The sequence below is a fragment of the Pelagibius marinus genome (assembly GCF_014925385.1).
Taxonomy (GTDB): Bacteria; Pseudomonadota; Alphaproteobacteria; order Kiloniellales; family Kiloniellaceae; genus Pelagibius; species Pelagibius marinus.
Genome location: NZ_JACSDK010000005.1, coordinates 53052 through 109398 on the forward strand (window position 1 = coordinate 53052; position 56347 = coordinate 109398).

At 65.9% G+C, this 56347-nt stretch carries 53 protein-coding genes and 4 tRNA genes (2 of these 57 only partly in view); 14 read left to right on the top strand and 43 right to left on the bottom strand.

Translation table 11 applies throughout. From position 1 onward, the window contains the following. From fusA to H7X47_RS08010, 15 genes are all read right to left on the bottom strand, one after another. A protein-coding gene (fusA, locus tag H7X47_RS07940; protein WP_193368122.1) for an elongation factor G crosses the window boundary here: on the bottom strand, positions 1-1268 show its 5' portion. Its footprint begins 808 nt before the window's first position; only the first 1268 of its 2076 coding nucleotides appear in the window; the start codon lies at positions 1266-1268; the stop codon falls past the left edge of the window. A gap of 20 nt (positions 1269-1288) precedes the next feature. Then, positions 1289-1759 carry a 30S ribosomal protein S7 gene (rpsG, locus tag H7X47_RS07945; protein ID WP_193368123.1) on the bottom strand — a complete coding sequence of 157 codons (471 nt, stop codon included), beginning with the start codon at positions 1757-1759 and terminating at the stop codon, positions 1289-1291. Between the two features lie 17 nt (positions 1760-1776). Beyond that, the gene (rpsL, locus tag H7X47_RS07950) at positions 1777-2148 is read right to left on the bottom strand and encodes a 30S ribosomal protein S12 (RefSeq protein WP_193368124.1); all 372 of its coding nucleotides are present in this window, start codon (positions 2146-2148) and stop codon (positions 1777-1779) included. Positions 2149-2475: 327 nt separating this feature from the next. Next, positions 2476-6654: a DNA-directed RNA polymerase subunit beta' gene (gene rpoC, locus H7X47_RS07955; protein WP_193368125.1), complete on the bottom strand. Its 4179-nt coding sequence runs from the start codon at positions 6652-6654 to the stop codon at positions 2476-2478. Positions 6655-6724: 70 nt separating this feature from the next. After that, complete coding sequence (gene rpoB / locus H7X47_RS07960) at positions 6725-10891, bottom strand: DNA-directed RNA polymerase subunit beta (protein ID WP_193368126.1); 4167 nt, start codon at positions 10889-10891, stop codon at positions 6725-6727. Between the two features lie 306 nt (positions 10892-11197). After that, positions 11198-11578 (bottom strand): 50S ribosomal protein L7/L12, encoded by a 381-nt coding sequence (gene rplL / locus H7X47_RS07965; protein WP_193368127.1) that lies wholly within the window; start codon positions 11576-11578, stop codon positions 11198-11200. A 43-nt stretch (positions 11579-11621) separates the two neighbouring features. Continuing rightward, positions 11622-12140, bottom strand: coding sequence for a 50S ribosomal protein L10 (gene rplJ, locus H7X47_RS07970; RefSeq protein ID WP_193368128.1), 519 nt, complete (start codon positions 12138-12140; stop codon positions 11622-11624). A 308-nt stretch (positions 12141-12448) separates the two neighbouring features. Continuing rightward, positions 12449-13144 (bottom strand): 50S ribosomal protein L1, encoded by a 696-nt coding sequence (gene rplA, locus H7X47_RS07975; protein ID WP_193368129.1) that lies wholly within the window; start codon positions 13142-13144, stop codon positions 12449-12451. A 4-nt stretch (positions 13145-13148) separates the two neighbouring features. Next, positions 13149-13574, bottom strand: coding sequence for a 50S ribosomal protein L11 (gene rplK / locus H7X47_RS07980; protein ID WP_193368130.1), 426 nt, complete (start codon positions 13572-13574; stop codon positions 13149-13151). Positions 13575-13682: 108 nt separating this feature from the next. Further along, positions 13683-14210 carry a transcription termination/antitermination protein NusG gene (nusG, locus tag H7X47_RS07985; RefSeq protein WP_193368131.1) on the bottom strand — a complete coding sequence of 176 codons (528 nt, stop codon included), beginning with the start codon at positions 14208-14210 and terminating at the stop codon, positions 13683-13685. A gap of 4 nt (positions 14211-14214) precedes the next feature. Then, complete coding sequence (secE, locus tag H7X47_RS07990; RefSeq protein ID WP_193368132.1) at positions 14215-14412, bottom strand: preprotein translocase subunit SecE; 198 nt, start codon at positions 14410-14412, stop codon at positions 14215-14217. A 148-nt stretch (positions 14413-14560) separates the two neighbouring features. Beyond that, a tRNA-Trp gene (locus H7X47_RS07995) sits at positions 14561-14636 on the bottom strand. A gap of 78 nt (positions 14637-14714) precedes the next feature. After that, the gene (gene tuf / locus H7X47_RS08000; RefSeq protein WP_193368121.1) at positions 14715-15905 is read right to left on the bottom strand and encodes an elongation factor Tu; all 1191 of its coding nucleotides are present in this window, start codon (positions 15903-15905) and stop codon (positions 14715-14717) included. 93 nt (positions 15906-15998) lie between these two features. Beyond that, positions 15999-16072 (bottom strand) — tRNA-Gly (locus tag H7X47_RS08005). A 52-nt stretch (positions 16073-16124) separates the two neighbouring features. Then, a tRNA-Tyr gene (locus tag H7X47_RS08010) sits at positions 16125-16209 on the bottom strand. Positions 16210-16375: 166 nt separating this feature from the next. Here H7X47_RS08010 and rlmB point away from each other — a divergent pair. The 5 genes from rlmB to H7X47_RS08035 all read left to right on the top strand — a co-directional run bounded on the left by rlmB (position 16376) and on the right by H7X47_RS08035 (position 21907). Further along, entirely contained in the window at positions 16376-17281 is a 906-nt protein-coding gene (gene rlmB, locus H7X47_RS08015) for a 23S rRNA (guanosine(2251)-2'-O)-methyltransferase RlmB (protein WP_193368133.1), read from the top strand. A gap of 201 nt (positions 17282-17482) precedes the next feature. Further along, positions 17483-18832 (top strand): glutamine synthetase family protein, encoded by a 1350-nt coding sequence (locus tag H7X47_RS08020; RefSeq protein ID WP_193368134.1) that lies wholly within the window; start codon positions 17483-17485, stop codon positions 18830-18832. A 200-nt stretch (positions 18833-19032) separates the two neighbouring features. Next, positions 19033-20427 (top strand): aspartate aminotransferase family protein, encoded by a 1395-nt coding sequence (locus tag H7X47_RS08025; protein WP_193368135.1) that lies wholly within the window; start codon positions 19033-19035, stop codon positions 20425-20427. 152 nt (positions 20428-20579) lie between these two features. After that, a complete protein-coding gene (gene aguB / locus H7X47_RS08030; protein WP_193368136.1) occupies positions 20580-21458 on the top strand; it encodes an N-carbamoylputrescine amidase in 879 nt (292 codons plus the stop codon). Then, on the top strand, positions 21455-21907 hold the full coding sequence (locus H7X47_RS08035; protein ID WP_193368137.1) for a GNAT family N-acetyltransferase: 453 nt from the start codon (positions 21455-21457) through the stop codon (positions 21905-21907). Before aguB ends, H7X47_RS08035 begins: the two co-directional genes overlap by 4 nt. A 38-nt stretch (positions 21908-21945) precedes the next feature. Here the strand turns inward: H7X47_RS08035 and H7X47_RS08040 are convergent, their stop codons facing one another. Then, positions 21946-22104 (bottom strand): hypothetical protein, encoded by a 159-nt coding sequence (locus tag H7X47_RS08040; RefSeq protein ID WP_193368138.1) that lies wholly within the window; start codon positions 22102-22104, stop codon positions 21946-21948. Between the two features lie 256 nt (positions 22105-22360). After that, complete coding sequence (locus tag H7X47_RS08045; RefSeq protein ID WP_193368139.1) at positions 22361-23860, bottom strand: aldehyde dehydrogenase; 1500 nt, start codon at positions 23858-23860, stop codon at positions 22361-22363. Between the two features lie 261 nt (positions 23861-24121). Between H7X47_RS08045 and H7X47_RS08050 the strand changes: the two genes are divergently transcribed. Then, a tRNA-Thr gene (locus tag H7X47_RS08050) sits at positions 24122-24197 on the top strand. Between the two features lie 575 nt (positions 24198-24772). Here the strand turns inward: H7X47_RS08050 and H7X47_RS08055 are convergent. Then, entirely contained in the window at positions 24773-25111 is a 339-nt protein-coding gene (locus H7X47_RS08055) for a cupin domain-containing protein (protein WP_319633557.1), read from the bottom strand. Between the two features lie 222 nt (positions 25112-25333). Here H7X47_RS08055 and H7X47_RS08060 point away from each other — a divergent pair, with 222 nt between their 5' ends. From H7X47_RS08060 to H7X47_RS08070, 3 genes are all read left to right on the top strand, one after another. After that, positions 25334-26737 carry a sensor histidine kinase gene (locus H7X47_RS08060; protein ID WP_193368141.1) on the top strand — a complete coding sequence of 468 codons (1404 nt, stop codon included), beginning with the start codon at positions 25334-25336 and terminating at the stop codon, positions 26735-26737. A 94-nt stretch (positions 26738-26831) separates the two neighbouring features. Then, positions 26832-27719 carry a DUF3108 domain-containing protein gene (locus H7X47_RS08065; protein ID WP_193368142.1) on the top strand — a complete coding sequence of 296 codons (888 nt, stop codon included), beginning with the start codon at positions 26832-26834 and terminating at the stop codon, positions 27717-27719. Between the two features lie 49 nt (positions 27720-27768). Then, entirely contained in the window at positions 27769-28212 is a 444-nt protein-coding gene (locus H7X47_RS08070; protein ID WP_193368143.1) for a DUF5063 domain-containing protein, read from the top strand. Positions 28213-28227: 15 nt separating this feature from the next. Here the strand turns inward: H7X47_RS08070 and H7X47_RS08075 are convergent, their stop codons facing one another. From H7X47_RS08075 to H7X47_RS08090, 4 genes are read right to left on the bottom strand one after another with little or no spacing between them, the layout of a single operon-like run. Then, complete coding sequence (locus H7X47_RS08075; protein WP_193368144.1) at positions 28228-30303, bottom strand: oxidoreductase; 2076 nt, start codon at positions 30301-30303, stop codon at positions 28228-28230. Between the two features lie 41 nt (positions 30304-30344). Continuing rightward, positions 30345-31334, bottom strand: a complete 990-nt coding sequence (locus H7X47_RS08080) for an amino acid ABC transporter permease (protein ID WP_319633558.1) — start codon at positions 31332-31334, stop codon at positions 30345-30347. Positions 31335-31346: 12 nt separating this feature from the next. Continuing rightward, positions 31347-32180: an ABC transporter substrate-binding protein gene (locus H7X47_RS08085; RefSeq protein ID WP_193368145.1), complete on the bottom strand. Its 834-nt coding sequence runs from the start codon at positions 32178-32180 to the stop codon at positions 31347-31349. Between the two features lie 58 nt (positions 32181-32238). Beyond that, entirely contained in the window at positions 32239-33363 is a 1125-nt protein-coding gene (locus H7X47_RS08090) for a TauD/TfdA family dioxygenase (RefSeq protein WP_193368146.1), read from the bottom strand. Positions 33364-33555: 192 nt separating this feature from the next. On the opposite strand from H7X47_RS08090, the gene H7X47_RS08095 reads away from it, so the two are divergent. Continuing rightward, positions 33556-34563, top strand: a complete 1008-nt coding sequence (locus tag H7X47_RS08095) for an alpha/beta hydrolase (RefSeq protein WP_193368147.1) — start codon at positions 33556-33558, stop codon at positions 34561-34563. Positions 34564-34889: 326 nt separating this feature from the next. On the opposite strand, the gene H7X47_RS08100 is transcribed toward H7X47_RS08095, so the two are convergent. The 3 genes from H7X47_RS08100 to H7X47_RS08110 form a co-directional block, all read right to left on the bottom strand. Further along, on the bottom strand, positions 34890-35636 hold the full coding sequence (locus tag H7X47_RS08100; protein ID WP_193368148.1) for an SEL1-like repeat protein: 747 nt from the start codon (positions 35634-35636) through the stop codon (positions 34890-34892). 47 nt (positions 35637-35683) lie between these two features. Further along, entirely contained in the window at positions 35684-35926 is a 243-nt protein-coding gene (locus tag H7X47_RS08105; protein WP_193368149.1) for a hypothetical protein, read from the bottom strand. A 278-nt stretch (positions 35927-36204) separates the two neighbouring features. Next, positions 36205-36690: a YajQ family cyclic di-GMP-binding protein gene (locus tag H7X47_RS08110; protein ID WP_193368150.1), complete on the bottom strand. Its 486-nt coding sequence runs from the start codon at positions 36688-36690 to the stop codon at positions 36205-36207. Positions 36691-37169: 479 nt separating this feature from the next. On the opposite strand from H7X47_RS08110, the gene H7X47_RS08115 reads away from it, so the two are divergent. Next, positions 37170-37520, top strand: coding sequence for a PilZ domain-containing protein (locus H7X47_RS08115; protein WP_193368151.1), 351 nt, complete (start codon positions 37170-37172; stop codon positions 37518-37520). Positions 37521-37612: 92 nt separating this feature from the next. On the opposite strand, the gene H7X47_RS08120 is transcribed toward H7X47_RS08115, so the two are convergent. Next, entirely contained in the window at positions 37613-38080 is a 468-nt protein-coding gene (locus tag H7X47_RS08120; RefSeq protein ID WP_227010301.1) for a FliM/FliN family flagellar motor switch protein, read from the bottom strand. A gap of 166 nt (positions 38081-38246) precedes the next feature. On the opposite strand from H7X47_RS08120, the gene H7X47_RS08125 reads away from it, so the two are divergent. After that, positions 38247-38741: a thermonuclease family protein gene (locus H7X47_RS08125; RefSeq protein WP_193368152.1), complete on the top strand. Its 495-nt coding sequence runs from the start codon at positions 38247-38249 to the stop codon at positions 38739-38741. Between the two features lie 366 nt (positions 38742-39107). Here H7X47_RS08125 and H7X47_RS08130 read toward each other — a convergent pair whose 3' ends face one another. From H7X47_RS08130 to H7X47_RS08160, 7 genes are all read right to left on the bottom strand, one after another. Next, positions 39108-39623, bottom strand: coding sequence for a TadE/TadG family type IV pilus assembly protein (locus H7X47_RS08130; protein WP_193368153.1), 516 nt, complete (start codon positions 39621-39623; stop codon positions 39108-39110). Positions 39624-39634: 11 nt separating this feature from the next. Then, positions 39635-40066, bottom strand: a complete 432-nt coding sequence (locus H7X47_RS08135; RefSeq protein ID WP_193368154.1) for a TadE/TadG family type IV pilus assembly protein — start codon at positions 40064-40066, stop codon at positions 39635-39637. 90 nt (positions 40067-40156) lie between these two features. Further along, entirely contained in the window at positions 40157-41479 is a 1323-nt protein-coding gene (locus H7X47_RS08140; protein WP_193368155.1) for a pilus assembly protein TadG-related protein, read from the bottom strand. 152 nt (positions 41480-41631) lie between these two features. Further along, positions 41632-43071: an amidase gene (locus H7X47_RS08145; protein WP_193368156.1), complete on the bottom strand. Its 1440-nt coding sequence runs from the start codon at positions 43069-43071 to the stop codon at positions 41632-41634. A gap of 23 nt (positions 43072-43094) precedes the next feature. Beyond that, the gene (locus H7X47_RS08150) at positions 43095-43898 is read right to left on the bottom strand and encodes a phosphate/phosphite/phosphonate ABC transporter substrate-binding protein (protein ID WP_193368157.1); all 804 of its coding nucleotides are present in this window, start codon (positions 43896-43898) and stop codon (positions 43095-43097) included. Positions 43899-43901: 3 nt separating this feature from the next. Further along, positions 43902-44348 carry a GFA family protein gene (locus H7X47_RS08155; protein WP_319633559.1) on the bottom strand — a complete coding sequence of 149 codons (447 nt, stop codon included), beginning with the start codon at positions 44346-44348 and terminating at the stop codon, positions 43902-43904. Beyond that, a complete protein-coding gene (locus H7X47_RS08160; RefSeq protein WP_193368158.1) occupies positions 44345-45205 on the bottom strand; it encodes a helix-turn-helix domain-containing protein in 861 nt (286 codons plus the stop codon). Before H7X47_RS08160 ends, H7X47_RS08155 begins: the two co-directional genes overlap by 4 nt. Positions 45206-45427: 222 nt before the next feature. Here H7X47_RS08160 and H7X47_RS08165 point away from each other — a divergent pair, with 222 nt between their 5' ends. Next, positions 45428-46417 carry a fatty acid desaturase gene (locus tag H7X47_RS08165; protein ID WP_193368159.1) on the top strand — a complete coding sequence of 330 codons (990 nt, stop codon included), beginning with the start codon at positions 45428-45430 and terminating at the stop codon, positions 46415-46417. 1 nt (position 46418) lies between these two features. Here the strand turns inward: H7X47_RS08165 and lepB are convergent, their stop codons facing one another. Further along, a complete protein-coding gene (gene lepB / locus H7X47_RS08170; RefSeq protein ID WP_193368160.1) occupies positions 46419-47225 on the bottom strand; it encodes a signal peptidase I in 807 nt (268 codons plus the stop codon). Between the two features lie 282 nt (positions 47226-47507). Between lepB and H7X47_RS08175 the strand changes: the two genes are divergently transcribed. Beyond that, positions 47508-48767 carry an aminotransferase class V-fold PLP-dependent enzyme gene (locus H7X47_RS08175; protein ID WP_193368161.1) on the top strand — a complete coding sequence of 420 codons (1260 nt, stop codon included), beginning with the start codon at positions 47508-47510 and terminating at the stop codon, positions 48765-48767. Positions 48768-48770: 3 nt separating this feature from the next. Here the strand turns inward: H7X47_RS08175 and H7X47_RS08180 are convergent, their stop codons facing one another. The 9 genes from H7X47_RS08180 to H7X47_RS08220 form a co-directional block, all read right to left on the bottom strand. Beyond that, positions 48771-50357 (bottom strand): adenylate/guanylate cyclase domain-containing protein, encoded by a 1587-nt coding sequence (locus tag H7X47_RS08180; RefSeq protein ID WP_193368162.1) that lies wholly within the window; start codon positions 50355-50357, stop codon positions 48771-48773. Positions 50358-50571: 214 nt separating this feature from the next. After that, positions 50572-51522 carry a DMT family transporter gene (locus H7X47_RS08185; protein ID WP_227010303.1) on the bottom strand — a complete coding sequence of 317 codons (951 nt, stop codon included), beginning with the start codon at positions 51520-51522 and terminating at the stop codon, positions 50572-50574. Between the two features lie 44 nt (positions 51523-51566). Then, positions 51567-53117, bottom strand: coding sequence for a trimethylamine methyltransferase family protein (locus H7X47_RS08190; RefSeq protein WP_193368163.1), 1551 nt, complete (start codon positions 53115-53117; stop codon positions 51567-51569). A gap of 127 nt (positions 53118-53244) precedes the next feature. Further along, positions 53245-53718 (bottom strand): SRPBCC family protein, encoded by a 474-nt coding sequence (locus tag H7X47_RS08195; protein WP_193368164.1) that lies wholly within the window; start codon positions 53716-53718, stop codon positions 53245-53247. Positions 53719-53729: 11 nt separating this feature from the next. Beyond that, complete coding sequence (locus H7X47_RS08200; protein WP_193368165.1) at positions 53730-54212, bottom strand: SRPBCC family protein; 483 nt, start codon at positions 54210-54212, stop codon at positions 53730-53732. 86 nt (positions 54213-54298) lie between these two features. Beyond that, positions 54299-54949: a glutathione S-transferase family protein gene (locus H7X47_RS08205; RefSeq protein ID WP_193368166.1), complete on the bottom strand. Its 651-nt coding sequence runs from the start codon at positions 54947-54949 to the stop codon at positions 54299-54301. 40 nt (positions 54950-54989) lie between these two features. Continuing rightward, a complete protein-coding gene (locus H7X47_RS08210) occupies positions 54990-55721 on the bottom strand; it encodes a DUF899 domain-containing protein (RefSeq protein ID WP_193368167.1) in 732 nt (243 codons plus the stop codon). Positions 55722-55738: 17 nt separating this feature from the next. Further along, entirely contained in the window at positions 55739-56263 is a 525-nt protein-coding gene (locus tag H7X47_RS08215; protein WP_193368168.1) for an SRPBCC domain-containing protein, read from the bottom strand. Positions 56264-56277: 14 nt separating this feature from the next. Next, on the bottom strand, positions 56278-56347 hold the final stretch of the coding sequence (locus H7X47_RS08220; protein WP_193368169.1) for a VOC family protein. The gene runs 353 nt beyond the window's last position; 70 of the gene's 423 nt are visible here — the last part of the coding sequence; its start codon lies beyond the right edge, outside the window — the gene reads right to left on this strand; its stop codon occupies positions 56278-56280.

The following is a 56347-nucleotide window of genomic DNA, read 5'->3' on the forward strand; positions in this document are numbered from 1 at the left end:
ATCTTCTCCTGGTCGCTCTTGGTCTTCGGCTCCACCGCCACCTCGATGACGGGATCGGGGAATTCCATGCGCTCCAGAATGATCGGGTTCTGCGCGTCGCACAGCGTCTCACCCGTGGTCGTGCTCTTGAGGCCCGCGATGGCGACGATGTCGCCGGCATGGGCCTCCTTGATGTCCTCACGGTGATTGGAGTGCATCTGCAGCATACGGCCGACGCGCTCGCGCTGCCCCTTCACCGAGTTCAGGATCTGAGTGCCCGTGGTGATCACGCCGGAGTAGACCCGCACGAAGGTCAGCGAACCGACGAAGGGGTCGGTCATGATTTTGAAGGCCAGGCCCGCGGCCGGCGCGTCGTCGCTGGACGGACGGGTCTCGATGTCCTCCGAGTCCGGCTTCACGCCCTTGACGTCCGGCACTTCCACCGGCGAGGGCAGATAGTCGACCACGGCGTCCAGCAGCGGTTGCACGCCCTTGTTCTTGAAGGCCGTACCGTTCAGCACCGGCACGAAGGCCAGGCTGCAGGTGCCCTTGCGGATGCACTTCTTGAGGGTCTCCTCGTCGGGCTCGTTGCCCTCGAGGTAGGCCTCCATGGCGGCGTCGTCCTGCTCGACCGCCAGCTCAATCATCTTCTCGCGGTACTCGGCGGCCTTGTCGGCCAGGTCGGCCGGAATGTCCTGCTCCTCGAACTGGGCACCCAGCGACTCGTCCAGCCAGACAATGGCCTTCATCGAAATCAGATCGATGACGCCCTTGAAGTCGGCCTCGGCGCCCAGCGGCAGCTGCAGCACCATCGGCTGCGCGCCCAGACGGTCCACGATCATGTCGACGCAGCGATAGAAGTCGGCGCCGGTGCGGTCCATCTTGTTGACGAAGCAGATACGCGGAACTTTGTACTTATCGGCCTGACGCCAGACCGTCTCCGACTGCGGCTCGACACCGGCCACGGAATCGAACACCGCCACGGCGCCGTCCAGCACGCGCAGCGAGCGCTCCACCTCAATGGTGAAGTCGACGTGACCCGGGGTGTCGATGATGTTGATCCGGTGGTCCTTCCAGAAGCAGGTCGTCGCCGCGGAGGTAATGGTGATACCGCGTTCCTGCTCCTGCTCCATCCAGTCCATGGTGGCGTTGCCATCGTGGACTTCACCGATCTTGTGGGAGACACCGGTGTAGTAGAGGACGCGCTCCGTCGTCGTGGTCTTACCGGCATCAATGTGAGCCATGATGCCGATGTTACGGTAGCGGTCGAGAGGGGTTGTGCGTGCCATGACGGTCTACTCTTCGTGGGTTACCAGCGGTAGTGCGAGAAGGCCTTGTTGGCCTCGGCCATACGGTGGGTGTCTTCCCGCTTCTTGACTGCCGAACCCCTGTTATTTGACGCGTCCATTAGTTCACCGGCCAGACGCTCGGTCATCGTCAGCTCCGAGCGGGCGCGGGAGGCGTTGATCAGCCAGCGGATGGCAAGCGCCTGTCCGCGGTCGTGACGCACCTCGACCGGCACCTGGTAGGTGGCGCCGCCGACACGGCGGGAACGCACCTCGATTTCCGGCTTCACATTGTCCAGGGCCTCGTGGAACACACGAACCGGGTCCTGGCTGCCGCGCTCCTGAACACGATCGAGCGCGCCATAGACGATGCCTTCGGCGACGGACTTCTTGCCGTCGAACATAAGGCAATTCATGAACTTGCTGAGAACGACGTCGCCGAATTTCGGATCGGGCAACACTTCCCGTTTTTCGGCGCGATGACGGCGAGACATGCCTCTTCTCTCCTACCTTACTTCGGCCGCTTGGCGCCGTATTTCGAACGGCGCTGACGGCGATCCTTCACGCCCTGGGTATCCAGCGTGCCACGGATGATGTGGTAGCGAACGCCAGGCAGGTCCTTCACACGGCCGCCACGGATCATGACCACCGAGTGTTCCTGGAGGTTGTGACCCTCGCCAGGAATGTAGCTGGTGACCTCGAAACCGTTGGTCAGGCGCACGCGGGCGACCTTACGAAGAGCCGAGTTCGGCTTCTTCGGCGTCGTGGTGTAGACGCGGGTGCAGACACCGCGCTTCTGCGGGCAGGCCTCCAGGGCCGGCACCTTGTTGCGCGCAACCTCAGGTTTGCGCGGCTTACGGATCAACTGGTTGATCGTTGGCATTAGCTTTCCTATGCGCCCGTTTTTCGAGACAAAGCACCGCAAAGGCCGAAGGCTCGGCCCTGCGGATGCGAAAACGCCGTCGAAAACAGCTTGCCTAAAATTTCATTACCGTAATCGCCAGGGACTGCGTCTAGACCGCAACGGGCCTACCACCAGCCCCCCGAAAGGTTGGCGCAATATATTGATGCGCCTATGCCCCGTCAAGCACGTTAAGCCAAGGAAACCTTACTTTATCGGAGGCTTCCAAGGATGCGCCGCAATCGGGATCGACGGCAACTTAATTTCCCGATCGCGGCGCAATTTGGAACAAACTTACTCTTGTGGCCGTCAGGCCACCGAGGTCTCCTCCTCGGAAACCTCCGACTCGGCGCCGCTGGCCAGAGCCGCCTGCTCGCGCTCCTCAATCAGCTCGCGATCACGGGCTGCAGCGATTCGCTTCAGGCGGTTCATGACCGAGCCGGTACCGGCCGGGATCAGGCGACCGACGATGACGTTCTCCTTGAGGCCGATCAGGCGGTCTTCCTTGCCGTGGGTCGCCGCTTCCGTCAGCACCCGGGTGGTCTCCTGGAAGGAGGCAGCCGAGATGAAGGAGCGGGTCTGCAGGCTGGCCTTGGTGATGCCCTGGAGGACAGGGCTGCCGCTGGCGGCCTTGCCGCCGTCGGCGATCACCTTGTCGTTGACCGCGTCGAACTCGTCGCGGTCGACCTGCTCGCCGACCAGCAGGGTCGTATCGCCGCCGTCGTGGATCTCGACCTTCTGCAGCATCTGGCGGACGATCACCTCGATGTGCTTGTCGTTGATCTTCACGCCCTGCAGGCGGTAGACGCTCTGGATCTCGTCGATCAGGTAGTCCGCCAGGGCCTCGACGCCGAGGACCTCGAGGATGTCGTGCGGTACCGGGTTACCGTCAAGCAGCATATCGCCGACCTGGACGAAGTCGCCCTCCTGGACCGAGATGTGCTTGCCCTTCGGGATCAGGTATTCGCGCGGCTCGGCATCCTCGCCCTCCGGCACCACGACGATGCGGCGCTTGGTCTTGTAATCCTTGCCGAATTCGACGCGCCCCTCGATATCGCTGATGATGGCGTAGTCCTTCGGCTTGCGGGCCTCGAAGAGTTCGGCCACCCGCGGCAGACCGCCGGTGATATCGCGTGTCTTGGAGGATTCCCGCGGAATACGGGCCAGCACGTCGCCCGCCCTCACGAGGGCGCCGTTGTCGACCGAGAGGATGGCGTCGACCGACATGAAGTAACGCGCCTCCATGCCGTTGGCCAGGGTCACCACCTCGCCCTTTTCATCGCGCAGGGTCACACGCGGCTTCAGGTCGTTGCCGCGCGGCTGCTGCTTCCAGTCGATGACCACGCGGTTGGAAATGCCGGTGGTCTCGTCCATCACCTCGCGCATCGAGGTGCCCTCGATGAGGTCGACGTAGTTCACCGTGCCCTCGCGCTCGGTGATGATGGGGATGGTGTAGGGGTCCCATTCGGCCAGCTTGTCGCCGACCTTGACCTCTTTCCCGTCGTCGACCAGCAGCTTGGCGCCGTAGGGCACGCGGTGACGGGCCCGCTCGCGCTGCTTCTCGTCCAGCAGCACGACCTCCAGGTTGCGGCCCATGACCACCGGGATACCGTCGGAGTTCATGACCACGTTGCGGTTGGCGATCTTGATGCTGGCGTCGAAGCCGGCCTCGACCGAGGACTGCTCGGCGCCACGCTGCGCCGCGCCGCCGATGTGGAAGGTCCGCATGGTCAGCTGGGTGCCCGGCTCGCCGATCGACTGGGCCGCGATCACACCGACCGCCTCGCCCACGTTGACCTTCGTGCCGCGCGCCAGGTCACGGCCGTAGCAGGCGCCACACATTCCGCCAACCGACTCGCACATCAGCGCGGAGCGGATGAAGATGGTGTCGATGCCGGCCCGCTCGATGGCGTCGATCTTGTCTTCCTCGACCAGCTCGCCGCGCTTCAGGATGACGTCGCCCGACAGCGGGTCGACGATGTCTTCCTGGGCCGTGCGGCCAAGGATGCGCTCGCCCAGGGAGGCGATGACCTCGCCGCCGTCGACCACCGCGGAAACGGTGAGGCCCTTCTCGGTGCCGCAGTCGTCCTCGATGATGATGGCGTCCTGCGCGACGTCCACCAGGCGGCGGGTCAGGTAGCCTGAGTTCGCCGTCTTCAGGGCGGTGTCGGCCAAGCCCTTGCGGGCGCCGTGGGTGGAGTTGAAGTACTCCAGCACGGTAAGGCCTTCCTTGAAGTTCGAGATAATCGGCGTCTCGATGATCTCGCCCGACGGCTTGGCCATGAGGCCGCGCATGCCGGCGAGCTGCTTGATCTGCGCCGCCGAACCACGGGCGCCGGAGTCGGCCATCATGTAGACGGCGTTGACGTCGCGCCCCGCGGTCCCGGAGATGACCTTCATCATCTCGTCGGCCACCCGGTCGGTGCACTGCGACCAGACATCGACCACCTTGTTGTACTTCTCGCCCTGGGTGATCAGGCCGTCGAGGTACTGCTGCTCGAACTCCTTCACCTTGGCCTGGGCCTCTTCCACCAGACCCTGCTTGGCGTCCGGGATCATGAGGTCGTCCTTGCCGAAGGAGATGCCGGCCTTGCAGGCGTAGCCGAAGCCCAGCGACATGATGCGGTCACAGAAGATGACCGTGTCCTTCTGGCCGCAGTGGCGATAGACGATGTCGATCAGCTCGGTGATTTCCTTCTTGGTCAGCACCTTGTTGAGCAAGCTGAAGGGCACGTTCGGGTGACGCGGCAGCACCTCGGACAGCTTCATGCGGCCCGGGGTGGTGTCGACGATCACGCGGATCGGATTGCCCTCGGGGTCGACCGTGTGATAGCGCGCCTTCACCTTGGCGTGCAGGCTGACGGCGCCGCTGGCGAGCGCGTGCTCGATCTCGCCCATGTCGCCGAACATCATGCCTTCGCCCTGCTCGCCTTCGGCCTCCATCGACAGGTAGTAGATACCCAGAACGATGTCCTGCGACGGCACGATGATCGGCTTGCCGTTGGCCGGCGACAGGATGTTGTTCGTCGACATCATGAGGACACGGGCTTCGAGCTGGGCCTCCAGCGACAGCGGCACGTGAACCGCCATCTGGTCGCCGTCGAAGTCGGCGTTGAAGGCGGTGCAGACCAGCGGGTGCAGCTGGATCGCCTTGCCCTCGATCAGCACCGGCTCGAAGGCCTGGATGCCGAGGCGGTGCAGCGTCGGCGCGCGGTTCAGCAGCACCGGATGCTCGCGGATCACCTCTTCCAGAATGTCCCAGACCTCGGGACGCTCCTTCTCCACCATGCGCTTGGCCGCCTTGATGGTGGAGGCCATGTTGTAGAGTTCGAGCTTGGAGTAGATGAAGGGCTTGAACAGCTCCAGCGCCATCTTCTTCGGCAGGCCGCACTGATGGAGTTTCAGTTCGGGACCGACCACGATGACCGAGCGGCCGGAGTAGTCGACGCGCTTGCCGAGCAGGTTCTGACGGAAGCGGCCCTGCTTGCCCTTCAGCATGTCGGACAGCGACTTCAGCGGCCGCTTGTTGGCGCCCGTGATGACGCGGCCGCGGCGGCCGTTGTCGAACAGGGCGTCGACGGCCTCCTGCAGCATGCGCTTTTCATTGCGCACGATGATGTCCGGCGCGCGCAGCTCGATCAGGCGCTTCAGGCGGTTGTTGCGGTTGATGACCCGGCGATAGAGATCGTTGAGGTCGGAGGTCGCGAAGCGGCCGCCGTCCAGCGGCACCAGCGGGCGCAGCTCGGGCGGGATCACCGGCACGACGTCGAGGATCATCCACTCCGGACGGGCGCCGGACTCGAGGAAGGCCTCGATCAGCTTCAGGCGCTTGACCAGCTTCTTGCGCTTGGCCTCGGAACCGGTCTCGCGCAGTTCCTCACGCACGTCGACGCGCTCCTCCTCCAGTTCCAGGGAGGAGAGCATCTTCTTCATGGCTTCGGCGCCGATCATCGCCTCGAAGGCGTCCTCGCCGTACTCTTCCTGGGCGGTGAGGAACTCCTCCTCGCTCATCAGCTGATGCATCTTCAGCGGCGTCAGGCCGGGCTCGACCACGACGAAATACTCGAAGTAGAGCACCCGCTCCAGGTCCTTCAGGGTCATGTCGAGCAGCAGGCCGATGCGGCTCGGCAGCGACTTCAGGAACCAGATGTGCGCCACCGGGCTGGCCAGTTCGATGTGACCCATGCGCTCGCGGCGCACCTTGGACAGGGTGACCTCGACGCCGCACTTCTCGCAGATGATGCCGCGATACTTCATGCGCTTGTACTTGCCGCAGAGGCACTCGTAGTCCTTGATCGGACCAAAGATGCGGGCGCAGAACAGGCCGTCCCGCTCCGGCTTGAAGGTGCGGTAGTTGATGGTCTCCGGCTTCTTGATCTCGCCGTAGGACCAGGACCGGATGCGCTCAGGGCTGGCGATCGAAATACGGATCTGATCGAAGCTCTGAGGGCCGGTCGGCTGGCCGAAAATGTTCATCAACTCTGACATCGGTTTCTCCCGATTAAGTATTTGGTTGAGCAGAAGTCGTCAGTTGCCCCGGGCATCGGGGCCCGCGCGACTACGACGACTGCTTCAAGTCCACGTTGAGGCCCAGTGAGCGCAGTTCCTTCACCAGCACGTTGAAGGACTCCGGAATGCCGGCCTCGAAATTGTCGTCGCCCTTGACGATGGCCTCGTAGACCTTGGTGCGGCCCGAGACGTCGTCCGACTTCACCGTCAGCATTTCCTGCAGGGTGTAGGCGGCGCCGTAGGCCTCCAGGGCCCAGACCTCCATCTCGCCGAAGCGCTGGCCGCCAAACTGGGCCTTGCCGCCCAACGGCTGTTGGGTAACCAGGCTGTAGGGGCCGATGGAACGGGCGTGGATCTTGTCGTCGACCAGGTGGTGCAGTTTCAGCATGTAGATGTAGCCGACCGTCACCTGCCGGTCGAAGACCTCGCCGGTCCGCCCGTCGGTCAGGGTCACCTGACCGGAGCGGTTGAGGCCGGCCTGCTCCAGCATGTCGGAGATGTCCTCCTCGCGCGCGCCGTCGAAGACCGGCGTTGCGATGGGAAGACCGCGGCGCAGATTGCTGCTCAGCTCCTTGACGGCCTCGTCGTCCATGTCGGCGATGTCTTCCTTGAAGATCTTGTCGCCATAGACTTCCTTCAGCTGCTTCTTCAGCGGTTCCACCTTGCCGCCGCGCTCGTACTCGTCCAGCAACTGGCCGACCTGCTGGCCCAGACCCGCGCAGGCCCAGCCCAGGTGGGTCTCCAGAATCTGACCGACGTTCATGCGGCTCGGCACGCCCAGCGGATTCAGCACGATGTCGACGGAGACGCCGTCCTCGGTGTAGGGCATGTCCTCGACCGGCACGATCTTGGAAATGACGCCCTTGTTGCCGTGGCGGCCGGCCATCTTGTCGCCCGGCTGCAGCTTGCGCTTCACCGCGACGAAAACCTTGGCCATCTTCATAACGCCCGGCGGCAACTCGTCACCGCGCTGCAGCTTGTCGACCTTGTTCTCGAAGCGCTTGTTCAGCTCGTCGATGGACTCCTCGAACTGCTTGTTCAGGGCTTCCAGGTCGAGCTGGCGCTTGTCGGTCTTGATCGCGATCTGGCGCCACTGGCCCGGGGTGAAATCACTCAGCACCTTCTCGGTAATCTTGGTGCCGGACTTCAGGCCCTTGGGGCCGGAAACCGCGGTCTGGTTCATCACCAGGTCTTTGAGGCGGCCGTAGTAGCTGCGCTCCAGGATCATCCGCTCGTCGTCGCGGTCCTTGGCCAGACGCTCGATCTCGGCGCGCTCGATGGCCAGCGCACGCTCGTCCTTGTCGACGCCGCGGCGCGAGAAGACGCGCACGTCGACGACCGTGCCCGTGACGCCCGGCGGCACCCGCAGCGAGGTGTCGCGCACGTCGGAAGCCTTTTCGCCGAAGATCGCCCGCAGCAGCTTCTCCTCCGGGGTCATGGGGGACTCGCCCTTCGGCGTCACCTTGCCGACCAGGATGTCGCCCGGATTGACCTCGGCGCCGATGTAGACCATGCCCGCCTCGTCGAGGTTGCGCAGCGCGTCCTCGCCGACGTTGGGAATGTCGCGGGTGATTTCCTCCTGGCCCAGCTTGGTGTCACGGGCCATGACCTCGAATTCCTCGATGTGGATCGAGGTGAAGACGTCATCGCGCACGATGCGCTCGGAGATCAGGATCGAGTCCTCGAAGTTGTAGCCCTGCCACGGCATGAAGGCGACCAGCACGTTGCGGCCCAGGGCCAGTTCACCCAGGTTGGTCGAGGGGCCGTCGGCGATGATGTCGCCGGCCGCCACCGCGTCGCCTACCTTCACCAGCGGACGCTGGTTGATGCAGGTGTTCTGGTTGGAGCGCTGGAACTTCAGCAGGTTGTAGATGTCCACCGCCTGCTCGCCGTGCGAGGTCTCTTCCGTCACGCGGATCACGATGCGGGTGGCGTCGACCTGGTCGACCACGCCGGCGCGGCGCGCGCCGATGGCGACGCCCGAATCCCGCGCCACGGTGCCTTCCATGCCGGTGCCGACCAGCGGCGCCTCGGACTGCAGCAGCGGCACCGCCTGGCGCTGCATGTTGGAGCCCATCAGCGCGCGGTTGGCGTCGTCGTTCTCCAGGAAGGGAATGAGCGCCGCGGCGACGGAGACCAACTGCTTCGGCGAGACGTCGATGTAGTCGATGGCATCCTTCATCGCCATGATGTACTCACCGCCCTGACGGCAGGAGATCAGGTCGTCGACGAACTTGCCGTTCTTGTCCAACTCGGCGTTGGCCTGGGCGATGGTGTAGCGGCCCTCCTCCATGGCGGAGAGGTAGCGCACCTCGTCGGTCACCTTGGCGTTCTCGACCTTGCGGTAGGGGCTCTCGATGAAGCCGTACTGGTTCACCCGGGCGTAGGTCGCCAAGGAGTTGATGAGGCCGATGTTCGGGCCTTCCGGCGTCTCGATCGGGCAGATGCGGCCGTAGTGCGTCGGGTGCACGTCGCGCACCTCGAAGCCCGCGCGCTCGCGGGTCAGACCGCCCGGGCCCAGCGCCGAGAGGCGGCGCTTGTGGGTGATCTCCGACAGCGGGTTGGTCTGGTCCATGAACTGCGAGAGCTGCGAGGAACCGAAGAACTCGCGCACCGCAGCGGCCGCCGGCTTGGCGTTGATCAGGTCGTGCGGCATGACCGAGTCGATTTCGACGGAGGACATGCGCTCCTTGATCGCGCGCTCCATGCGCAGCAGGCCCAGGCGGTACTGGTTTTCCATCAGTTCGCCGACCGAGCGTACCCGGCGGTTGCCCAGGTGGTCGATGTCGTCGATCTCGCCCCGGCCGTCCTTCAGGTCCACCAGGATCCGCAGGATCGACAGCATGTCTTCCTTGCGCAGGGTTCGCAGCTGGTCGTCGGTCTCGAAGCCCAGGCGCGCATTCATCTTCACACGGCCCACCGCGGAAAGATCATAGCGCTCGGAATCGAAGAACAGGCCGTTGAACATGGCCTCGGCCGTCTCCAGGGTCGGCGGCTCTCCCGGACGCATGACGCGGTAGATGTCGATCAGCGCCTCTTCGCGGGAGGTGTTCTTGTCCACCGCCAGGGTATTGCGGATGTAGGCGCCGACGTTCACATGGTCGATGGCGAGCACGGAGATCTGCTTGATCCCGGCCTCGCTCAGCGTCTCCAGCAGTTCCTCGGTCAGCTCGTCGCCGGCCTCGCAGATGACCTCGCCGGTCCCCTCGTTGATGAAGTCCGTGGAGATGTAGCTGCCGACCAGCTGCTCGTTGGTGACGAAGACGTCCTTCAGGCCACCCTCGACCAGCTTCTTGGCCAGGCGCGGGGTGATCTTCTGGCCGGCCTCGACCACGACCTTGCCGCCCTTGGCGTCGACCAGGTCCTGGGCCAGCTTGACGCCGCGCATGCGGTCCTGATCGAAGGGCGTGCTCCAGCCGTTGCCCGAGCGCTTGTAGGGAACGTGGTCGTAGAAGAAGTCGAGCACGTCCTCCGGTGTCATGCCCTGGGCCTCGTGTGGCTCCAGCGCCAGGCCGTCCTTGGCGCGCTCGGCGCGCAGCTTCTCGGTCTCGGCGGAATCCAGCGCCAGCAGCAGGGTCGTCGCCGGCAGTTTGCGGCGCCGGTCGATGCGCACGTAGACGAGGTCCTTGGCGTCGAACTCGAAGTCCAGCCAGGAGCCGCGGTAGGGGATGACACGGGCGGCGAAGAGGTACTTGCCCGAGGAATGGGTCTTGCCGCGGTCGTGGTCGAAGAAGACGCCCGGGCTGCGGTGCATCTGGGAGACGATGACGCGCTCGGTGCCGTTGATGACGAAGGTGCCGTGACGGGTCATCAGCGGCATGTCACCCATGTAGACGTCCTGCTCCTTGATGTCGCGGATCGAGCGCGAACCGGTATCCTCGTCGACGTCCCAGACCACCAGGCGCAGAGTCACCTTCAGCGGCGCGGCGAAGGTCATGCCGCGCTGCTGGCACTCTTCCACGTCATACTTCGGCTCTTCCAGCTCGTAGCGCACGAACTGCAGCTCCGCCCGCTCCGAAAAGTCACGGATCGGGAAGACGCCGGTGAAGACTTCCTGCAGGCCCGTGTTGCTCCGGTCCGCGATCGGCGTGCCCAGCTGAAGAAACTGGTCGTAGGAGGTCTTCTGGACCTCGATCAGGTTGGGCATTTTGGCCACTTCGGCAATCTTGCCGAAGCTTTTGCGGATGCGCTTGCGAGCAGTCAGGGAATTCGCCATGTTTCGTCGTGTCCTCGTTCACGTCGCTGGGCCGAACGCTTCGGCCTTGAGCCCTCTCGACCCCTTCGGGCCGGCCGGCATTCGTCCTATGAGCCGAGCCCCCAGCTTTGGCCCGGCACGGAGATCATTGTTTAGCGGCCCGACCTCCTGAGCCGTAATCGTCCACCGGAGACGCCGGCGCCCCGCTCCTTCTAGAAGAAGGCCGGAACGCCCGCATCCGGTGTCACAGACGCAGATAGCCGGCGCGGCGCACCCCCTTGGCGGGGGCCGCCGGCCGGTACCAAACTGCGCTTGCAGACGGTCAAACTACTTGAGCTCGACCGTCGCACCAGCCTCTTCGAGCTTCTTCTTGAGCTCTTCGGCTTCGTCCTTGCTGGCGCCTTCCTTGACAGGCTTCGGCGCACCTTCGACCAGATCCTTCGCCTCCTTGAGGCCCAGGCCGGTGATGGCGCGAACCTCTTTGATGACGTTGATCTTCTTGTCGCCGGCGGCAGCCAGGATGACGTCGAACTCGGTCTGCTCGGCAGCAGCCGCACCACCTTCGGCCGCACCGCCGGCAACGGCGGCAACGGCGACCGGAGCCGCCGCGGAGACACCCCAGGTGTCTTCCAGCTTCTTGGCCAGCTCGGCGGCTTCGATCACGGTGAGCTTGGACAGCTCATCAACCAATTTATCCAGATCAGCCATTTCTTACTTTCTCCTAGGCTTGAACTCTCGTCCTTGACGAGGCTTACGCGGCCTCTCCCTGAGAGCCAAAGGCACTGAAAACACGAGCCAGCTGCGATGCCGGCGCCTGCACCACGCCCGCCACCTTGGTGGCCGGGGCCTGCAGAACACCGATCAGCTTGCCGCGCAGTTCGTCGAGCGACGGCAGAGTGGCCAGCGCCTTGATCGCGTCCGGATCAAGGGCGGTCTCTCCCATAGCGCCACCGACGATGGTCAGCTTCTCGTTCGCTTTGGCGAACTCGACGCAGACCTTGGCAGCCGCCACCGGGTCCTCCGAAACGGCAATTGCCGTCGGTCCGGTGAACAGCTCCTTCAGCGCCTCGTACTTGGTACCCTCGAGGGCAAGACGCGTGAGCCGATTCTTCGTCACCTTGTAGCTGGCACCCGCCTCCAGCATCTTGCGCCGCAGGTCAGAAGCCTCGGCCACCGTCATACCCGACTGCTGGGTGACGACGACGAGGTTCATCTCCGAGAACGTTTGATGCAGACTGGCGACCAGCTCTTCTTTTTGAGATCGGTCCACGAGTCACTTCCGCTCTAGTTGGCCGGCCCGCCAATACGGCGAACCGTCCGGTTTCAACGAGGACCACCGGTAAACGACCCGGTGGTCCGGCTCGCCTGTCCCGGAAGTTCAAGCCCCACGACCCCGGTTCGACCGGGGCCTTGAAACCCGTTGCTCCCGTCTATGCAGGCCCGCTTGGGCTTAGACCGATACCCTGGGGTACCGGCACCTGCAGTCTCGGACAGGTCAGGCGGCGACTTGCCGCCCTTCCCCGGCCGCTCTCTGAAAAGGAAAACGGCCAGAAACCCTCTATTCGGCGCCCCGGGCCATCAGGCCTGGATGCTGCCCAGATCCACGCGCACGCCCGGCCCCATGGTGGAGGACAGCGCCACGCGCTTGATGTAGGTGCCCTTGGCGCCGCTCGGCTTGGCGCGCGAGATGGCGTCCACAAAGGCCTTGATGTTCTCGACCAGCGCGTCTTCGCCGAAGCTCGCCTTGCCGACACCGGCATGGACGATGCCCGCCTTCTCGACGCGGAACTCCACCTGGCCGCCCTTGACCGCCTGGATGGCCGCGGCCACGTCGGCGGTCACGGTGCCCAGCTTCGGGTTCGGCATCAGGCCGCGCGGGCCCAGCACCTTACCGAGGCGGCCGACCACCGGCATCATGTCCGGGGTGGCGATGCAGCGGTCGAAATCGATTTCGCCGGCCTGCACCTTCTCGGCCAGGTCGTCCGCGCCGACCACGTCGGCGCCGGCCGCCTGGGCCTCCTCGGCCTTGGGGCCCTTGGCGAAGACCGCCACGCGCACCGACTTGCCGGTGCCGTGCGGCAGCGAAACCACGCCGCGCACGTTCTGGTCGGCGTGACGCGGATCGACGCCCAGGTTCATCGAAATCTCGACGGTCTCGTCGAACTTCGCCTTGGCGCCTTCCTTGATCTTCTTCACCGCCTCGCTCAGGTCGTAGACGGCCTTGCGATCGATGCCTTCATAGGCGGCCTTGAGCCGCTTTCCTTGCGCTGCCATGGCCCTACTCCACCTCGATGCCCATCGAGCGCGCCGAGCCCATGATGATCTTGGCGGCGGCGTCGATATCGTTGGCGTTCAGGTCCTTCATCTTCGCTTCGGCGATCTCGCGGACCTGTGCCATGCTGACCTTGCCGACCTTGTCACGGTTCGGCACCTTGGAGCCCTTGGCCACCTTGGCCGCCTTGCGCAGATACCAGCTGGCCGGCGGGGTCTTCGTCTCGAAAGAGAAGGAGCGATCCGAGAACGCGGTGATGATCACCGGGGTCGGAGTGCCCTGCTCCAGGTTCTGGGTGGCCGCGTTGAAGGCCTTGCAGAATTCCATGATGTTGAGGCCACGCGCACCAAGCGCAGGTCCCACCGGCGGCGAAGGGTTCGCCTGACCGGCCGGGATCTCCAGCTTGATGTAGCCTTCGATCTTCTTTGCCACTTTACTATCCCTTTCTTCTCTCTAGGGTTTGCGGTGCGGCCCCACCAGTGGACTTCTGGGCGGTGGCCTCCCGCAGTGCCGGTCCCGAAGGCCCGGCAATAAAACTCGTTACAGCTTCTCGACCTGCGAGTACTCCAGCTCGACCGGCGTCGAACGCCCGAAGATCGACACCGCGACCTTGAGGCGGGCGCGCTCCTCGTCGACTTCCTCCACCAGGCCGTTGAACGAGGTGAAGGGGCCGTCGGCCACCCGCACCTGCTCGCCGATCTCGAAGACGATCGAGGGCTTCGGCCGCTCGACCCCTTCCTGCACCTGCTTGAGGATGCGCTCGGCCTCCTTGGCCGAGATCGGGGTCGGCTTGCGGTTGCCCAGGAAGCCCGTCACCTTCGGCGTGTTCTTCACCAGGTGCCAGGACTCGTCGGTCATCTCCATGCGCAGCAGGACATAGCCGGGGAAGAACTTGCGCTCTGCGTTGACCTTCTGGCCGCGGCGCATCTCCACCACCTCTTCGGTCGGCACCAGGACCTGTTCGAAGAGATCTTCCATGCCCTTCTGCTGGGCCTGCTCGCGGATACCCTCGGCGACCTTCTTCTCGAAGCCGGAGTAAACGTGCAGCACATACCAATGCATCGCCATGGCGTCAGCCTCCCAGCCCGAGGGCGAACTTCACGCCGGCAGACAGCAGCAGGTCGATGACGGAGAAGAAGATCGCCGCCAGGATGACCATGATGAAAACCATGATCGTGGTCACCACGGTCTCCTTCTTGGTCGGCCAGGTCACTTTCTTGACCTCGCCGATCACCTCACGCACGTACTGGGCCGGGTTAATGGTTGCCATTGGCTTGAACTGGTTCCTACTACGCCTAAACCGCGCCAGGGGCGCGGTCGCACTGTCTGCTCGATTTGTCGCGGCGGTTCCGCGCTACTCTGCCCGCTCTACTTGGGCCCGCACTGCTGTACTTTCCAGGTCCGAATGCCGCCTTGGCTGGCAGGAGTGGAGGGACTCGAACCCACAACCCCCGGTTTTGGAGACCGGTGCTCTGCCAATTGAGCTACACTCCTTGACGCCTGTCGGGCCATTGGCCTGCCCGCCGGCCGACCATCGCGGAGCCCCGAAGGGCCCCGCAACACCGGCTTCTCCTACTTTTCGATACCGGCGACGACGCCCGCGCCGACGGTACGGCCGCCTTCGCGGATGGCGAAGCGCAGGCCCTCGTCCATGGCGATCGGCGCGATCAGCTCGACGCTCATCGTCACGTTGTCGCCCGGCATCACCATCTCCGTGCCTTCCGGCAGCGTCACAACGCCCGTCACGTCCGTCGTGCGGAAGTAGAACTGCGGGCGGTAGTTGGTGAAGAACGGGGTATGACGGCCACCCTCTTCCTTCGTCAGGATGTAGGCTTCCGCCTTGAAGTTCGTGTGCGGGGTGATCGAGCCCGGCTTGGCCAGAACCTGGCCGCGCTCAACGTCCTCACGGCCAACGCCGCGCAGCAGCGCGCCGATGTTGTCGCCCGCCTCGCCCGAGTCCAGCAGCTTGCGGAACATCTCGACGCCCGTGCAGGTCGTCTTCTGCGTGTCGCGGATGCCGACAATCTCGATCTCGTCGCCGACCTTCACGATGCCGCTCTCAACGCGGCCCGTCACAACCGTGCCACGGCCCGAAATCGAGAAAACGTCCTCGATCGGCATCAGGAACGGCTTGTCCTTCGGACGGTCCGGCTGCGGGATGTAGGCGTCAACCTCTTCCATCAGCTTCAGGATCGCCTGCTTGCCGATCTCCTCGTTGGTGCCCTCCAGCGCCGCCAGCGCCGAACCCTTCACAATCGGAATGTCGTCGCCCGGGAAGTCGTAGGACGACAGAAGCTCGCGGATCTCAAGCTCGACAAGCTCCAGCAGCTCCTCGTCGTCGACCTGGTCCACCTTGTTCATGAACACAACGATCGCCGGAACGCCAACCTGGCGCGCCAGCAGAATGTGCTCGCGCGTCTGCGGCATCGGACCGTCAGCCGCCGAAACCACCAGGATCGCACCGTCCATCTGCGCCGCGCCCGTGATCATGTTCTTCACGTAGTCGGCGTGGCCCGGGCAGTCGACGTGCGCGTAGTGACGGTTCGCCGTCTCGTACTCAACGTGCGCCGTCGAAATCGTGATCCCGCGCGCCTTCTCCTCCGGCGCCTTGTCGATCTGGTCGTAAGCCGAGAACGTGGCACCGCCACTCTCCGCCAAAACCTTCGTAATCGCCGCCGTCAGCGTCGTCTTACCGTGGTCAACGTGGCCAATCGTACCTACGTTGCAGTGCGGCTTTGTCCGCTCAAACTTTTCCTTCGCCATTACCTTATCGTTCCTGTCGTCAGTCTCAGGCGCGCTCTAATCCTGCGTTTCGACCCCAAGCGGGCCGGGTTCGGTGCCGGACCCGCTCTCTAATGGAGCGGGTGGCGGGAATCGAACCCGCGTAGCCAGCTTGGAAGGCTGGAGCTCTACCACTGAGCTACACCCGCACGCTCCCATCCCCCGCTGATCCGCGATGACCACGCCCCGGCGAGGGGCAGATGGTGGAGGGGGTTGGATTCGAACCAACGTAGGCATAGCCAACGGGTTTACAGCCCGTCCCCTTTAGCCACTCGGGCACCCCTCCAGCCGACGCAACCGGCGGTGCGATGGAGTTGCGAAATATGTTGATTTAATTCAGCCTGTCAACTTCTAAACATGCCGACGGCGCCCCATTCGACCGATTCACCGTGGCGGCCGAGAGGAACGCAAATGGAACCCGCTTGCTCTGAGCCCGCATACTAGGTCCCGACATGACGAAACGCAAGGATAAGTCAGGCCGCCGGCCGCCCAGGGGTGGCGGAAAGCCTGGCCTTCCGGCCTCCGGCGGTGCCGGGCGGCCCGGCAAGGGTCCCCGCCGCGCGCCGCGCGGCGCTTCACGGCCCGGGGGCGCCCAGCAGCTCTGGCTGTACGGCGTCCACGCCGTCCTGGCCGCCCTGGGCAACCCGAATCGACGCCCCGAGCGCCTGCTCCTGACCCCGGAAGCCGCGCAAACCTGGGGCGCGCGCCTGCGCGAGGTGCGTGATTCCGCCCACGCGGCCCTGGCCAGCGAGACCGTGGCCCGCCGGAACATCGACGAGCTGCTGCCAGAAGGCGCGGTTCACCAGGGTCTGGCCCTGCGCTGCGCGCCGTTGAGCCAGCCTGCCCTGGAGGACCTGCTCGACCCGGAAGCCCTGCCTGCGGCCGGAAATGGCGGAATTCCGCCACTTCGCCGCGTCATCGTGCTGCTGGACCAGGTCACCGACCCCCACAATGTCGGGGCGGTGCTGCGCTCGGCCGCCGCCTTCGGCGCCCTGGCGGTGGTGGCCCTGGACAAGGGCGCGCCCGAGGAGAGCGGCACCCTGGCCAAGTCGGCCTCCGGGGCCCTGGAGGCGGTGCCTTATATAAGTGTGGTCAACCTGGCGCGCAGCCTGGACCTGCTGAAGGAGGCCGGTTTCTGGTGCCTGGGCCTGGCCGGCGAGGCGGAGCAGACCCTGGCCGAAAGCCGCCCCGGCGAGGCCGTCGCCCTGGTCCTGGGCGCCGAGGGCCCCGGCCTCAGGCGGCTGACGCGCGAGCGCTGCGACCTGCTGGTCAAGCTGCCGACCCGCCCGCCGATCGACTCCCTGAACGTCTCCAACGCCGCCGCGGTGGCGCTCTACGAGCTGCTGGGGCGCGGCTGAGGGCCCCGTCAGCCACCGCTTTCGCGGCATCACGCCAGCTTGCCAGCCGCTCGCGGGCCGTGCTAGCGGTTGGCGCTGGATATCTCACCATCTTGCGGCCCACGGATCCGTTGAGCGCAACATGATGAGATCTCCAGGTCTCGAAATCGGCGCTGGGGGCACCCCGAAACTGCCCCCCGCACGCCCAATCCGCAGGAAAACATGCAATCCATTGAAGACTTTATCAAAGAACGCCGGATCGATGAGGTCGAGTGCCTGGTACCGGACATGGCGGGCGTGGCCCGCGGCAAGATCCTGCCGGCCCACAAGTTTCTCGCCGGCATGCGCAAGGAAGGCCTGCGCATCCCCGAGGACGTCTTCATCCAGACCGTCAACGGCCTCTATCCCGACGATTCCGCCGGGGTGACCAGCGCCTCCACCCGCGACGTCTACATGGTGCCTGATCCCGAAACCATCCGCATCGTGCCCTGGTACGACGAGCCCACGGCGCAGGTGATCTGTGACGCCCACCACTTCGGCGACGACGGCGAGGTGCAGATTGCCTCGCGCCACATCCTGAAGCGCATCCTGGCGCTCTACGAGGCAGAGGGCTGGACGCCCATCGTCGCCCCGGAGCTGGAGTTCTTCCTGGTCGACGTGAACACCGACCCGGACTACCCCCTGGAGCCGCCGATCGGCCGCTCGGGCCGGCGCGAGACCAGCCGCCAGGCCTACGGCGTCGACGCCGTCAACGAGTTCGACCCGATCTTCGAGGAGGTCTACGACTTCTGCGAGGCCCAGGGCATCGACATCGACACCCTGACCCACGAGGGCGGCGCGGCGCAGATGGAGATGAACTTCAACCACGGCGACCCGCTGCTGCTGGCCGACCAGGCCTTCCTCTTCAAACGCACGGTGCGCGAGGCGGCCATGCGCCACAAGGTCTACGCCACCTTCATGGCCAAGCCGATGCAGGGCCAGCCGGGCAGCTCCATGCACGTGCACCAGAGCATCCTGGACGCCAAGACCGGGCGGAACCTCTTTTCCACCCGCACCGGCAAGGACACGACCCTGTTCCGCAACCACATCGCCGGGCTGCAGCGCTACCTGCCGACGGTGATGCCGATGCTGGCCCCCAACGTGAACAGCTACCGCCGCCTGATGCCGGACTACGACGCCCCCATCAACACACACTGGGGCTACGACAACCGCACCGTCGGCCTGCGCGTGCCGAACTCCGAGCCCGCCGCGCGGCGCGTCGAAAACCGTCTGGCCGGCGCCGACGCCAACCCCTACCTGGCGATCGCCGCCTCGCTGGCCTGCGGTTACCTGGGCATGAAGGAGAAGCTGAAGCCGCGCAAGCCGATCGAGGGCAGCGCCTACCGCCTGGCCCGCACCCTGCCGCGCACCCTCTATGATGCGCTGGAGCGCTTCAACAGCACCCGCGCCTTGAAGCCGATCTTCGGGCCCATCTTCATCGACGCGGTAACCATGGTGAAAGGCGAGGAACTGGACGCCTACCAGCAGGTCATCTCGTCTTGGGAGCGCGAGCATCTTCTGCTAAACGTATAGCCGTGATGCCGCGTATCCTCGCAAATCCCGCCTTTGCCGCCGTCCAGCGCGGCGGCGTATCGCTGCGTTCGCGGCGCATGGAGCTTATGCTGAACTGCGCGCGGATCGGCTACAATCCCTAGAACCGGGAAGCCCGGCCGCCCGGCGGCCGGGAAGGATCGTTTTCTTTTTCCGGTTTCCGTTAGACAAGGATTGTCGTCATGAACAGCGCTCCCCTGAAAGACCAGGCCCGCAACTCCACCACCGTATGGCGCGCCGCCGACACGGCCCACCACCTGCACCCCTTCACCGACTTCCGCGGCCTGGCCGAGGAAGGCGGCAGCCGCATCATCACCAAGGCCGACGGCGTCTGGCTGGAGGATTCCGAGGGCGAGCGCATCCTCGACGGCATGGCCGGCCTGTGGTGCGTGAACGTCGGCTACGGCCGCGAGCGCCTGGCCAAGGCGGCCTACGACCAGATGGTCGAGCTGCCCTACTACAACACCTTCTTCAAGACCGCGACGCCGACCTCCATCGAGTTGTCGGAAAAGCTGGCGGCGCTGACGCCGGCCGGGCTCGACAAAATCTTCTACGCCTCCTCCGGCTCCGAAGCCAACGACACCATCGCCCGCATGGTGCGCCGCTTCTGGCGCCTGCAGGGCCAGCCGGAGCGCATGAACATCATCAGCCGCGTCAACGGCTACCACGGCTCGACCATGGCCTCGGCCAGCCTGGGCGGCATGAAGCCGATGCACCAGCTCGACGGCCTGCCGCTGCCCGGCTTCCACCACGTGCGCCAGCCCTACTACTTCGGCGAGGGCGGCAAGATGAGCGAGGAGGAGTTCGGCAAGATCGCGGCCCTGGCGATCGAGGAGAAGATCCTGGAGCTGGGCCCGGAGACCGTCGCCGCCTTCATCGGCGAACCGATCCAGGGCGCCGGCGGCGTCATCATCCCGCCGGCCAGCTACTGGCCGGAAGTGCAGAAGATCTGCAAGCAGTACGACATCCTGCTGATCGCCGACGAGGTCATCTGCGGCTTCGGGCGCACCGGCCAGTGGTTCGGCAGCGACAGCTTCGACATCAAGCCGGACATCATGCCGATGGCCAAGGGCCTGACCTCGGGCTATCTGCCGCTCTCCGCCATCGCGCTCGGCAAGCGCGTGGTCGACGTGCTGTGGGAAAAGGGCGGCGAGTTCGCCCACGGCTTCACCTACTCCGGCCATCCCGTGGCCTGCGCGGTGGCGCTGGAGAACATCGCCATCATCGAGGAAGAGAACCTGGTGCAGCGGGTGCGCGAGGACGTCGGCCCCTACCTGCAGCAGCGCCTCGCCACCCTGGCCGACCATCCCCTGGTGGGCGAGGTGCGCGGCTTCGGCCTGCTGGGTGCCGTCGAGCTGGTGTCCGACAAGCAGACCCGCGGCCGCTTCTCGCCGGAAGGCCGCGCCGGCACCATCTGCCGCGATCACTGCGTGAAGCAGAACGTGGTCAGCCGTGCGGTGCGCGACACCATGGTGGTCTCGCCGCCGCTGATCATCACCCACGAGGAGATCGACGAGCTGGTGGCCCGCCTGGGCAGGGCCATCGACCTCGCCGCCAAGGACCTGGGCGTGGTTTGACTGCGCAATTGACCTCGTGCTTCGAGACGCTCGCTACCGCTCGCTCCTCAGCATGAGGTCAATTAGTCTAACTCTTGCCTCACCCTGAGGAGCGCCGCAGAGCGGCGCGTCTCGAAGGGGGGCGAGGACGGCACAGAAGAAAGGGCGTTTCGATGCGCAAGGTCACCGTCGCCGCCAGCCAGATGGCCTGCAGCTGGGACCGCGAGGCCAATGTCGCCGGGGCCGAGGCCCTGGTGCGCGAGGCCGCCGGACAAGGCGCGCAGGTCGTGCTGATCCAGGAGCTCTTCGAGACGCCCTACTTCTGCCAGGACCAGAAGCGCGAGTACTTCGCCCTCGCCCAGCCCGTCGAGGGCAATACGGTCCTGGCGCGCATGTCCGCCCTGGCGGCGGAGCTCTCCGTCGTGCTGCCGGTCAGCTTCTTCGAGCGCGCCAACAACGCGCACTACAATTCGCTGGCCATGGTCGACGCCGACGGCAGCGTCCTGGGCGTCTACCGCAAGTCGCACATCCCCGACGGGCCGGGCTATCAGGAGAAGTTCTACTTCAATCCCGGCGATACCGGCTTCCGCGTCTGGAAGACGCGCTACGGCACCCTGGGCAGCGGCATCTGCTGGGACCAGTGGTTCCCGGAGTGCGCCCGCGCCATGGCGCTGATGGGGGCGGAGATCCTGTTCTATCCCACGGCCATCGGCAGCGAGCCGCAGGACGCGAGCCTGAATTCCCGCGAGCACTGGCAGCGCACCATGCAGGGCCACGCCGCCGCCAACATGGTGCCGCTGGTCGCCTCCAATCGCATCGGGCGCGAGGCGGGCGACAACGCCTCCCTCACCTTCTACGGCAGCTCCTTCATCGCCGATCCCACCGGCGCCAAGCTGGCCGAGGCGAACGAGACCGACCGCGCGGTCATCACCGCCAGCTTCGACCTGGACGCCATTGCCGAGCAGCGCGCCTCCTGGGGCCTGTTCCGCGACCGCCGCCCCGACCTCTACGGCCCGCTGCTGACCGCGGACGGCGGCAAGCCCGGGCGATGAGCCCGGCCGGCATCCGCCCCGCCCGGCCCGCCGACGCGGCACGCATTGCGGCCATCGCCGATGCCGCCTACCGGCCCTACCTCGCTCGCATGAACCGCACCCCGGCACCGATGGAAGAGGACTACGGCGCCCGCATCGCCGAGGGGCTGACCTGGGTGCTGGAAGAGGACGGCGAGATCCTCGGCCTCCTGGTGCTGGAGACCCACGCCGACCACCTGCTGCTCGACAACATCGCCGTCGACCCGGCCCGCCACGGCCGGGGGGTCGGCCGGCGGCTGCTGGATTTCACCGAAGATGAGGCCCGCCGCCGCGGCTACGGCGTGGTCCAGCTCTATACCAACGAGGTGATGGTCGAGAATATCGCCATGTACCGGCGCCTCGGCTACGTGGAGACCGGGCGCAAACAGGACCGCGGCTACGACCGCGTCTTCTTCCGCAAGGCGCTTTGAGGGCCGCCGCCTCGAAGCATGCGGTCAGCCGCGAGGCCTCAGTCGAAGTCGCGGCCCTCAACGAGGACCAGGTGGCCGCTCGCGTCGATGTCGAGGCCCAGGTCGTCGCCGCTGCGCGACAGCAGGTCGTCGACCCGCAGAAAGACGGTATCCTCCGGAGAGGGATCCGCGGGTGGTCGGAAATCGAAGAGTGACATGCCCATCTGCCCATCAAACAGCCAAGGCGCCCTTCTACCCTGGCTTGAATTACCTCCCCTTGTTCAATTTAAATTATAGTGATCCGGCGAAGCACGCGAAAGAGGTATCGCTGGGGCAACCGCGGGGCAGAAGATGGGCAAACCCTTGCGTCGACTGGGGTTTTTATCCTCCAGCGGGCTCCGGAGGCCCTGAAACGCGAAGCGGCGGAGCCCCTTTCGGGGCCCCGCCGCCTGCGGCGTCCTGTGAGACCAGGATCTAGTTGAGGTCGATCCAGACGGTCTTCACCTCGGTGTACTTCTCCATGGCGTGCAGCGACTTGTCGCGGCCGAAGCCGGACTGCTTGAAGCCGCCGAAGGGCGTCGTGATGTCGCCGGCATCGAAGCAGTTGATCCAGACGCTGCCGGCGCGCAGCGCCTTGGCCGCCCGGTGCGCCTTCTTGATGTCGCTGGTCCACACCGCCGCGGCCAGGCCGTAGATGGTGTCGTTGCCAATCTTGATGGCCTCCTCGGCGTCGGCGAAGGAGATGGTGGAGAGCACCGGCCCGAAGATCTCCTCCTGGGCGATGGTCATGTCGTTCTTCACCCCGTCGAAGACCGTCGGCTCGATGTAGTAGCCGCCGCTCTCGGCCAGGATGCGCTGGCCGCCCAGGGTGACCTTGGCACCTTCGGACTGGCCCTTCTCGATGTAGCCGAGGACCCGCTCCATCTGCGTGGAGTCGACCATGGCACCCATCTGGGTGGCCGGGTCCAGGGGATCGCCGACGCGCAGGGTCTTGGCGACCTGCATCACCTTCTCGACCACCTGGTCCTTCACCTTGTCCTCGACCAGCAGGCGGGAGCCGGCGTTGCAGACCTCGCCCTGGTTGAAGAAGATGCCCCAGGCGGCGGCGGTGGCCGCGGCGTCCAGGTCCGGCGCGTCGGCCATGATGATGTTGGGCGTCTTGCCGCCGCACTCCAGCGACACCCGCTTCATGTTGGACTCGCCGGCGTACTTCAGGAACAGCTTGCCGACCTCGCCGGAGCCGGTGAAGGCGACTGCGTCCACATCCATGTGGCGGCCCAGCGCCTGGCCGGCGGTCTCGCCGAAGCCCGGCACCACGTTGAGCACACCGTCGGGCAGGCCGGCCTCGCTCGCCAGCTCGGCGGCGCGGATCATGGTCAGCGGCGACTGCTCGGCCGGCTTGATGATCATGGAGTTGCCGGTAGCCAGCGCCGGGCCCAGCTTCCAGGCCGCCATCAGCAGCGGGAAGTTCCAGGGCACCACCGCGCCGATAATGCCCAGCGGCTCGCGCACCAGCATGGCCACGGCGTCGTCGCCGGTCGGCGCGATCTCGTCGTAGACCTTGTCGGCGGCCTCGGCGTACCAGCGGATGCAGTTGATGACGGCGGGAATGTCGATGCGGCTGGAATCGCCGATCGGCTTGCCCATGTCGAGGGTCTCCAGCAGCGCCAGCTCGGTGGTGTGCTGCTCCAGCAGCTCGGCCCAGCGCAGCATGACCTTCTTGCGCTTGGCCGGCGCCAGGCGCGACCAGCGGCCGTCCTCGAAGGCGGCGCGGGCAGCCTTCACGGCGCGGTCGACGTCTTCCTGGTCACCGGCGGCGACCTGGGTCAACACCTTGCCGTCGATCGGCGAGACGCAATCGAAGGTCTTGCCCGAGGCGGCATCGGCGAACCTGCCGTCGATGAAGCATTGGTTGCGGTAGGCCAGGCCCTCGGCCTGGGATTTCACGGATTCGATGGAAAGCGCGGCAGACATGTCGCTTGTGCTCCCTGGGGCGTCTGTTGGTTTGATCTCGCGGGCCCTGCGGCCCGTCTATTGCCTTGGACCTTAAGCCCGCCCCCGGAGGCAAGGCAAGGCCGGCCCCTGCGGCGCATAGCCGCCCCGCGAACCGGGCATAGGGCCACTTTGAGGGGCCTTGCGGCACGCTTGCGGGGCCCGGCAAGCCGCCCTATCTTGAGCCCGTTCTTCAAGGGGGCCTTTCGGGGCCGCCCGGCCGCGCCGGGCTTCCCACCCAGGGCCGGCTTAGCTCAGCTGGTAGAGCACCTGATTTGTAATCAGGGGGTCGCGGGTTCGAATCCTGCAGCCGGCACCACCGTCCACAAGAACAAAGCCCTAATCTTCCGCTGCGCGTCGCTGCCTGCCGGCCGGCGCCCTTGGCGATCGTGCGTTACCGGCGCATAGTTGGGGACGACCGGCGCGCCAGTACATCTTCCCAAGATGTGTTGCAGCGGTATCGATCCGGTCATCGCGCCTTGCGCGCCGGCGCCTCACAATTGGGAGTGCGCCCCATGCTTATGAGCTCAAAGACAGCGCTCGCCTTGATGCTGGCGGCGGGCGCCCTGCTCGCGCCGTCACAGGGCTTCGCCTATACCTGATTCAATCCGGCCATCTGCAAGGCGATCTGCGGATCCGCGACCTGCCGTGAGGCGACCAAGGCCAGCTACAAGCCTGTCGCCCGCTTTTCCGACAGCGACAAAAATCGCGAGCTGAGCGCGGCGCCGCGCGACAGTGCGGTGGCCGACGTCCTGCGGGCGGTGATGTCTGCGGAGGGTTCCGCGAGCGAGGGCTATACCTGCTGGAACCCGGCAATCTGTATCGCGGTCTGCGGCAAGAAGACCTGCTGACTGCGGCGCAAGCGAAACCGGTCGCGGCCCCGGCGGCCACGCCTCAACCCGTCTCGTCCCCCGCCAGGTGCAGCGCCAGCCAGACCGTGGGCCGGTCGGGGTCGGTCCAGGTCACCCGGTGGCGGCGGTGCGCGGGCAGCAGCAGGGCGTCGCCCGGTTGCAGCAGCGTCTCCCCTTCCCCGTCGATCAGCAGGCGGGCGGCACCGGCCAGCAGCATCACCCATTCGTCCTGCTCCTGGTCATACCACTCCGCCTCCGGCGTCGTATGGCCGTAGGAAACAATGCGCTCCAACTTCACACCCTGGCGCTGCAGCAGGGTTTCGAAGTCCTCTTCCGGCGCCGGCGGCGGCAGGTTTTTCAGCAGGTTCCGCGTCTGCGTCACGTGAAGCATCCTCTGCGCTGCGATGGGTCCCAGACCCAGTCTAGCAGCCCTCACGCCCTCGCCGGTCCCTAGCGGCCGGCGAATATCGCTTTTTCCAACTCCCGCGCAATGTGACTACATTCGTAAACAAAACGTGCGTCGTTAAGGATTTGATAACCATATCGCCCAAACGATGTCATCAGGGGACCGCTACCCGTAAACGTTGCAAGGAAGGGCCGCATCATGATGGCTCAGATCTGGGATTTCCTGTCGACGGAAGGGTTTCAGCCGCACGGCATGTGCCTGCTGTGGCGTCCCGACGTCTTCTGGGCGCACGTTGTCTCCGACGCGGTCATCGCCCTGTCCTATTTCTCGATCCCGGCGGCACTGTTCTACCTGGCGGTCAGGCGTTCCGACTTGATCTACCGCTGGGTCCTCTACCTCTTCGCGGCTTTCATCGTCGCCTGCGGCCTCACCCATCTCTTCGGCATCTGGACGCTCTGGGTCCCCGACTACGGCATCCAGGCATTGCTGAAGCTCGCCACGGCCTTGATCTCGGTCGTCACCGCGATCGCCATCTGGCCCCTGATGCCGAAGCTGCTGGCCCTGCCCAGCGCCCGGCAGTTGGCGGAAAAGAACGCGGCCCTGGCCCACGAAATCGCCGAGCGCCAGGCGGCCGAGGTGGAACTGCAGGCCCTCAACGAGGACCTGGAGCAGCGCGTCGCCGAGCGCACCGCGACGCTGGAAGAGGTCAACCGCGAGCTGATCCGCTCGCGCGCCGAGGCCGAGCAGGCCAGCCGGGCCAAGAGCGACTTCCTGGCCATGATGAGTCACGAACTGCGCACCCCCCTCAACGCCATCCTCGGCTTCTCGGAAATCATCAAGAGCCAGCCCGCCGGCGACGGCGACGTGGCAAAGACCCGCGACTACGCCACGCACATCCATGATTCCGGGCAGCACTTGCTCGACCTGATCACCGACATCCTGGATCTCTCGAAAATCGAGTCCGGCACCGAGAAACTGAACGAAGAAGCCGCTAGCGTCGCCGAGATCGTGACGGCCGCCATGACCGTCACCAGCACCGCCGCCGAAGGCGCCCAGGTGAAGCTGGCGCTCGACATGCCGGCGAATGCGCCCAGGCTCTATGCAGACCCGCGCAAGTTGAAGCAGATCCTCATCAACCTTCTCTCCAACGCCGTGAAGTTCACCCCGGCGGAAGGCCAGGTGATCCTGAAGGTGCGCCCGGAAGCCCCCGAGGGTTTCCTGTTCCAAGTCGCCGACAACGGTATCGGCATCGCGCCGGAGGACATCCCCCGCGCCCTGGCGCCGTTCCAGCAAGTCGACGATTGCCGCCAGCGGACCCATGAAGGCACCGGCCTCGGGCTGCCGCTGACCAAGGCGCTGGCCGAGATGCACGGCGGCAGCCTGCTGGTGGACAGCACGCCGGGCGCCGGGACCACGGTCACCGTCTGCTTCCCGCGGGAGCGCGCGCTCTGCGACGGCGCCGACGCTCCCCAGGCCGGCGTGATGAGCAACTGCGGCGCGCCGAACAGCCGCATCTGCCCCTGGCGCCAGCCCTCGATCAACACCTGCGCGCCGCAGAATCTGGCTTCAGGCCTGCCCTGTGGTCCGGCGCGCAAGCGCTGAGCCGACCCGCGGCCGCGCCTCGATCAATGGCTTGATTTAACCACGGTATTCCGTGTTAGGTTTTCAATCTCCCATGCCCGTGGAGGGGAAGAAGATGCGTGTACAAGCGTTCGTTCTCCCTGTTCGCCGGAGGCTCGGCCCCAGCGGCGCCCTGGCCGCCGCCTCGGCGGGCTTGCTATTCGGCGCGGCCCTGCTGACGGCGGGATCGGCCCGCGCCGAACCGGCCAGTGCCACCTATGAGATCTATTTCGGCGGCTTCCACGTGTTGACCGCCACGGCGGAATGGGAGCAGGGGCCGGAGGGCTACCGCATCGCCGGCGAGGCCGAGACACAAGGCATGCTCGGCTGGATGCACCCCTGGAAGGGCGAAACGGAAAGCCGCGGCCTCCTCGCGGCCGGCGAGGTCATCCCCCGCCTCTACGAGACCCGCGGCACCTCCGACGAGGGCGAGAAGCTGGTGCGTCTCAGCTACGATCCCGAGGGCGACCTGGTCGACAGCCTGGTGCAGCCGCAGCAGGACGATGAGGAGCGCCACCCCCTGCCGGCAAACGCCGGTGACGGCACCCTCGATCCCCTGAGCGTCGTCGCCGGGCTTTCCGAGTTGCTGCGCAACGGCGGGCGCTGCGAGGCCAGCTTCCCGGTCTTCGACGGCCGCAAGCGTTACGACGTCTTCGTCAGCGACGCGGGGGAGAAGGTCCTGGAGCCGACCAGTTATTCGATCTTCGCCGGCACCGCGCGCGGCTGCCGGCTGGACTACAAGCTGCTGGGCGGCCACCGGGTCGAGCGCAGCAAGTACGCCGAGACGGCGCGCGAGCGCATCGTCTGGGTCGCGCGGCCGCAGGAAGGCGCCCCCCTGCTGCCGGTGCGCCTGGAGATCGAAACCGCCTACGGCACCGTCATGGGCCACCTGACCGGCTTCGAGGAAGACACCCAGGTGGCGCGGCGCTCAGGCGTGCAGACGGAAGACAAGCTGGCGCAGTAGCGCCTTCCGGCAATTGCAACTCCCCACCACGCGGCTATAGTCCGCATCCATGATCGACGCTGTCCAGGAGTTCCTGAGCCTTTTCGATGAAAGTGCACCTGCAAACCAGCGGGTGCAGGAACGACTCTGCGAAGCTTTAGTTCGTTTGTTGCTGGCCTACCACGCGTCCAACGATGTGGCGCCGGCCAGCGATCTCCAACCACCGACCGCGAGCTACAACGACGCCCGAGGCCTCGTGCAGCGCCTCTTTCCCGATCTCGGCCCTTATGGGTGGAGCGGCCCCGAGGAAAGACCTGGTAGCGAGGTTATGGCTGGAGACGCTGTTGATGACCTTGCGGACATTTACAATGATCTGCGCGGCGTCGTGTGGCTCAGGGAAAACGCCGGACCGGAAGATGCGTTGTGGCACTTCCGCCATGGCTACCGGTGCCATTGGGGCCGTCACCTGTTGAATCTGCGCAGCTATCTGCACTGGCGTCTTTACGACAATTGAGCCAGCCGCAGCGCTCTAATCCACCTGAATCACTTCGCGCTTGAAGGGCGTAGCATCGGGATCGATGACCTCGCCGAACTCGCGGGCGTAGCGGTGGCCGGCGTAGACGGCGGCGGCGATGGTCGCCGGAGCATGGCAGTCGCCGATGGATTGGACGCTCTCGATGCCCGCCTCGGTCCACTCGGACTCGCGCGCTTTCAGATCCTGATAGACCCCGTCTCGGGGCAGGCGCGAGGTGACCAGCACCAGCGCCGCGCAGTCCAGGCGCGCCGGAGCGCCGGTGTAGGCGCAGGCCAGGTCAAGGGCGTCGCCGTCGCGCCCCTTCAGCAGCGTGCCGAGCCGCAGGGTCACGCCCTTCTCGACGAGGCGCCTGTGCACGAAGGCCTGCTCCATCGTCTTGTCCGTCCAGGGCGAGACCAGGGCCGCCGGCGTCACCAGCGTCACCGCGCGCCCGGCCTTGGCCAGCAGCTCTGCCAGCACGCCGCCCATGAAATAGCCCTCGTCGTCGTAGACCACCAGCGGCCCGGCCGGCAGGCGGTCGAGGCCGTCGCCCTCGCCCAGGAAATCGTCCGGCGTGAAGACGGCCGCGCCGTCCAGCCCCGCCAGCGGTTGATGCCGCGTCAGGCCGATGCCGTCGCGCCGCCAGGTGGCGCCGGTGGCGAGCGCCACGTGCGCGATGCCGTAGCTGAGGATGTCCTCGGCGGTCAGCGGGCTGGCCAGGTACATCTCCACATTGGCGAGCTTGTGCAGCTGGCCCAGGCGCCAGTCCTTGACCCGGCCCCAGGAGGAAAGCCCCGGCAGGCGCGACTCATGGAGCGCGCGCCCGCCCCAGGCCTCGGAGGCCTCGGCCAGCACCACCTCGAGCCCGCGCTGGCCGCAGGCGCGCGCCGCCTCTAGCCCCGCGGGACCGCCGCCGACGATGAGCACGCGCTCGCGATCCTTCGCCGCCGGGATCACCTCCGGGTGCCAGCCGCGCCGCCACTCCTCGCCCATGGTCGGGTTTTGGGTGCAGCGGATCGGCGCCGAGACCTCGTCGCCGGTAACGCAGATGTTGCAGCCGATGCACTCGCGGATGTCGTCGATGCGGCCTTCCTCGATCTTCTTCGGCAGGAAGGGATCGGCGATGGAGGGCCGCGCGGCGCCGATCATGTCCATGATGCCCTGCTTGACCACCCGCACCATGGCGTCCGGCGAGGTGTAGCGCCCGACGCCGACCACCGGCTTGCTGGTCAGCGACTTCACGAAGCCGATGTAGCGCTCCTGATAGCCTTCCTCGGCGAAGCGCGCGGTCTGGCTGTCGTTCTGCCAGGTGGAGACGTTGACGTCCCAGAGGTCGGGCAGCTCGGCCAGGCGTTCGACGACCTCGCGCCCCTCGCCCTCGGCGGAGATGCCGTCCTCACCCAGCAGCTCGTCGACGGCGAAGCGGAAAGCCACGCCGCAGCGGTCGCCGACGGCCTCCTTGGTGTCGATGAGGATTTCCCTGGTCAGGCGCAGCCGGTTTTCCAGGCTGCCGCCGTATTCGTCCGTGCGCTCGTTGTGGCGGCGCGAGAGGAAGTGCTGCAGCACCGCCATGTCGTGGCCGGCATAGACATAGACGATATCGAAGCCCGCCTCGCGCGCGCGGATCGCCGCCTGGCGGTGCCAGCGGCGCAGGTTGGCGATGTCGGTCTTGTCCATGGCGCGGGCCTGGACCGGCGCGCCGTTGTCGACGGCGCGGTGCGAGGGGCCCAGGGGCACCGCGCGGCTGTAGTGGTTGGCGGCGTGCTGGCCGTTGTGCACCAGCTCGATCCCAGCCAGGCCGCCCTGGACGTGCACCGCCTCGGTCATGGCCTTCAGGTGCGGCAGGTCCTGGTCGTCCCAGATGCGGTTTTCCAGATAGGGCGTGATCTCGGCGGAGTGGTGGATCTCCGCCTCCTCGGTGCAGACCACGGCCCAGCCGCCCTCGGCCTTCACCCCGCGCATGGCCGCGGCGGAGCTGGGAAAGCGGTAGCCCATGCCGCAGCAATGCGGCACCTGGTAGAAGCGGTTGCGGGCGGTGACAGGGCCGATCTGTACCGGCTCGAAAAGGATGTCGTATCGGGGGTCGCGCATAGGATTCTTACGTGAGGTGGAATGTCGAGACTTGAGGCAGTCTAGCGCCTCTGGCCCTTGCCATAGTAGGTCTCCAGGCGCGCCTGCAGCAGCTCGAAGCCGACCGACATGACCCAGTAGATCACCGCCGCGGCGATGAGGAACTCGAAGACCTGGAAATCGCGCTTGCCCAGCACCTGCGCCGTCTTGGTCAGTTCCCAGACGCCGACGACGGAAACCAGCGAGGAATCCTTCAGCATGGCGATGAACTGGTTGCCGGTGGGCGGCACGATGAGGCGCATGGCCTGGGGGAAGACGATCTTGCGGAAGATGAGGCCGTCGGGCACGCCCAGTGCGCGGGCCGCCTCGCGCTGGCCATCCGGTACCCCTTCGATGCCGGCGCGGAAGATTTCCGCCATGTAGGCGCCGTAGCACAGCGCCAGGGCCGCGATGCCCGCGGGCACGGCCTCCAGCACGAAGCCGAGCTGGGCGAAGCCCGTGTAGATCAGCACCACCTGCAGCAGCAGCGGCGTGCCGCGGAAGAAGGAGATGTAAAAGGTCGCGAGGGCATAGGCCATGCCGTTGCGCGACAGCTTGCCCAGCGCGCCCAGCAGCGCCAGCACGCAGGCAATGGCGATGGCGACCAGCGAGACGTAGATCGTCGTGAAGGCGCCGGTGGTGATGAGGAAGTAGAGGTTGGAGACGCCGGAGCGCGCGCCGACCTCGAAGATCACGGCGAAGTCGCGGTCGAAGGACAGCACGAAGCCGTAGAACAACAGCAGCAGTTCGGCCCACACCAGCAGGACCTGCAGGCGGAAGGCCAGCAGCCGGATGACCTCGAGGTTGACGACGAAGGCGACGCCCAGCACCAGCCCGGCCAGGAGGTCCCGGCCCAGCCCGGCCGGCACCTCCGGATCACGAATCCCGATGAGCGGCGCGAAGAGGTCGCCCACGACGGTGCCGCCCAGCCCGATGGCCGTCAGCACCGCCGTGGCGATTCCAAGGATGATCGCCCGCGAGAGCCAGGGGTTCTCGCGGGCGTAGTGGCTCACCCGGGCCTCCGCTTACTGAACCGTGGTCAGGTCGACGCCGTACCACTTCTCGGAAAGCTTCTTCAGCGTCCCGTCGGCCCGCATCTCGGCGACAATCTCCGCGATCTTGGCGTCGAAGTCGGGATCGCCCTTGTCTGTGGCCACCGACAGCGGCTCGTAGAAGGCGGGCTTGCCGATCACCTTCATCGGATAGCCACCGTTCTTGATCGCTTCCTGGATGGTCGGCAGGGCCGAGAAAACGGCGTCCAGCCGCGTGCCGTCGCCCAGGCGCAGGTCGTCGAAGGCGTGGGTGTCGGTCTCGTAGGTCTTGATCTCGCCGGCCGCGACGTCATAGGTGAAGGCCGGCGCGCCCTCGGCGTCGATCTCCAGGTCCTTGTTCAGATAGGCATCGTAGGTGCAGCCGCCGCAGGAGCCGATGGTCTTGCCGTTGAGATCGTCCAGCGAAGAGATCCCGGAGTCCTTGTGCACGGCGAAGGCCGCCGGCGTGTAGTAGTAGACCGCCGGGAAGTTCAGCACCTCGGCGCGCTTGGCCGTCGGCGTCATGGAACCGACCGACATGTCCCAGCGGCCGCCCCAGTTGCCCCCGGTGATGATGTCCCAGGAGGGCGTGACGATCTTCAGCTCGACGCCCATGCGCTTGGCGATCTCCTTGCCGACATCGACGTCGAAGCCATCCATCTCGTTGTTGTCGTTGAGGAACGACTGCGGCGGATACTCCGGATCCGAGGACATGGTGAGGGTCTTGCTGCTCATCACCCGGTCCAGGGTCTCGCCGGCCTGCGCGGCGGGCACCGCCAGGACCGACGCCAGCAAAACGGCGGATCCGAACTTCACAAACGGCTTCATTTTCTTGTTCTCCCTGTTGTTGAGCCTGTTATCGGCCCTGCGTTCTTGTGTCCTCTTTTCAGGCGAGGGTGCGCAGGGCGGATTCGTAGTCCTCGTGGTTATGATAGCAGCCACAGAAGACGCGCTTGCCGGAATAGCCGAGACGGCCGTGCAGCAGGCGCCAATTGTCGAAGATCAGCGCCATGCCGGGGCCAAGCGGAATGGTGAGCCAGTTATCGCGCGCGACGATGCGGCTGTGGAGATCCTTGTAGGCGCGGTAGAAGGCCTTCATGCGCGCCGGCTCCAGCAGGAAGGGCGCGCGGTCGTAGTTGTTGAAGCTGACCTGGCGCAGGCGGCCCTTGTCATCGATCCGGATCGCCGGGTGCTCGCTGCGCAGATGCACGCCGGGCTCGATGTAGCGGCCCGGCACCGAAACCTCGCTGAGCACCTGGAACATCTCCGGCTGTTCGGCGCGCAGTTCCTCAGCCAGGGCGAAGCCGTCGACCAGGACGGACTCGCCGCCCTTGCCGTCGAACTCCTGGCAGAGGAAGCACTGCAGTCCGGGCGCGTCGTGGCAATAGGTCGAGTCCGTGTGCGGCTCCAGGTACTGGGTCGTGTAGGCCGTGTCCTCGTGGTCGTGCAGTTCGGCCGACAGTGACCACAGGCCACCGAAGATGGTCTCGCGGATGTAGCCGAAGTGGCCGAAGAGCGCCCGCGCCGACGCTTCGTCAGTGGGCGCGCCTTCGACGACCACGAAGCCGTCGCGCTGCAGCTGCTGCAGGGCGCGCCGCAGCCCGGCGCTGCCGTCACCGATCTCCGCGTGGGGCACAGGCTCGATCGCCGGCAGCTTGCGCGCGGCCGACCACAGCCGCGGCGCCAGGTCCGGGCGCTCGCCCGGCTCCTCGCTCGAAAATCCCGACATGGCGGCCAGGAAGTCGGCCGAGTAGCGACTCTCGACGCCGCTGTCGTCAAGCCAGGTCACGGCAAGGGCCCGCCCCTCGTCCAGGACTTTGCTTTCCTTGCCGCTGATGTCCTCGTCGAGGGCGAAGGTGTCGACACGCCGCTGCAGGGTTGCCGGGTCGAGGCTTTCGGGGTCCTGGCCGTGATCGCGCAGCCAGAACCAGGGAAAACTGCTTTCCGCCCCGTTGTCCCACCGCAGGACCAGGCCGTCCGCCTGTCCCCGGGCTTCGGTAATCCTCGGCATAGGTGTCGTTCGCTCCTCTTCCGGTCGGTTCAACCCAGGCGGCCAGTCTAGCCACTGCCCGCCGAAGGGGAAAACGGAGAGTTTGTCCCCTTCCCGGCGCCCTTCCGCCGCTATTGCCCGCCCCCTCGGTTGATCGACCGGGCCAAAGCCAATAGACAGGGGGCTTAGGAATGGCCACCTCAGGACAGCGACATGCGCAGCGACCGTAGCGCCCCCAGGGGCGAGATCCACACCCTGGCGTTGGATTCCGTCCTGCTGCGCGGCAACCTGCTGGGCGACCCGGCGGAACGCCAGGTCCCCGTTTACCTGCCGGCCGGCCACGACGGGGCGGGGCTGCCTCTGCTGGTCGACCTGGTGGGCTTCACCGCCGGGGGGCCGGCGCACCTCAACTGGAAGAATTTCGGCGAGAACCTGCCCGAGCGCCTGGACCGCCTGATCGCCGCCGGCGAACTGCCGCCGGTGGCCGTCGCCTTTCCCGACTGCTTCACCCGCCTGGGCGGCAACCAGTACGTCAACTCCGCCGCCCTCGGCCCCTGGGAGGACATCCTGATCCAGGAGGTGGTGCCCCTGATCGAAGGACACTTCGGCTGCGGCGGGCCCGGCCGGCGCGGCCTTTTCGGCAAGTCTTCCGGCGGCTACGGCGCGGTGGTCAACGCCATGCGGCACGCCGACTTCTGGGCCGCCGCCGCCTGCCATTCCGGCGACATGGCCTTCGAGCTCTGCTACCTGCCGGACATGCCGGCAACCCTCAGGGCGCTCGGCAAGAAGGACGGCTCCATCGAGACCTTCATCACCGACTTCGAGGCCGGCCCCAAGTGGTCCGGCAGCGACCTGCATATCCTCATGTCGCTGGCCATGTGCGCCAGCTACGATCCGGACCCCGCCGCCTTCTGCGGGGTGCGCCTGCCGGTCGATCCCGAAACCTGCGAGCTGCTCGCCGAGCGCTGGGCCAACTGGCTGCAGTGGGACCCGGTGGTGATGGCCGAGACCCGGGGCGCGGAGCTGAAGAAGCTGAAGGCCCTGTGGATCGACTGCGGCACCCAGGACCAGTACAACCTGGTTTATGGCGCCCGTCGGCTGCACCGGCGCCTGAAGGCGGAGGGCGTAGCCCACATCTACGAGGAATTCCCCGACAACCACTCCTCCGTCGACTACCGCCTGGACCGCAGCCTGCCCTTCCTCGCCAAGGCGCTGGCCTAGCGGTCCCGGCAAGAAAAAAGGCCACCGCAAGCGGTGGCCCAAGTTTAGGGAGGAAACGCCCTATGGACGTCCAAGCCGACGCTCAGCGCCGACTTGATGCTGTATATGATCATTTCTTCAGCAGAAAACAAAGCACAATCTGCATTTGCCCACTAAACGAGCATATGCGTGTTCACTAGGCAGAAAACTGCGTCTCATTTGCAACAGCCGCCTGCCGGCCCTGTTCAAGCAAATATGCGCAACCGTTGCCCAACGCGAGGAACGCTACGGCTAACAGACCGGAGTGAAAGGCTAAATCGCGGGCAGGCGCGGATCGCGCCGCAGACTCACTGGGCGGGCGCTTTGGAGTCGCCGGAGTCGGCCGCCGGGGCGCTTTCCGCCATATCGGCCCCCTGCTCCACCCCCATCACCAGGCTTTCCGGCACTTCGCCGGCCTGCAGGGCATTGAACTGCCGGGTCAGGGCGAGCGCCGCCTCCAGGTCGTGGCGCTGAAGTTGCTGCCAGACGATTTCCATGTTGGGGCGCACCCGCTGCTCGCCGGCCAGGTAGGCGAGACCGTACCAACGGTAGGACTCTGCGTAGTCGCGCTCGACGGAAACCCCTTCGGCGTAGATAAACCCGAGGATCTCCATGGCCTGCGGGTCGCGGCGCCGGATCGCGCGCAGGCGGACGGTCTCGACGTCTTCCTGCGACATGTTGGTGGGATCGGCCCCGTCCAGGAACGCCAGCCAGACTGCGTCCTCGTCGACCAGCGGCGGCCCCTGAATCGGCGGCAACTCGCCGTTGGCCGGCAATTCCTGCGGCGCCCCGCACCAGCTGGGCGGCCGGCGCGCATGGTCGCAGAGGTAGATGCGCATCATGGTGGTGGCGTTGGACCACAGCGGATGCTCCCAGGGCGAGGCAGCAGGAGTCTCTCCGCCCGAGGGCGCTGAAGGAGCCTCAGCAGCGGGCGACTTGGTCCCGGCGTCATGGCCTTCGGCGGCCTGGGCCCGCGGCATGGCGAAACCGGCCGACAACAGAGCCGCCAGCAAGACCGGGAAAAGTGTCGCAGAGATCGGGCGTCGCATGATCATCGTACGGTTCCTGCGGCGCGCCGCCCGGGCCGCGCCGCGGTCGCGCCTCAGCAGGCGTTGGCCGCTGCCGGGCGATGCGCCTCGAGCGCGCCGGGCAGGACGGAAAGCACGTCTTCGATCAACCGGCCCTGAGCCAGCGGCTGCCAGGCCGCGTCCAGCGCGTAGTACCATCCCTGGGACTTGCCGATGGCGCAGATCAGGCACTGATGATCATAGTCGAGCAGGGCGATGACCAGCTCGCCGGCTTCGGTCTCGACGGGCACACAGGCGCCAGCCAGACCCCGATCCACCAACTCGCTCCCGCGGTTCAGCAGGACATGGATATCCGCCCGCGTAAAATCAGGGTGTCCAATGGGCATTACCGACATGGAGTACTCCACGGTTCGCGGCTTTGCCCTCTACATTCCTCCCCAAACGTAACGATGTGGTAAATGCGCGGCGGCAATCATCCAATTGGCCGATTTGACGAATTGTTCTGGTTAACAACAGGTTACTGGATAATTGCCAGGGCACCCAGCGGCGCCGGATGGGCGGCCGCAGAACGTCGACGGCGGCCCGCGCCGCGGACTCAGTCGCGGAAGTTTTCGTACTGCAGAGGCTGGTCGATCTTCATGTCTTTGACGAAAGCGATGGCCTCCTGCAGGTCGTCGCGCTTCTTGCCCGTGACCCGTAGGGTGTCGCCCTGGATGGCGACCTGGACCTTCAGCTTGCTGCCCTTCAGTTCCTTGACGATCTTCTTCGCCAGATCCTGGGCGATCCCCTGCTTGATGGTGACCTCCTGGCGGATTGTGTTGCCGGAGGCCTTCTCCGGCTTACCCAGGTCGCAGACACCGGGGTCGATCTGGCGGCGGGTCAGGTAGGTGCTCAGCAGGTCGTGCATCTGCCTCAGCTTCAGATCGTCATCGGCCAGAATGGTCAGCACCGCGTCCTTGCGCTCGATCGAGCAGTTCGAGCCCTTGAAGTCATAGCGGGTGCCGATTTCCCGCACCATGCCGTTGATGGCGTTGTCGACCTCGTTCAGGTCGGTTTCCGAGACAATATCGAACGACGGCATTACGAAAATCCCCCAACTTCTGAATAGGAACTGGCCGGCCCCGCCTCCGCAGCCTGAACCCTGCCGGGCCGAGTCGCCGGGCTGTCAGTTTCGCCCAGATTACCCCCGGCGAGAAGCATCCAGGCCCCGCCCCGGCGGGCCGGCGGCGACCTCCGGCACCCCGCGGCAAAAAACCGCAAGTATTCGGCAAAGAATACCGTGGCCCGCCGGAACAAGGCCGACCCCATCAAAGCGATACGGAGTGGGGCTTTTTTGGAGTTCTGCACCGAGTCGGCGTGGCGGAAATGCGAGGCCGCTGGCGCTAGTGCAAATCACTTGTAAATCAAAGTCGTGCGATTACACGGCAAGCGATGGAAGTACAGTTCGTGACTTTTTTGTAACCTTGGGAAATTGGAGAAAAAGCAATGGTGATTAGTAACTTGTTAACCTGTATAGCCGATGGTCTAGCTGGGTTTGAGTAGCCCGAAAGTGGAGTTCCGATGAATTCGAAGATTGGACCTGAGCACCTGCGAGACTTCGAGCGCCGCCGCTCGTTGCGCTTTGTGCTGCCGCGCGAGGAGGACATCGTCCTGACCGCGGCAGGACAGGAGTATCGCGGCAAGCTCGAGGACGTCTCCATCGGCGGGGCCAAGCTGCGGCTCACCGACGAATTGCCGGCGCTTTCGGATATCTCACTGGCCCACGAGAGCGCGGGCGTCATCGAAGGCGTCTGCATGTGGCACGACGGAGAGAGCCTGGGTGTCTCCTTTGATCTCACCGACCCGGCGCTGCAGCTGATTTCCCTCTGCCTGCGCCAGGGCGTGCCAAGCGGCACCTCCCACGCCGCCTGATCCCGTTCGGACGGGATCCTGCCGGGCCTGCGGGCCTCATCTATTCCAGAAGAGTTTGACCGGAACGCGCCGCCGACCTGCGCGCGGCGCCGTCAGCTGCCTTCGCGCTTGACGATCTCGGTGATCTCGATGGCGATGCGGTCTTCCACCACGACCACTTCGCCCTTGGCGACGAGCTGATCGTTGATGCGCATTTCGATCTCGTCGCCCAGGCCGGTCTCCAGCTCGACGACGGCGCCGCGGCCCATGCGCAGCAACTGGCTGACCGGCATCGACGCCGTGCCCAGAATGGCATAGGCCTCCAGGGAGACCTCGTGGATGGCAGGCATCTTCACGACCGGCAGCTCGGCGCCACCTGCGTCAGAAGGCGCCTCGGACGCAGTGTCGGCCGGCGTCTCGGGCGCCGCTTCGTCAGCGCCCTCCTCCGCCTCGCCCTCGGCCGCCATGGCCTCCCATTCCGCCATCATGGCGTCCTGGTCGGCATCGCCGTCTTCCGAAGGCTCTTCCGCCTCGGATTCCTCGGCTGGCGCCTTGGCCTTCTTTTCGTCTTCGTCCGGCATATCTGACCCGCCCGCTGTTCGGCATACCCGCTGGCTGCCCCCGGATCGCCCCACCCCTCTTCGAAGGCAGCGAAACGGCTGCCAGATAATAGGAGAGCGGCGGCAACTCCGCAAAGCGATCCTGCGACGCCTTACCTTGCAGCGGCGCTTGTGGCAAGTTCGACCTATGCGCCACTTCCCTTTCACCGGCGGCCGCTACGCCCTGCGCCTCGCCCTCGCCGCCCTGCTTTTCCTCGGCCTCGCCCCTTCCAGCCCGGCCCAGATGGGCCAGGCGGATATCCGCGGGCGCGCCCCGCAGGTGATCGATTCGGGGTTGCTCGATTTCGGCGGCCGGCCGGTCTATCTCTACGGCCTGCGCGGGGCGCGCGCCGAGCAAAGCTGCACCATGAACGGCGGACAGAGCTGGCCTTGCGGGCGGGAAGCGCGCTGGGCGGCGCGCAACCGGATCGCCAACCATTGGGTCGAATGCGTCGAGCGGGCCCGTGGCCCCGGCGGCGAGATCTTCGCCCTCTGCTATCTCGGCGGCGTCGGCGGTCCGGAGCTGAACGCCTGGCTGGTCGAGCAGGGCTGGGCCCTGGCCGCGCGCGACTACGCCCAAGACTACGCGGCGGCCGAAGATGCCGCCCGGGCCGCCGGCCGGGGCCTGTGGCGCGGGCGATAACTTTAACTGAATCAGAATTCGTTAACTTCTGACACGTTATGGGATGTCAACAACCCACGAGAATCCACGCGTGTTAACTATTAAGAGAAAAACTTGAATAAAAATCGAAACGATATCTAGGTTATTTATTACCGGATATGGTTAATTATTTGTATTTGGATTGATTTTTGAGAAGTCTGGCGCTACCATTCTCTCACTGCTATGCCAGTACTAGGCTATACGGTGTCGAAGCGACAACACTGTGTGACCTACCTAAAGCCACGAATATTCCTCTCGGCCCCGGAATTCCCCCTCCGGGGCCATTTTTTTGGCTTACCTCGCCCCGGCAGGATCTGTGGTGTGGAAAGAGTGCCGCCGGCGGCGGCCTCAGCGCCCGCAGCCGATGGCCGAGCCGGTGACCGCCGGCGCGGCGCCCAGCGGCGGCGGGATCAGGAAACCGCGCGAGGTGCCGCTGATGGTGACCGTGTCACTCGGCAGGAAGGGCATCAGGAACTCGAAGTTGTAGCTGACTTCGACCGAGATGGTGCGGGTGTTGTCGACCGGGTCGATGGGCCCGGTGACCACAATGGCGTTGATGCGGTCGCGGTTGACACCCAGGAGGCAGTCTTCCGTCAGGTTGATGACCTCCGTCTCGGTGATGTTGTAGTTGACCACGGCGTAGCGCGTCGCCTCCTCGGCGGCAAAGGTCACGACGCCCTGGGTATAGGCCGCCCGACCCAGTTCGATCACCCCGAAGAAGAGGGTCAGAAAGACCGGCGCCATGAGGGCGAATTCGACGGCCGTGAGGCCCTCACAGTCGCCCTTGACGCGGCGCCAGGCACGCAGGAGGCGCTGACGCAGGGCGCCCGGATTCCCGAAGGTCAAGATCGCTGAAGACTGCATGTGCTTCGTCCTCAATTCAGCCGCACCGAGCCCTCGGCAGACAGATCGACGCTGGTGCCGACGCCGGGATAGGCGAAGAGCAGATCAAAGTCCTGGCTGAGGCGTACCCGCACGAAGGCGGAGCGCTCAAAGCCGCCGCTGCACAGCGCCACGCCGCCGGGTGCCGAGCACTGGGACGGAGTTCCGTCCGGACATTCGCAGTAGAACTCGACGTCCAAAGCGGTGCCCGGCGCGCCTTCATAGAAGGGCGCCGTCGCCCAGACCGCATCGCGGATCGGATCGATATCACCCTGCTGGGGACGGCGCACCAGGGCATACTGAGTTCCGGCACGCACGGCGTTCTCCAACTCAGCATGGCGCTTGTAAGCCAGGCCGAAATCGATGACGCCGATCAGCAGGAGACCCAGAATCGTCGCCACGAAGGCGCCCTCAACGGTGACCATCCCCCGCCGGCAACTGCAGAAAGCCTGCCAGTGGCGGCGGGCAGCGGCATTCCAGCGTGCAAAGCGTTCTCGCGACATAGCCGTTCCCCCCTATTCGACCAACTGCACGCGCAGCTGGTTGACCTCCTGCAAGCCGAAAGCGGCGCAGGTGGCAGGGTCATTGGTGATGTTGGCTTCACCGGTAAATTCGACGGTTCTAGCCACGATGTGCAGGCAGCTGGCCCCGGCTGCCGAAGCACCACCGCCGTAGTCGACCTGGCGCTGAGGGAAGTACAGGGCGCCGGTCAGGTCGACCTGGGCCTCACCGTTGAACTTGCTCTCGATGATGCTGCTGGTGCCGGGAGCGGCGTTGGGATCCTGATAGAAGAGAATTCCCGCCATCTCACCGGTGGTGGTCGGCGTCAGGGTGATCTCGGCGCCGCCGTTGATCTTCACGTTGCCGACGGAACCCGGCGTCGCGCCGGTCAACACGATGGTCACCTCGTCGCCGGTCAGCACCGCTTCGGAACCAACCTCGAAGTCGCCGTCGGCGACGATATAGATGCCCGGGTCAAGGTCGACAGTACCGTTGATCCGCAGGCCGTTGCAGTAGCGTCCCGGCTGCAGGGCCGGGCTCACGTAGGTCTCGCCGGTTTGGGCCCAGAAGTCGGTCTCGGTGCAGGTCGCCGGATCGACCGGCATGATGACGTCGGCGTAGGGATCGTCGACGCGCTGCGAATAGGGCTGCACCGGGCTCTGTGTCACCAGAGTGGCGTTGTTGCCGATATAGATGTCGCCATAGGCCTGGGCCGGATTGGCTTCCAGGATGGCTTCACCGGCAATGTAGATCGAGCGGTTGCTGCTGGAGTTCGACGCGATGCCACACCCCAGCGTCACGTGCGCGTCGCCGGTAAAGGTGATGGCACGATCGGCGTCGTGGTCCAGCGCGATGACGCACTGCGGGCCGTTGTCGACGCCGGCGCCGGTGGCGCGGGCGCTGACCTCCACAGGGTCCACCCCGACCGCACCGAGGAAGTAGAGCGGCACATTGCGTGAGATGCGCACCTCTGCGGCGCGGTTCAGGCCCGGATAGAGCCCGGCCGTCGGCGGCGCGAAGGTCTGCACCGTATAGCCTTGGGCCGCACTCCAGCCGTTGCGTATCGCGCCCTCGACGGCAGCGTTCTGCACGTCGGCCGCTGTGCCGCCGGACATGACGGCGTGCGTCGCGGCAATGGCTGCGCCGTCAGCCATGTTCTGCATGGCGCGGCGTTGTGAATACCAGTGAGTCAGGTCCACGCCGAGACCGGCAAAGCCGATGATCGTCGGCAAGAGAACCGCGGTCACCGCCAGGGCGCCGCCGTCGCAGTCCCTGAGCAGCGCGAGTGGTTTTCGAAGCATCACCGCAATGCGGCGCTTCGCTTGCGTAAGCGTCACCGAACGTACTCCTGTTGCATCGCCTCTGGGGTCAATCTCAACAGTTGTCGGTTAACGCTCGGCTAAATCAGGCAATTTAAGTAATTGTTTTTTCTAGATAATTCATCCGTAGATTGCGCCACCGGAAGTTTTTCACCCTTCGGGGCTCATTTTTATACGGCCAGTTGATCGAGATCCGGCTTGTACGCCTTTGTCGTTCGGTCTTCGGCGAAAGCAGCCTCCAGGGTGAGGCCCAGGCGCAACAGTTCGGCTTCCCCGCCACGGCGGCCGACGATCTGCAGGCCGAAGGGCAGGCCTTCCTCATCTTTCCCGCAAGGCAGCACCAGGATCGGGTGCGCCGCAAGGGTCAAAGCGTAGGTGATGGCGATCCAGGAGATGTAGGTCTCAAGCGGCTGGCCGTCGATTTCCTGCGGGAACAGCTGGGTCTTGTCGAAAGGCTGGACCGAGGCCACCGGACAGATGAGCGCATCGTAGCCCGCCATGAAGTCGATGAAGCGGTGGTAGAGCCGGGTCTGCGCGGCCATGGCCTCGGCCACGTCGGCGGCGCTGAAGGTCAGGCCGAGTTTCACATTGGCGGTAACGTTGGGCCCGGCCTGCTCGGGTGTGCGCTCAACCAGCTTGCGCAGCCGGCCGAGAAAGCCGACCGCGCGTAAGACCTCGAAACAGCGGTCGGCGCCGGCCAGCGGCGGCGCGGCCTCCTCGCAGTCCACCAGCCGGCCGATCCGCTCGGCCCTGTCGCGGAACAGGCCGCGCACCGTCCGGCTCACCGGGGCGACGCCGAGGTCTTCGGACACGGCAAAGCGCTTGCCCGTCAGCGAGGCGGGGTGCAGCCCCTCAAAGTCCTTGCCGGAGGCGAAGCCCGTCAGGGGGTCACGGGGGTCGCTGCCGGCCATGGCCTGCAGGAAGAGGGCGATGTCGCCGACGCTGCGCGCCATCGGCCCCTCGGTCCACAGCGGTGACCAGGCCATTTCCTTGCGCACCATGGGTACCAGCCCCGGCGTCGGGCGCAGGCCGACGACCCCGCAGTAGGCCGCCGGCGTGCGCAGCGAGCCGCCAAGGTCGGAGCCGCTGGCCAGCGGCAGCATGCCGGTCGCCAGGGCCACCGCCGAACCGCCGGAGGAACCGGCACAGGTACGCGACACGTCGAAGGGATTGCCGGTGGTGCCGTAAACCGCATTGGTGGTGTTGGCCCCGGCACCGAACTCCGGCGTGTTTGTCTTGGCGGCGATGATGCCGCCGGCCGCGCGCAGGGTCGCCACCAGGGGGTCGTCTTTCTGCGGCAGGTGATCGGCGTAGCGCGGCGAGCCGAAGGTGGTGCGCAGTCCCGCCGTCTCGTTCAGGTCCTTGATGCCGAGCGGCAGTCCGTGGAGCGGGCCGAGCGCGCCACCGGCGGCCACCGCCGCCTCCGCCTCCCGCGCCGCCTTCAGCGCCGCCTCGCGGTCCTCCGCCACAATGGCGTTGAGCGCCGGGTTCACGGCGTCGATGCGCTGGTGGCAGGCGGTCAACAACTCGACCGGCGAGATATCCTTCTCGCCGATGCGGCGGCGCAGCTCGACGGCGGAAAGATCACAAAGGCTTTCGTCTTGGCTCATCACAACTCTTGGATCGAAGTGGGTCAGGCGAGCTCGGGATAGCCTGCCGCAGCGGCGGCAGCCTCCAGCTCCAGGATACGGTCATAGTCGCTCAGCGGCTTCACCACCATGTCCTTAATCAGCAGGGCCGCGCGCAGTTCGGCCAGCGCCGGGTCGGCGATGGCGCGGGCCAGCCCGGCGCGCAGGCGCCGAAGGTCTTCCGCGCCGATGTCGCGGCGGGTGATGTAGGGCAAGGCCGGCGCCTCGGCGCTGGAGGTCAGCACACGCAGGCGGCCGGTCAGGGCCGGCTCCGTCCGCTTCAGCAGGTGATAGGTGACGCAGTCGACGGCGCAGACGTCGGCCTGCCCTTGGGCCACCGATGTCATGGAGGCAAGGTGACTACCGCTCACCTGCACCTCGCCGAAGAAGCCTCCTTGCGCGGCCAGCGGCGCGACGGCGTGGCGCAGGGCGCTGTAGCCGCTCTGTGAGTCCCGCGCGTTGACCGCCACGCGGCGCCCGCGCAGGGCGGAAAGCGCTTCGGCCGGATCATCGGCGCGCAGCAGGATCTCGCTGCGGTAGAGGCCGCCGGCGCAGCCCGGCACGTCATAGACCGGCGTCGCCAGCAGCGTCACCTTCGCGGCAAGCGCGTGGGTCAGGGGATAGCCGCAGGTCTGGCTGAACAGCAGGTCAGCCGCGGTCCAGAGCTCGGACAGTTCAGCGGCGCGGGTCAGATGCGTCGGCACCTCCGCCACGCCCTCGGCGCGCAGGGCCGCGGCCAGGCCCGTCCACCAGGCATCGGTCGCCGCCTCCAGCCCGGGCAGTTCGTACATCGGCAGGCTGGCCCGCATCGCTCAGTTGCCGCCCGGCCACTGGTCACCGCCCTGCCCCTGGGGGAATTTCTCCAGGCCGTCGCCGATCTCGTAGAAGTCGGCCTTGTCGTCCATGAAGATATGGCGCACCTGACGCAGGCCGGAAGGCTGGTCGAGCGAGCCGGCGGAAACGGAGACGAAGCCGTTGCCGGCGCGATCCCAGAACAGGGCGCCGCCGCAGCGGCTGCAGAAGCCGCGCCGCACGCCCGGGGAGGACTCGAACCAGGTGACGCCCGCCGCGTTCTCGATGTTGAGATCGCCGCGCTGGGCGGCGGAGAAGGCGCCGTAGTTGGTGAAGGCCTTGCGGCACTGGCTGCAGTGACAGGCGACCACCGGGCGCATATTTCCTTCGACGCGATAGCGCACGGCCCCGCAGGCACAGCCGCCCGTATGGACTTGCGCCTTGTAGGCTTCCACCTCTTCGCTCACTGCTCCGCTTCCTCCAATTCCTTCAACAGCCGCTTCAACACCTGCGGCACGTCCGGCGGCTGCACGATAGCGCCCCGGATCAGATTGTCGAAGTGTTGCGTAAGGGCGCGGATGTGTTCGGTGGAATTGAAAACGAAGTACATGTTGCCGATGTAAACCGCCGCGCGCGACGGCCCGAAGATGGTGACCGGCGCCGAGTAGTGCTCCAGGCCGTCGTAGAGGAACCAGCGGAAAGTCGGGTAGAGTTCGTCGACCAGGGCGATCATCCAGGAGAGCTGCAGCTTGCGGCTCGACGCCGGCAGCTGTTCCCAGATACCCTGGCCGCGGGCGAAGCCTTCCAGCGCCTGCAGCGAGGAGCAGGCCTCCAAGTCGGTCTCCGGGCGCCGGCTGTAGGCCAGGCGCGCCTCGGCCTGTTCCAGGCGGATGGCGGGCATCTCGCTGCCCTGCTGGGTGTATTCGTAGCGGATGACCTCTTCGCCCTTCAGCAGGTCCGGCAGGGTCGAGGGCACGTAGCGGATCTTGTAGCCCACCGCCTCGGCGCGCCAGCGCGCCAGGCGCTCGTCGGAATAGGAAGAAGCGCCGCGGGCGATTTCCGGCGCCTCGCTGAGGATGTTGGTGCCGACCTTTTCCTCCTGCACCAGTCCCAGCAGCCAGTCGGTGGAGACCTGCTCCTGCTCGGCGATGGCGGCAATGGTCTCGGCGCGCGGCAGGCGGTCGCTGGTGCCGGAGAGCAGCTGCGACAGGGTCGAGCGGTCGAGCCCGGCCTTGGCCGCGAAGCCGGAGCGGCTGAGGCCAGAGCGCTCGATCACCTGGGAGAGGCGCTCGCGGAAGGTCTCGACGGTAAGACGGCGATCCATGGGTAAGCTGACTACTTTATACAACAGTTGGTGACAATCATCACATATTAGGAAGAAAGTACGTCATTTGTAAACAATGGTGATAAGAAACTGCGAATTGTGCGCAGTCCCGCGTTGTTGTCCCGGCACCTCTTCTGACACCCTCCTGACACAAGGCATTCCCTGACAAAGGGTCTTTCGGGGTCTTGCTTTCAGGTCCGTTTTCAAAAGGTTGTCGTACAGGTGTTTGAAGAAGGTAGCGTCTCCGCAAAGCTCGTCGAAAATCCGGTCACCTCCCCGCAGGCCTCCCACAGGCGGCCTCCGGCCGGGACTGCACGGCACCTGCCGCGGCGGATCGAGATCCCGACGCTGCTGGTGGCCCTGGCGATCTATGGCGGCTTCGGCGCCCTCACCTGGTTCCACGCCGCCCTGCCCTGGTGGGTTCTGCTGCCGCTGGGCGCCTACCTAGTCGCCTGGCACAGCTCCCTGCAGCACGAGGTGACCCACGGCCACCCCACGCCCAGCGCGCTGGCCAACGAACTGCTGGTGCTGCCGAGCCTGTGGCTGTGGATCCCCTTCCGCCGCTACCGGGACATCCACCTTGCCCACCACAACGACGCCCTGCTGACCGACCCGCTGGAGGATCCGGAATCCTACTACCTGGACGCCGGGCGCTGGGCCGACGCCGGGTCGCTGACCCGCGCCTTCCTCTGGGTCCACAACACCCTGGCCGGGCGCCTGCTCTTGGGACCGCTGCGCTGCGTCTATCTGTTCTGGAAAGGCGAGATCGCCCGCGCCCTCGGTGGCGACTTCGGCCACGCCAAGGCCTGGGTCCTCCATGCCGCCGGCGTGGCGCTGGTGCTGGCCTGGGTGGTCGGCGTCTGTGGCCTGCCGCTGTGGCAGTTCCTGCTATACTTCGTCTATCCGGGCATCGCGTTGTCGCTGGTGCGTTCCTTCCTGGAACACCAGGCGCGCCCGGAGGTCGCCGAGCGTTCGGTGATCATCGAGGCCGGACCGCTGATGAGCCTGCTGTTCCTCAACAACAACCTGCACCTCGTCCACCACGACAAGCCGGGGCTCGCCTGGTATCGCATCCCGGCGCTCTACCGCCAGCGCCGCGCGCTCTTCCTGGCCTCCAACGGCGGCTACTATTTCAAGGGCTACGGCGAGATCTTCCGGCGCTACTTCCTGCGCCCCAAGGAACAGCCGCTGCATCCCTCCGAGGCGGCCTAGATCAATCCTCGTCGAAGAGGCGCAGGCGCTGCGCTTCGCTGTTCCAGACGACGACGGCCAGGCGCCCTCTGAGGTTCTCGCGCGGCACATAGCCCATCATCCCCCCCACCCGGCTGTCGACGCTGTTATCGCGGTTGTCGCCCAGGAAGAAGTAATGCCCCGCCGGCACCTCGAAGACCCCGGTGTCGTCCAGGGGCATGTGCTCCCCCAGCTCACGGATCATGTAGCTGCGCCCGTTGGACAGGGTCTCCCGGTAGAGCTCACCCTGTTCCCCTGCCGGTTGCTCCACCTCTTCCTGCGGGACCCGCTCGCCGTTGATATTGAGGGAACCAGCCTTCATCTGAACCCTGTCGCCCGGCAGGCCGACCAGGCGCTTTATGTAGGTCGTCGCGTCGTCGCTGGGCAGCAAGAAGACGGCCACGTCGCCGCGCTGCGGCTCGACGAATTGATAGATGAACTTCGAGACGAAGAGATAGTCGCCGACCTGCAGGGACGGCTCCATGCTGCCGGCGGGAACGGAATAAGGCTCCCAAAGCACCTTCGGCATCAGGGCGAGCAAAAGGGGCCCGCCCAACAGTAGGAACATCGCCAGCAACCGGTCTTCCGACGTCTTACTGCCGCCTTCCCCCGCTTCGCGACAGCAGTGGAGGGCACCGACAAGACAGTAGACCGCCGCGAGCCCGCCCATCGTCACGCCGACCGGCGTCGGCAAGAAGCCGAAGTGCGCAGAAAGCAGGGGCAGGACGATCACCCAGGCCGCCGCAAGGGCATAGACCAGCGCCCAAAGCCACCTGCCGAGATAAAGCATTCCGAAAACAGGGCTCAAGATGAGCCCGATGACAGCCGCCGCCCAGGGCCGCCGGTTCCTGAAAGCTGAGAACATTTCTACCGACCAAAAAGAACCATCACAGGGGCGGAGCATAATACCGGGCCTTCAACCGCGGCGATAGTGCATCCGCAACAGCCGACCGGTTGGCAAGCGGCACACCTTGGGCTATGTCACAGGGGAAACGGCCATCTGGCCGGCCAGCTTTCCAGTCCAAGAACGTCCCCTTGTTCGGCAATCGCCTCGCCCGGAGCACCCTTTTTCATGATCACCGAGAAACCCGGCCTGATGGAGGAAGTCCGCGGCCGCTTCGCCCACGTCGATACCTGTCCCATCACCGGCCCGCGCATCTTCTTCGAGAACGCCGGCGGCGCGCTGACCCTGAAGTCGGTGGTCGAAACCTCCGCCACCTATGCGGCCATCCCCGACAACCAGGGGCGCGACAATCCGGCCTCCAAGGAACTGATGCGGGTCATCGGCCAGGCCAAGGCCGACATGCGGACCTTCTTCAACGTCGCCGGCGGCCAGCTTTTCGTCGGCGAGAGCGGCACCGAGGTTCTCTTCCGCCTTATCCGCAGTGCGGTCAACGCCGTCCCCGAAGGCGGCAAGCTGCTGGGCAGCACGCTGGAGCATCCCGCCTCGCGCAGCGCCATGGGCTACTGGGCGGAGAAGACCGGGCGCGAGCACATCCTCGTCGCCCACGACGACGCCACCGGCACCGTGGGGGTCGAAGCCTACCGCAAGGCGCTGTCGGCGGACCTGCGGGTCGCGACCATCCTGCACACCTCCCCCGTCACCGGCATGTCCGTCGACGTCCCGGCCATCGCCAAGGCGATCCGCGAGGCGGCGCCCGGCTGCCTCATCATCGTCGACGGCATCCAGCACGCCAGCCACGGCCACATCGACATCGACAGCTACGGCATCGACGGCTACGCCATCTCCCCCTACAAGGTCTTCTCCCGCCACGGCTACGGCATCGGCTGGGCCTCCGACCGGCTGACCGCCCTGCCCAAGGAACAGCTGCGCGGCGGCCCGGCGGAGAACTGGGAACTGGGCACCCGCGACACCGGGGCCTACGCCACCTTCTCCAACGTCGTCGACTACTTCGCCTGGCTGGGCGGCCACTTCACCGGCTCGGGCGACAAGCGCGCCCGCATCGAGGCGGCGGCCAAGGCCATCCACGCCCACGAAAAGACGCTGACCGACGCCATGCTCTACGGCACCGGCAACCTCAAGGGCCTGAGCGAATTGCCGGGCGTGGGGATCATCGGCGGCATCGAGAACCCGGCGCGCGAGGGCCTGGTCTCCCTCACCGTCGAGGGCAAGGAGGCCGCGGACGTGGTTGCCGCCTTGAACGACCAGGGCATCCGCACCCACACCCGCAAGGCGGACCACTACTCCGGCAACGTCCTGGACCCGCTCGGCCTGCCCTCCGCCGTGCGCGTCTCCCTCTGCCACTACAACTCGCTGGAGGAAGTCGCCCAGTTCCTGGCCGCCATGGCGGAGATCGCCGACGCCGGCTAGAGCCTATTCCATCTGTGGCTTGGCACCTGACTTGGTCGCCAACGCGGTTATGGCGCTTTGCAGCGTGCCTTTGAGGCGATGCACATCTGCATCGTCGAGCATATTGACGTCGATAAAGACGTTCATACCGGCGCCATAGGCGTTGAATACGCTGGTCCGGGCCGGGTCGCAGGCTATTGCCCCCTCGACCATGTAAGGCACGACATCGCGGGTGATACCCTTCACCTGGATCGGCTCGAGTTTGCGGGCGCGCACCACATCCTGCACCAGCGCAAAGGTCTCGTAACTCATCACGATATGCCCCGGCTCGGCAATCGACTGCAGGCGCGCGGCGAGGTTCGCCTCGGCACCGATGATGGTGTAGTCCATGCGATCGTTGCTGCCGAAGTTCCCCACGTTGCAGTAGCCGGTATTGATCCCCATGCGCACCATGAAGGGATCCTGAACGCCGCGGCGGCGCCACTCGGCATTGAGCTCGACCAGGCGCTTCTGCATCTCCATGGCCATGTAGAGGCAGGACTTGGCGTCCTCGGCGGCGCCTTTGGTCTCCGGATCACCGAAGAAGGCGAGGATGGCGTCGCCGATGAACTTGTCCACCGTCGCGCCGTGGGCAGCGGCGATGGTCGACATCTCGGTGAAGTACTCGTTCAGCAGGTTCGTCAGCTCCTCCGGCTGCAGGCGCTCCGACATCGAGGTGAAGTTCTGGATGTCGGAGAAGAAGATCGTCAGCTTCTTGCGCTCGGTCGAGATGGCGACGTCCTTCTCGCCGCTGAAGATGCTCTTGTAGATCTGCGGCGACAGGTACTTGGCGATCTTCATGGAGATCGAGGCCAGGAAGGAGTTGGCCGTCTCCAGTTCCTCGTTCATGCGCCGCATGGCTTTGGCCTGTCGCGACTGCAGGAACACGAAGGCGGTGCCGGCACTGCCGGCGGCCAGCAGATAGGCCAGCAGGAACTTGAAGGAGAGGATGTTGGCGGCGATCGGCTGCTCGATGGTGATCGCCTGGATTCCGCGCACGTCGCCCACCTGCCAGTCGTGCCTGGGACTTTCCGGGTGCGAGTTGTGGCAATCGACGCAGGCCCCGCCCAGCATAACCGGCGTGGCGATGCGGATGCGTCGGTCGAAGAAGGAGCCCGTAGTCTCCACCATCGACGCATCGGCCCGCCGGCTTTCGCGGAAGGCCGCCAGCGCGCGGGTTTCGAAGCCGTCCAAGACGTGCGGCGCGCGGTTGGCGAAGGGAAAATCGGAGACGAAACGGTAAGCGACGATGCCTTCCTTCCTGCCGATCACCTCGCCCAGTTCAATCGACAGGGTCGCCGGGATGGGAATGGCGCCGGGAACGTCGTGGTAGTTGTGCAGCGGGCGCGCCTCGCCCGGCGCCTCCAGCACGCGGCGAACGACATTGCGCGCATAGTAGCCGCGGATATCGCTGATGACCGAGCTGAGGCTCTCTGCCTGGGTGTGCAGCGCTTGGTCGGACAGGTTCCGCAGATCGAGCCATACCGCCACGGGCAGCATGACCACCCCCAGGATCACGGCAACGGCCAGCAGTTGCGGCCGGAAAATGTGAGAACTAGCGGTCGCCGGCATTGCAGCCCTCTCCAGACCGTAGGTCCCGGCAGACTACCCCGAAACCGCGCTTCGGGAATAGCACTACAAAGCGCCCGGCAATCACCCTTTCGAGATGCAACTTCCGGCGAAATCGCCTTTCGGCTCTTTTCCGCCGTGGGTTTTGCCGCTGCCGCCCTGACGGAGATCGCCAGCGGGAGTAAGAACGCCTGACCCGCAGGTCGACCATTCCATCTCACTGCCGCGCGCTGCGCGGCCCGGCCGAAACGCCTTCCGCGGTCTGCACGGAGGCGGCGGCGATATCGTGCGCGGCGGCGCGCTGCATCAGCCGGTGCTCGCGGTAGAAGGTGTACATGCCCATCCCGACGACGATGGCCGCGCCGGTGAGAGTCCAGATATCGGGGATTTCGCCGAAGACGACGATGCCGAGCACGATGGCCCAGATCATGATGGTGTAGCGGAAGGGCGAGATCACCGCGACCTCGCCGACCCGCATGGCCTTGATGGAAAAAAGGTAGCCGAAGAAGAGAAAGCCCGCCGAGGCGCAGAGCAGACCGAGGTGGTCCAGGTTCATGGGCTGCCAGTCCTGGGTTGTCGCCACCGCGCCGGCGAAAAGCGCGGTGGCCAGGGCGGTCACGAAAGCGGCATAGAGCGAGGGCAGCCCTGGCGAGAAGCGCCGCGTCGAGAGGTCGCGCAGCACCATGAAGCCGACCGCCGCCACCGCCCAGAGGGAATAGGCCGTGAAGCCCTCGGCGCCCGGCCGCACGATGATCATCACCCCGGCAAAGCCGACGGCGATGGCGCTGTAGCGCCGCCAGCCGACCCGCTCGCCCATGAACAGCGCCGCGGCCAGGGTAATGGCCAGGGGAATGGCCTGGATGATCGCCGTCGCGTTGGCGATGGGCATGTGATAGAGCGCGGAGAGGAAGCAGGTCGCGCTGCCGATTTCCCCGACGACCCGCAGGCTGAGGAAGAGGCTGTCCTGTCGCGAAGGCCGGTAGAACAGCTTGTTGCGCCGGATCGAGAGAATGGCGATGAGGACCGAAAGCAGCAGGCCGCGCAGGCTTATTGCCTGAAACAGCTCCAGGTCGGCGAAGACCAGCTTCATCATGGTGTCGTTCAGGCAGAAGCCCGCCATGGCGACCGCCATGAAGAACGCGCCGCGCAGATTGTCCGAAGAAACCAAGAATGTCGTCCCGAGTCGAGCGTCAGGGCCAAGCTATAGCCCAATCACGCCGCCTCGGCACCCCCTTCCGCCGTGCGGCGCGCCACGAAGTCGTCGACCGCCTCGAGGATCGCCGGGTCCAGGGGCGGCGGCGTGAAGTCCGTCAGCACCTGCTTGTAGAGCCGGTTGGCGCGCTGGGTGGCGGTTTCGCTGCCGGCTTCCTGCCAGGTCTCGAAGTTGCGCCAGTCGGAAAGCATGGGACTGTAGAAGGCGCTCTCGTAGCGCTCCAGGGTGTGGGCGGCGCCGAAGAAGTGGCCGCCCGGGCCGACCTCGCGGATCGCGTCCAGGCCGATGGCGGCCTCGCTGACCTCCAGCGGCGTCATGACCTCGCTCATCATCTGCAGCATCTCGGCGTCCAGCACGAACTTCTCGAAGGAGGCGCAGAGCCCGCCCTCCAGCCAGCCGGCGCCGTGCATGATGAAGTTGGCCTGACCCATGAGCGCGCCCCAGATCGACATCTGCGATTCGTAGGCCGCCTGCGCGTCGACGCAGTTGGCGGCATTGGCGTTGGAAGAGCGGTAGGGCACGCCGAGGTCGCGCGCGAGCTGCCCGCCGGCGATGGCCGCGCGGGTGTATTCCGGCGTCCCGAAGGCGGGCGCGCCGGACTTCATGTCGACGTTGGAGGTGAAACCGCCGTAGATCACCGGCGCACCGGGATTGACAAGCTGGGCCAAGGCGAGGCCTGCCATGGCCTCGGCGTGCTGCTGGGCCAGCGCCCCGGCCAGGGTCGCCGGGCTCATGGCGCCGGAAAGCGTAAAGGGCGTGATCGCCACCACCTGGTTATGCCGCGCCATCTCGATCACGCCCTCGATCATCGGCCCGTCAAGGCGCAGCGGCGAGGAGGTGTTGACGATGGTGAAGAGCCGCGGCTTCTCGACAAGCTCGGCTTCCGTGAGGCCATAGCCCAGGCGCACCATCTCAAGCCCGTCGAGGATGCGGGTGCGGCCCAGGGAATAGGCGTGAAAGACCTTGTCAGTCAGAACGAGACAGTCACGGATCGCGTCCAGGTGACGGGTTGCCGGATGCAAGTCCACGGGTTCGACGGGGTAGCCGGCGACGAAGTGAATGATGTTGAAGGCCTGGGTCAGGCGCAGGAAGTTCTGGTAGTCGCGATGGCTCCCGGGACGCCGGCCACCGTCCAGGTCCGAGGCGTTGGGCGCCGAGCCGACCGAGCCGAAGACCACGTTGCGGCCGCCGATGGTCAGGTCGTGCGCCGGATTGCGGGCATGAAGGGTGAACCGGGCCGGGGCGCTGGCCAGCGCCTGCTTCACCAGGCCGCGGTCGAAGCGCACCCGCTGCGTACCCGGCTCCACCTCGGCCCCGGCCTTGGCCAGGATCTCCAGCGCTTCCGGGTGCAGGAAGTCCATGCCGACTTCCTCCAGGATGCGGAAGGCGGCATCGCTGATCATCTCAAGCTGTTCGGGCGAAAGCACCTCAAGCGGCTGGTAGGGGCTCTCCAGCGAACGCCAGGGCAGCTGCCGCAGCCCCGCACCGCGGCCGCCTTCTCTCGCGCCTGCTCCCTGCCGCGCCCGCCGGCGCATGGAATCCCTCGCCATCCTGCCTCCTTGGGCGGCCGATCTTGGCCGCTTTCCTCATTTCAGGCTGAAGGATAGGGGCAAGGGCGTCTCTTGCATATACGACAGCGTGTGTCGCTGCTGTCCTAGTCGCGCGGCGGCGGAAAAGCTAGGCCGTCAGCAGTTCGGCGAGCCGGTCATAGCTCTCCGCCGCGCCGTGCTCCATGCCGGAAGCGAGCACCGCATCGCGCGCTTCTGGCGAGGCGTAGCGGATCTCGGCAAAGAAGACCGTCTTGCCGCCCTGCTCGTTCAGCTCGGTCGTGATCACGGACTCCATCATCGGCCAGTCATCGAAGGATTCAGTGTGGACAAGGTGCCTCGGCGCATCGATCTCGCGGTATAAGCCGCCCCAGCCCATTTCCCCACCGTCGGGCGTGCGCATGACGTAGCGGTAGGCGCCGCCCACCGTAAGGTCGGTGTCGCACTTGACGAGGCTGTAGCCGTGCGGCCCCATCCAGGCTTTCACCTTGTCCGCCTGTGTGAGGGCAGCGAAGACGGCCTCAGGCGGTGCCTCGAAGACACGCTCGAAGTGGACATCACGCTCGCCGACAGCAGTGACCTTCAGTGTTCCGGTGTTCTTCATCCGAGACTGCCTTACAGTGTCGCCGCCAGCGCCGCGAGTTGCTCGGCGCACTGCCCCCAACCCTCGTGGAAGCCCATCTTCTCGTGCGCTTCGCAATCCTCGCGGGTCCAGTGGCGCGCCCGCGCGGTATAGCGCGTCTTGCCGCCCTCTTCCTCGAAAGTGATAATCCCCGTGAAGAAGGGCTTGTCCGAAGGTTCCCAGGCCCGCGTAAAGGCATCGGTGAAGACCAGGCGCTCGTTCGGCACGACCTCCAAGTAGACGCCGCGCATCGGCATTTCCTGTCCCTCCGGACTGCGCATGACGATGTAGGTGGCGCCGCCGGACCGCACGTCGAGTTCGGCGACAGGCGTGGTGTAGGGTCGCGGCGCGAACCACTGCTTCAGCAGTTCCGGCTCCGTCCAGCAGCGAAAGATCCTGTCGCGCGACACGTCCATGAGACGCGTCAGCACCAGCTCGCGCCCCCCTTCGTTGGCGGCTTCGGCGGCAGAGGACATCAGGCGCTTCTCCTTTTCTGGCGGCGGCGGAGCGGACGACGGCCCGCCCCGCACGCAAATTGGGTTTTGGCTGTCGATGCCCGGCATCAGGCCGCGGCGTTCTCCCGGAATACCTTCATCTGCGCTTCCAGCGCCCGGGCAAAGGCCGGCCGCGCCGTGCACCTTTCGACGTAGGCGAGGAGTGCCGGATAGCGTGCCAGGGCGCCGGATTGATCCAGCTCGCGTAGTGCGGTCGACATGACGATATCGCCGGCCGTAAATCGGTCTTCGAGGTATTCGCGGCCGGCTAGGCGCTTCTCCAGCGGAGTCAGCCGCCCGTCCAGGGCTGTCTCCAGCTTCGCCCGACGCCTTGACACCGAATCCTCGTCGGCGCCCTCGCCGTCGAAGAAGATAAGGTTCCAGGCAAAGGGCTCGACGGAGTTCAAGGCCGCGATGACCCAGGTCATGACGCGCGCCCGGGCGCCCGCGCCCCTGGGACACAAGGCCTCCGACTTCTCCGCGATATGCAGGACGATCGCGCCGGACTCGAACATCTCCACCTCGTCGTCGCGGTAGGCCGGCACCTGCCCGAAGGGCTGCCAGGCGCGGTAGCTGTCGGCATCCTTTTCGTCGAGGCCGACCAGAACCGCCTCGTAGGGCAATCCCGCCTCCTCCAGTGCCCAGCGGACCCGGAGATCACGAACGTAGCCCTGGGCAAATTCCGGCACCCAGCGAAAAGCGGATACTTGGCAGGTCATGAAAGATTCTCCTGAGAGAGGTTTGAGGGGGCTAACGCGTCTACTCCGCCGCTGAATGACACGCCGACGACTTGCTGTCGTCATAGCGGTCGTGCAGCTTCACCCAGTCCATGATCCCGGTGACCTCGTTGCGGCCCTTGGGCGCCATGTCGAGGAACCAGAAGGCGCCAAGCAGCTGCTCGCAGCCGCGGGCGTAGGACGAATAGGTGTGAAAGACCTCGCCGGCTTCATTCTTGGCGAAGACGCTGCAGCCCGGCAGCTCGTCGATGCCCGGATCGATGGTGCGGTAGTTGTAAACCGCCTCGCCCTTCTTCAGCTGGTCCTCGGTGAACGAGACATTGAAGTCGAAGTTGAAGCTGTTCTTGTTCGAGGAGACCCATTGGAAGTGCCAGCCCATGCGCTTCCTGAAAGCCTCGATCTCGTTGATCGGGGCGCGGGACACGGCCGCGAAGGAAAGGTCCGCGTGCTCGAAGTGCCGGCGCGCCGCGTCCACGTGGTCGGCCATGAAGGAACAGCCGGCGCAGCCCTCGGCCCAGCCGGGGCCGAGCATGAAGTGCTGCACCATCAGCTGACTGCGGCCCTGGAACAGATCGGCCAAGGCAACGGGCCCCTGCGGGCCGTCGAAGACGTAGTCCGTTTCCACCCTCTCCCAGGGCAGGGCCCGGCGCTGCTCCATCAGCTTGTCGCGCTGCCGGCTCAGTTCCTTCTCTGCCTTCAGGTGCGCCTTGCGCGCCTCAAGCCATTTCTCGTGGGATACGATCTGATGTTCCATTGTTCGTTCTCCCTTGCTCATTTCTTGATCTCCATCTCCGGCAGGTAGCCGCTCAGACGTTCGAAGGTCTCGCTCCACCCCCGCTCCACGCCGACCTCGATGAGCCCGTCGCGATGCTCGCGCGACATGCAGGCTGTGTGAACCGTCACGTCGGTTCCCGCCGCGATTCTCGTGAAGGACACCGTCACTACCGACGAGAGATCGGGCCGCCCCAGGCAGCCGAAGATCTCGTCGTAGACCAGGCGTGACGGCCGGGTGATCTCCCGGTAGGTTCCGTCGATGGGGTAGATCGTTCCGTCGGGTCCGCGCATCTCGATCCTGAAAGCGCCGCCGACACGCAGATCGATTTCGCAAAGCGTCGTGACGAAACCATGCGGCCCCCACCAGCGCTTCACATGGCGCGGCTCGGTCCAGGCGGCAAAGACCAGCTCCGGCGGCGCGCCGAAACTGCGGGCGATGACCAACTCCGTATCGGAAGGAGTCGTCAGTATGGTCGCGCCGCTGTTTCCCCTCGGCATCTTCCGCTCCGTGGTGGTATCCATGGCCGCATCGCTCCCTAGGCGGGAACCGTCTCCAGAGCGTGGGCAAAGCTCCAGGCATGGCCGTAGGGATCCGTCACCACGGCG

Coding starts and splice junctions, on each gene's coding strand:
- rpoB (WP_193368126.1), bottom strand. CDS start 10,891: ATGGCGAATTCCCTGACTGCTCGCAAGCGCATCCGCAAAAGCTTCGGC.
- rplA (WP_193368129.1), bottom strand. CDS start 13,144: ATGGCAGCGCAAGGAAAGCGGCTCAAGGCCGCCTATGAAGGCATCGAT.
- H7X47_RS08120 (WP_227010301.1), bottom strand. CDS start 38,080: ATGCCGGACGAAGACGAAAAGAAGGCCAAGGCGCCAGCCGAGGAATCC.
- nusG (WP_193368131.1), bottom strand. CDS start 14,210: ATGGCGATGCATTGGTATGTGCTGCACGTTTACTCCGGCTTCGAGAAG.
- H7X47_RS08205 (WP_193368166.1), bottom strand. CDS start 54,949: ATGACCTGCCAAGTATCCGCTTTTCGCTGGGTGCCGGAATTTGCCCAG.
- H7X47_RS08125 (WP_193368152.1), top strand. CDS start 38,247: ATGCGCCACTTCCCTTTCACCGGCGGCCGCTACGCCCTGCGCCTCGCC.
- H7X47_RS08215 (WP_193368168.1), bottom strand. CDS start 56,263: ATGGATACCACCACGGAGCGGAAGATGCCGAGGGGAAACAGCGGCGCG.
- rpsL (WP_193368124.1), bottom strand. CDS start 2,148: ATGCCAACGATCAACCAGTTGATCCGTAAGCCGCGCAAACCTGAGGTT.
- H7X47_RS08150 (WP_193368157.1), bottom strand. CDS start 43,898: ATGCGGGCCAGCCTGCCGATGTACGAACTGCCCGGGCTGGAGGCGGCG.
- rplL (WP_193368127.1), bottom strand. CDS start 11,578: ATGGCTGATCTGGATAAATTGGTTGATGAGCTGTCCAAGCTCACCGTG.
- H7X47_RS08075 (WP_193368144.1), bottom strand. CDS start 30,303: ATGCGCGACCCCCGATACGACATCCTTTTCGAGCCGGTACAGATCGGC.
- rpsG (WP_193368123.1), bottom strand. CDS start 1,759: ATGTCTCGCCGTCATCGCGCCGAAAAACGGGAAGTGTTGCCCGATCCG.
- H7X47_RS08195 (WP_193368164.1), bottom strand. CDS start 53,718: ATGAAGAACACCGGAACACTGAAGGTCACTGCTGTCGGCGAGCGTGAT.
- H7X47_RS08040 (WP_193368138.1), bottom strand. CDS start 22,104: ATGTCACTCTTCGATTTCCGACCACCCGCGGATCCCTCTCCGGAGGAT.
- H7X47_RS08210 (WP_193368167.1), bottom strand. CDS start 55,721: ATGGAACATCAGATCGTATCCCACGAGAAATGGCTTGAGGCGCGCAAG.
- secE (WP_193368132.1), bottom strand. CDS start 14,412: ATGGCAACCATTAACCCGGCCCAGTACGTGCGTGAGGTGATCGGCGAG.
- H7X47_RS08095 (WP_193368147.1), top strand. CDS start 33,556: ATGCGCAGCGACCGTAGCGCCCCCAGGGGCGAGATCCACACCCTGGCG.
- H7X47_RS08200 (WP_193368165.1), bottom strand. CDS start 54,212: ATGTCCTCTGCCGCCGAAGCCGCCAACGAAGGGGGGCGCGAGCTGGTG.
- rpoC (WP_193368125.1), bottom strand. CDS start 6,654: ATGTCAGAGTTGATGAACATTTTCGGCCAGCCGACCGGCCCTCAGAGC.
- tuf (WP_193368121.1), bottom strand. CDS start 15,905: ATGGCGAAGGAAAAGTTTGAGCGGACAAAGCCGCACTGCAACGTAGGT.
- H7X47_RS08020 (WP_193368134.1), top strand. CDS start 17,483: ATGCAATCCATTGAAGACTTTATCAAAGAACGCCGGATCGATGAGGTC.
- H7X47_RS08070 (WP_193368143.1), top strand. CDS start 27,769: ATGATCGACGCTGTCCAGGAGTTCCTGAGCCTTTTCGATGAAAGTGCA.
- H7X47_RS08060 (WP_193368141.1), top strand. CDS start 25,334: ATGATGGCTCAGATCTGGGATTTCCTGTCGACGGAAGGGTTTCAGCCG.
- H7X47_RS08085 (WP_193368145.1), bottom strand. CDS start 32,180: ATGAAGCCGTTTGTGAAGTTCGGATCCGCCGTTTTGCTGGCGTCGGTC.
- H7X47_RS08190 (WP_193368163.1), bottom strand. CDS start 53,117: ATGGCGAGGGATTCCATGCGCCGGCGGGCGCGGCAGGGAGCAGGCGCG.
- H7X47_RS08110 (WP_193368150.1), bottom strand. CDS start 36,690: ATGCCGTCGTTCGATATTGTCTCGGAAACCGACCTGAACGAGGTCGAC.
- aguB (WP_193368136.1), top strand. CDS start 20,580: ATGCGCAAGGTCACCGTCGCCGCCAGCCAGATGGCCTGCAGCTGGGAC.
- H7X47_RS08045 (WP_193368139.1), bottom strand. CDS start 23,860: ATGTCTGCCGCGCTTTCCATCGAATCCGTGAAATCCCAGGCCGAGGGC.
- lepB (WP_193368160.1), bottom strand. CDS start 47,225: ATGCTTTATCTCGGCAGGTGGCTTTGGGCGCTGGTCTATGCCCTTGCG.
- H7X47_RS08135 (WP_193368154.1), bottom strand. CDS start 40,066: ATGGTCACCGTTGAGGGCGCCTTCGTGGCGACGATTCTGGGTCTCCTG.
- H7X47_RS08180 (WP_193368162.1), bottom strand. CDS start 50,357: ATGCCGGCGACCGCTAGTTCTCACATTTTCCGGCCGCAACTGCTGGCC.
- H7X47_RS08130 (WP_193368153.1), bottom strand. CDS start 39,623: ATGCAGTCTTCAGCGATCTTGACCTTCGGGAATCCGGGCGCCCTGCGT.
- H7X47_RS08065 (WP_193368142.1), top strand. CDS start 26,832: ATGCGTGTACAAGCGTTCGTTCTCCCTGTTCGCCGGAGGCTCGGCCCC.
- H7X47_RS08025 (WP_193368135.1), top strand. CDS start 19,033: ATGAACAGCGCTCCCCTGAAAGACCAGGCCCGCAACTCCACCACCGTA.
- H7X47_RS08160 (WP_193368158.1), bottom strand. CDS start 45,205: ATGGATCGCCGTCTTACCGTCGAGACCTTCCGCGAGCGCCTCTCCCAG.
- H7X47_RS08115 (WP_193368151.1), top strand. CDS start 37,170: ATGAATTCGAAGATTGGACCTGAGCACCTGCGAGACTTCGAGCGCCGC.
- rlmB (WP_193368133.1), top strand. CDS start 16,376: ATGACGAAACGCAAGGATAAGTCAGGCCGCCGGCCGCCCAGGGGTGGC.
- H7X47_RS08090 (WP_193368146.1), bottom strand. CDS start 33,363: ATGCCGAGGATTACCGAAGCCCGGGGACAGGCGGACGGCCTGGTCCTG.
- H7X47_RS08175 (WP_193368161.1), top strand. CDS start 47,508: ATGATCACCGAGAAACCCGGCCTGATGGAGGAAGTCCGCGGCCGCTTC.
- H7X47_RS08100 (WP_193368148.1), bottom strand. CDS start 35,636: ATGATCATGCGACGCCCGATCTCTGCGACACTTTTCCCGGTCTTGCTG.
- H7X47_RS08035 (WP_193368137.1), top strand. CDS start 21,455: ATGAGCCCGGCCGGCATCCGCCCCGCCCGGCCCGCCGACGCGGCACGC.
- H7X47_RS08145 (WP_193368156.1), bottom strand. CDS start 43,071: ATGAGCCAAGACGAAAGCCTTTGTGATCTTTCCGCCGTCGAGCTGCGC.